Raw genomic sequence first — 57,671 nt, 5'->3', positions numbered from 1 at the left:
TCGACAATGAAGTCAACCCGATGCGGCTGCGTCCTCACCCCTACGAGTTTGCTCTCTACTACGACTGTTAGAAGAAAATTAATAATTAAAAATTAAAAGTTAAAACTGGGATTATACCATTTTTAACCTGTAATTTTTAATTGATAAGAACGCCGCCTTTAAAAGCGGCGTTTTTTTCGAGTTTAGAACTTCTGGATCAGAGCCCATACTCTCCCGTTACCCGACACTATCTGAGCAACGCTGTTAGTAGTAGGGCCCATTGTAGCGTCAGAGACATCCTCTACAGCCCATTTATTTGCTTTCTCATCAACAATAAATAAATCGTCAGGAGTAGTGCCTTCCTGAACCCGATATATCTTATTCAAAATGAAACGCTGTCGCGCCTCAGCTTTTGGTATGCCGGTAACTTCATCAGGATCGATAGAGAGGGCACTGCCTTCTTTTAATGTACCTTTCGAGTTACTTAAATTGCGATCGTCCCTTTGAGCAACCCGCACGCCGTGAAGCTGTAAACAAGGCTCTGTCTCAGAGATATTCGAGACAGCAGCTAGGGCTCCACTTTTTGCCAAACCGAGAACCCCTGCAAAAGGCATCAAAATTAGCAAAAGCTTGAAATGATTCACTGTATTTATGCTCCTTTGTTTGTGAGGTGCTGCACTCATTCTAAATTAGCAATTAGCAATTAACAATGACAAAACAATGTCCGATATTTTTGTAATGATCCGCAATCAGAGTAATAATGCTATGACTTCTGTTGACGGCATTGCCTTTGTCACTTTACTAACTCGGGAGGGACGAGTGCTGGCTGAGGAGACAGTTGATCTGTTTGAGGCAGATGTGAATTTTGATAACCTGAAGCAGGGAAAATATACTGTAGTTGTCAGACACGAAGGCGTTGAACCTCGATCGGCAACTTGTAGTGTTACAATCACCCATGAAGATAAAGTAATCATGCTGACATTTGTTTACTTGGAGCTAGAACGGGTGCTGCTCCGCATTCAAACTTCAACAGAAGAAAGACTATGACCGTGAAAGTTACTCCGCCAAATTCAATTAAAATGTTTCGCTATCGAGTACATTTCTTGGCAAAAGACCTTTGGAGGGAAAAAAACCCGGTTTGTCGGATGAATCTGGCTTTACAGTTAGCTGATGTGGCGACAACTCTGGCTAGGTTAGAAGTAGAAGAGGCGCGAAAATTTCAACAAGAGTCTGCTAGTGTTGAGACCCAAGACTCGACGGAACCTGAAAAGTTTTGAGTGTATGAGGTTGCTTTCTGCGATCCGCGCCACCCTTGCGCGATCGCAGTTTAAAAAAATAACGTAACTGTAGAAAAGCTCCAAACCCTGATAGTCATCAGTCATTTTTAATCTAAAATCTAAAATCTAAAATGGTATGGCTCGCAACTCAAAACTATTGTCATTTGTTGAGCTAGTAAAAAAACTGTCTGTATAAAATTGACTCTCCGTGCTAAACAACAACTTTCAGCCTTGCGAGGTAATTGGTTGTCGAAAAAACTGCGTTACACTTATATAAGTATCTTTATAAAACAACATAAAAGCATGACTGTTGCCTATCCCCGCAAGCTTCGCAACGCTATGGGAGCGCGCGAAATTTTAGCTAATGTAGTGCGCGATCGCGAAATTCACCTTATCACCCTCAACCGCTACCGCTACAGCGAACAGCGCAGTTGCAAAGACCTCACGGACCTGCTCGAACGGCTAGACGGGGAACCGGCCGAACTCGTGCGCGACCTCTCCCGGCACATTTCCGACGAAGCGCGACACGCGATGTGGCTCACCGACTTGCTGGTAGACTTGGGCCAAAAGGTGGGAACGCCACCGGGAGTCTCCTACATTGACGAATTTGAGCGGCTGCTGGACAAAGAGCAATACCGCAACCTCGATGACGGTATAATTGCAGCCTTAGCCGCAATAAATGTCACCGAAAAGCGGGGCTGCGAGTATTTCTCAGCCCACATTCACGCCCTCAAACAGGCTCCCCAAACCGCAGAAAACGTCAAAATCCGCGAAACAATCGAAAAGATTTTTCCAGAAGAAGCTGGTCACGTCCGCTGGGGCAATCGCTGGCTGGCCCAAATCGCCGACAAAAGCCCGGAACACCGCCAAAAGGTGGAACAGGCAAAGCGCAAGTATGTGGCGATCGAACAAGCAGCATTTGAATCGGGAATGGATATCATGCTGGGGGCCGAACTGCGCCGCGTCACCCGCCTCGTGGATATTGCCAACACGATGCCGATGTGGGAACGCCCGCAATATCTGATGGAACGCTTGCCCGCAACCCTGCTGGCCCCCGACCTACAAATGACCAGAGTTGATGTAGCTCAGCGGGCCTGGAACCGCGACCCGCAGGCATTTATGGAGAAATTGGTGCCCATGTTCCTCAACGGCTTGAATACCATTGAGAAGAAGCCGGCGGCGACTAAGCCCAAGGCTTAAAAACGATCGCGAACCCGTTTGAAACCGTTCTGCAAGTCAAACTTGCGTCTGCCTCCGCAAACAAGCGAGATATAATGGTTCCAAGGCTATGCCTTGGAACCAGTTATTTAAAGTCATAATTTTAAGCTTTAGCAAGTAAACTGATTATTGGAATAGTTTTCCATCTAAATATAATCATGACTACCAGCGAGCCGAACATACAAACAGCTTCCGCAGAGAGCCTCTCAAGTGAAAGTGCGATCGCCTCCGAGCAGGTCGAAAAAGCCACAGCCGTCACCTATGCAGAAGAAATTGAAACTGTCATCGCCAGCATGGCTGTAGACCAAAAAGTGATGGTCGGTCAAAGTGAAGCTGGCGGACATCTTTGGAAGTTCAAGTACGGCAGTGTCGAAGTGTTCGTGCAACTTACGGGCGAAACCGAAGATGATACTTTGACTGTTTGGGCTTTTGTACTGCAGTTGCCAGCGAAGAATGAAGCTCAATTAATGCGGAAAATTCTAGAAATGAATTGGCTGTCTACTTTAGAAGCTCATTTTGCCATTGTTGATAATCAAGTTGCCGTAGTATCGACTCGGACGATGGCGGAAATCTCGGCCGGGGAAATTTCTCGGGTTATTACTATTGTCGCCACGATCGCCGATGATAATGACGATATTTTGCAAGCAGAATTCGGTCTGTAGTCATTAGTTAACAGTTAACAGTCAACAACTAACAGTTAACAGTTAACAGTTAACTAATATGCAGGCCCTGCGATCCAAGCAATAGTGATTCCTAACCCCAAACCGACAAGCACTTGAAAAGGAGTGTGTCCCAACAACTCTTTCAGGCGAGCCTCATTAAGGTTGTGATCTTCCTCAAAAAACTCGTCAATAATTTGGTTGAGGATGCGAGCTTGCTTGCCTGCGGCTTGGCGGACGCCTGCTGCGTCATACATCACAATAATTGCAAAGATCGCAGCGATCGCAAAATCCGGACTTTCCCATCCCATCGTTTGTCCCACTCCAGCAGCCAAAGCGCCCACAAAAGACGAGTGAGCGCTGGGCATTCCCCCCGTGGTTACCAAATACCGAAGATTAAACTTGCGATTTTTGACCAACTCGATCGGCAGCTTCATGATCTGAGCAGCCAGACAAGCGAGCAAAGCAACCACGAGTACATGATTGTTTAAGATGGCGCTGCAAATTTCCTGCATAGTGTTTGGTATTTCTAGTTACTCCGGCTGGTAATAAAATCGGCTATCGCCAGCAGCGGTAGAGCTTTGCTCCCAAACACTGCCAATTGAGCCTTAGCATCAGCAACAAGCTGCGAAGCTTGGCGCCGAGACTCCTCAATTCCCCACAAACTCGGATAAGTGACTTTCCCTGCTTGAACATCTTTGCCAGCAGTTTTGCCCAGTTCTTCTTGGGTAGCAGTAATATCCAGAATGTCGTCAACGATCTGGAAAGCCAGCCCAATATTTTGAGCGAAACGAGACAGCCGCTGCAAATCCGCAGCCGAGGCCCCAGCCAGAATTGCCCCACAAACTACGCAAGCCTCTAACAGCGCGCCTGTTTTGTGAGCGTGAATATAATTCAAAGTTTCCAAAGAAACATCTGTCTTTCCTTCGGATTCCAAATCCACCACCTGACCGCCTACGAGTCCAGCAGCACCCGATGCCCGCGCTAAATGGGCGATCGTCTGCAACACCTGCTGGGGGGGTACGTTCTGAGTTTTAGTGGCGATAAATTCAAAAGCATAGGTCAACAAACCATCGCCAGCCAAAATGGCGATATCTTCGCCGTAGACTTTGTGGTTCGTCAGTTTGCCGCGCCGGTAGTCGTCATTGTCCATTGCCGGCAAATCGTCGTGAATCAGCGACATCGTGTGGATCATTTCCAAAGCGCAAGCTGTGGGAATTGCCATAGATGTAGTGCCACCGGCCAGTTCGCAGCTAGCCAGACACAGGATCGGACGCAGGCGCTTGCCCCCCGCTAGCAGCGAGTAGCGCATTGCTTCGTAAATTTTCTCTGGGTAGATGACCGGGAGTGCACTGTCGAGAGCTACCTCGATCGCCTCTTTTCGCTTGACTAGATAAGTAGATAAATCGAAAGAGGATTCCGGTTGGGACGAACCCATTTCTGTTGCCAATACCATCCCTTGCTCTCTTGTACTGAATAGTTACGTGGGATATTCTGATCCGTTGGGGTCGGGTCGTGCCGACTTTTACGGCGGTAGTTGCTCGAACTCCGAGCATCAATTAATCATTCTACGGGTGTTGTTGCACAGAAAATCTTTGAGTTTTGATAACTTTGTCAATTTACCAGTCAATCTCAAATTTACAATCTCAAATATCAAATCCGCTGCTGCAGTCTGGCGACTTCCAAAAAGCGCTGCACCGCCGCCGTTGGATCGCTGCGCCAAATCAGAGCGATCGCCACAATGCAAGTTGATTCTGGTAACGCTTTGTAAACAACCCCGCTGCGCTGAAAATTTTGCATCGACGCGGGGACGATCGCCACTCCCATCTCGGCGGCTACCAAGCTGACAATTGTTTGCATTTGAATTGCTTCTTGAGCTGCGATCGGGCTAAAACCTGCTTGTTGACAAAGACTGACGATCGCATCGTACAATCCCGGAGCCTGGGATCGCGGAAATAAAATGAACGGTTCGGTAGAGAGTTCGCGTAATTCTACCGTCGCCCGATCGGCCGCCGGATGCGTTTCTGGAAGTGCCACGATCAGCGGTTCTCGAAAAACGATTTCAGAATTTATCCCCTCTTCCTCAACCGGAGGGCGCACGAAGCCGATATCAATTTGCCCGAACCGCAGCCGCTGCAACTGTTCGTTGGTCGTCAGTTCGTGCAGTTCCAGCTTGACGGCGGGACACCGAGTGCGAAAAGCCTGCAAAATCGCTGGAACCACGTTGTGTGCTGCCGAACTCACAAAGCCGATCGTCAGTTGGCCGAGTTCGCCCCGACTGGTTTGTCGGCCGAGTTGAATTGCTCGATCGACTTGCTGCAGAATTTTCCCGGCTTCCTCGAAAAAAACCTGTCCCGCTGCCGTTAAATGCACCGTCCGCTTGGTGCGGCGAAACAGTTGAAACCCCAACTCCGCCTCCAAATGCTGGATTTGTTGGCTCAGCGGAGGTTGGGCAATATGCAGTTTTTCGGCTGCACGAGTGAAATTCAGTTCCTCTGCAACTGCAATGAAATAACGCAAATGCCGAAGTTCCATAGCTCCCCAATCATTTATATTTTAAAAGTATAAGTTGTTAGTTAAACATATATTGGACATTTATGAAGACATTTCATACAGTGATTAATAGGCGACATTGAGAATTAAACAATGGCTAATTTGGATATCAAAATTAGAGAAGCAGAGCTGGCTGATTTGGAACTAATTCTTGCTTTTATTTCGCAAAAATCAGAATTCGATGGAGTTCCACATCTTTTAGAAGCCACAGCAGATAAATTGCAGCAAACGTTGTTTTGCCAGCCTCCGTTAGTGAGGGTTTTGTTGGCGAAAGTTGCGGAAAAAGCGGTAGGATTTGCTCTTTTTTATTCGTCCTATTCAAGTCTTTTGGCGCAGCCGTGCCTTTGGCTTGATGATTTATTTGTGCAAGCTCCTATGCGCGGTATGGGAGTCGGTACAGCGCTGTTAAAGTATTTGGCACAAATTGCTGAGTCTACAAATTGCGGGCGTATGGAATGGACTGTTAATACTGGCAATGCGCCGGGAATTGCTTTTTATGAAAAGCAGGGAGCGCGCATTTTGGAAAATATTAGGGTTTGCCGAATCGATGGAAGTGCGATAGCCGAACTGGCCAACAAATAAGTTGGTTGGTTTTGTGAAGAAGGCTTTTTTTAAATTAACCGCAGAGACGCAGAGAACACAGAGAAAGAGAAGAAAAGTTCAGGGTAGTTATCATGGCACAACATTCTTGGAATACAAGTCTTTACGAACAACAGCACGCTTTTGTATGGCAGTACGGCGAATCGCTTTTGGAGTTACTCGTTCCTCAATCTGGAGAACGTATTCTAGATTTGGGCTGCGGTACGGGACAGTTAACTGAAAAGATTGCTCAAAGTGGTGCTTTGGTGCAAGGTATTGATTCATCTTTGTCGATGATTTCCACGGCAAAAGTAAACTATCCTCACATTAACTTCGCTGCCGCCGATGGGAGGAGTTTTCAAGTAGAAGAGCCGTTAGATGCTGTGTTTTCTAATGCGGCTTTGCATTGGATTAAACAGCCGGATGCTGTGATTAATTGTGTGGAAAAAGCGCTGAAGGCGGGAGGGCGTTTTGTGGCTGAGTTTGGGGGTAAAGGGAACGTGGGGGCGATCGTCCGAGCCCTTTTGAGTGTTTTGTCGGAAATTGGCTGCCAGGAGCCTGAAGCGCTTAATCCTTGGTATTTTCCGAGTATTGGCGAGTATGCTGGGCTTTTGGAAAAGCAGGGATTTGAGGTTAGTTATGCCGTTTTGTTCGATCGCCCGACTTCCCTAGAAGGTGGCAGCGCGGGTATGGTAAATTGGATTGAAATGTTTGCTGGCGAGTTTTTGTCGGGGTTGTCTGATGATGTGCGATCGCAGGTAATGAACTCCGTTGAAGAGCGTTTGCGGCCGACGCTGTACCGCGATGGTAATTGGATTGCAGATTATCGCCGAATTCGCGTTGTTGCTCTCAAAAATTCCTATTGACAAATATAAGGCTACAAATCTCCCCGATTTGTAGCCTTCGTCCACTCAGTATCCCCATCGCGCCGCACGCTAGTCCCAGCAGTTATTTTCTTTTCCTATTGTAACTGCGCTTTTGTGTATATCCCCATCAATTCTCCCCTGCCAAAAACTTACTAATCAGGCTTTTTGGATGTTGAATTTTACAGTCATATTTGTACGGGTAAGCCGAGTCCATAAAAAATATTGTTGGAATGACACTTAGCCTCAACCAAAATCGACTTTTCCTTAATAAAGAATAATCTAATCTGGCGCTTCCATAGGGAGCAAGAAGCAAAAACGAACTAACACTTAAAAACATAGCAAATGCTACAAAAGTTACGCTCAAAGCGTTTAGCCCTTCTCGCCAGTGCGACCAATTTCCCGCAGCAAGGTGCCCCGCTAGCCATTTGTAAATTTGCTGATAGCGAAAAACTCGATCGGGAAAATGTGCGATCGTGAATTCGTATCCGCAAACACCGCAACAACTCGGTTTCATGGATCAAGCGGGTTGCTAAACACAGACCTTAGTTTAAATCTGTTCTTCCCCTTGATTAAAACGCTGAATTCCGTGATTTTCCTCGACTTGCAAAATAGCATCATTGGGAATATTGAGGATGCCTGTAAATGAATTTTGACTTATTTTCAAAGCTTGTTCCTTATTTTTGTGTTCGGCAAGTTCTCGCTGTAAATTGTCAATAGTCTGTTGAAACCGAGCGGCTTGTCTCAGCATTTCTTGTTCTGAAAAGTCCAGCAATTGCATCAGAGTAGCCACTTGATCTTCCAGTAATTGGGTTTCGCAATTATTGTGATTTGTTGTAACAAAGCTGGTAGGCTTTTCTGAATATTCAAAAACACTCTTTTCGTTGGGGAGGGACAATGCTGTTTTGACACTAAGTGCCAAATTTTTAAACATTTCAGCCCTGCTTTGGGGAATTTTAACTTTCAGGAACATCATTACCGCAAACAAACTTCCTGACGGCAGGAGTCCCCCAAATCCCAAGACAGACTTGACCTGGTAAGGGATAATTAAAAAATTTTGCTCAGGAATAAAGGGGCTGCCTTTTGCCTCTGATACATAAAAAATATTTAATACTGCCGGCTCTAATTGCAGGAACCTTTCTCGCTCAATTCCGAGGAATGTAGGAATGTCTAAACCCAACTGCCGGATTATTTCCGAAATCGCTGGCATTTGAGCCACTAATTTTGTGCTAACTAATGGAATAGCTGTATTTTCTGCTGCTGTGTGCCGAGAATTCCACTGCGGTTCTGTGCCTGCGGCTGCTAGCAGAGTCCAACATTTCATGTCGGCGGCGGGGGAATTGCCCTTCATCAAGCGGCGGGCGGATTGTTGCAATGAGTCTTCTAATTCCCCGTAGGGATGAGTTTTGAACAAACGCACTAAGGCACAGGTATTTTCTCCTGTTTGCGAATCGCAAAAATGTTGGTAAATATAGTTAACAATCTTCTGGCTGGTGGCTTCCATACTAGCAGTATTTCTACCTAACTGGCGCAGGACTAAGCTGCATTTAGCCATGTCTTGCGGGGTAAATAAGGTAATATCGTACATTAAAAAATGCTCTCCAAGAGCTCAAACACTCTTGTTCATTTATCGTTAAGGCCGCTACGCCATCCGGAATCCTACTGAGAGTTTTGAACAAAGTGTTAGTGAAAATATGTAGAAAATTAGCCCGCCAAATGCAGCGCTTGTATGGCAGGATACAGAAATTAAGATTGAATAAAAAAAATCTATTTCCTAGGGTAGGCGACAAGGACAGAAAAGCCGATTAACAATTATTAAAAGGATTTTTAATGACAACTCTCCCAAAGCAATTAAAGAAACGGAGTTTTTCACCGGATATGCCTCGCGTTTTACAGGGCATTTTCGTAGATAAAAGTCGGTTTCTGGGTAAGCCATATTCACCGAACTCCTAGAAACTCAAGCTGCAATTTTTGTGGCGGGCGATCGCACGCCGATTAATCAAAAATTGGTAAAATTTCGGCAGTCTTGGACGCAGAAACCGGGTTTGCTTACAGAGAAAAAACCCGGTTTCCTGGGTATTGGTAAGTAGATGGTGTGTTCAAAACTTTTAACCACCCCAAAAAAACTCTACTCAGCAGGTTGAGACTTTGCTTCCAGGGCATCTTTAGCAGACAATCCCTGATCTTGAACGCCAAAATACCACAAACTAGCAGCAGCTTCGGCGCGAGTCACGGCTTTCTTGGGCTGAAACAGAGTAGTAAAACCAAAAACGCGGCGAATATTCGCCAAATCTCCATTGTTAAAATCAGCTAAAACTGCTCGCGATGCCTGGGAATCAATCTTAGAAGCATCTTGAAAACCCCACTTTTCTTTCACTCCGTCAATGTTAGCTGTCGGTAAAACTTGACGACTATCTAAAGGGACTTTCCATAGAATCATTGTTTCGCGAGTTAAAGGTGCATCAGGGCGAAATTTCACATCTTTACTTTCACCCGAAAGCGAACTCGGAATTACACCGGCTTCTGCTAAACCTTGAATTGCTGAAAAATCCGGGTCTGTTTTGGGTACGTCAGAAAAGGCTGGTTCGCTAGAGTCTACTGCTAATCTAATTTGTTTGGCTTGACGGCTAGCATAAATCTGATTGTTAGCTGCTACTAACCAGCGGGCGTATTCGCGGCGAGTGACTATTTTGTTGGGTTTGGGCAAAGTGCTGGCTGTTTCTAAATTAGCATTTTCTGTCGATCGCACTTTCAGCACTTCCAACTGACTTAAATCAGCCACATACTGCCGCAACTGTTGAGGAATTTGACCGTCTTGTTGGCTAACCTGTGCTGATTTTGGCGAGGGGGATGGCGTTGGAGTAGTTCCCTCTGAATTAGATGGAGTTGGTGAAGCGGTTGGAGATGCGCTAGACTCGGAATTGTTAGGTTGGGGACTGGCGGCAATTTCGGGGCTTTCTTTGCTGTAGTCGATCGCAAATTCTGTAGAACCCCCTACTTTCTGAGTAGGAGAAAGCGACACAGTTACCCGTAAATTATCTCGCGTTGCTACCAAAGAACCTTGTCCCTCGGCGGTGGGGCGGCTGACTATTTCCCAGTTGCGACGCCCAAACTCTGTGGAGTAAAAGTTCTGAACCGAATTAACAGGATCAGTGCTTTCCCAGCGCAGCCGCACATTTTTTTGCGACGGATCGGTTCCCCCACCAACTTCGATTAACTCAGCATTAGGATAGAGTGGAATCTCTGTCGGGAAATCGGGAGGAAGTTGGGCGGTAGAGTTTGTCTCAATTGCTGTCGCTGGTGGCGGGGAAGAGAAAACTACTGGGTTTTGTTTTAATTTTGGATCGGCGGCTAAAGCTTCTTCGAGGGCCTTGCTGTTGGGGCTGTTTGCACAAGCTGTGACAGCAGCCAGCAGACACACAGCCAACCAAGTATTTACAGCAGCGAGTATATTGGTTTTATTGGTTTTAGTGATTTTAGATCGCCTTGGAGAGTTGCCTCGCCGTTGAGTAAATATAATATTCAGCATAAATCGCCCCTTTGCAGATATATTTCTAGGCTAGCGCAGATCGATCGGGCATATATAATTTTTACCCAGATGAAATTTCTGTATTTACTTCTAGTTACGGCTACATTACTTTCATACCCTGTCAAGTTTGCCCGTCCCGCTGCTTCTCAACCAGCCCCGCTGCGGACAGCCATTCAGACGCCAGAGTGGCAGCCATTTTGCTCGGCGATGGGTCAGTTTGCGATCGATATGCCGGGAAATCCCAAAATTAATTCAGAAACTTTTTCAAATCAAATTATTGCTCATACATACCGATCGAACTTAAAAAACAAAGAAACTTATTTGCTTCAATACTTTGACCTAGATTTTCGTCTGAGGAACAATAATATCAATAATATCAGAATTACTTTAAATAATGCCGTTGATTTTTTCGTCGTGGCAGCGAATGCTAAAGTCTTGCAGGTGCGGGATATTTCCCTCGGAGGCTATCCCGGAAAAGAATTTGAGTTTCAGCCGCTTTCCCCCACTGAACCTGTAGGTGTAGGTCAAGTTTTTTTGGTGGAAACGCGCGTTTACGGGCTGGTTACCACTACCGCAGAACCAGAAAATGCTCAAAAATTTCTCGACTCTTTTCGTTTGTTTTGAAGCAGGAAGTTTGGCAATGAGTAGTGTAGGAGATTTAACAGATTTAACGGAGAGAGGTTGAGGGAATAAGTCACAGGTTCCAGGGAAGACAGAAAAATGAGTTGGGAGTGGCGATCGAATTTATTAATGAAACTTACGCTTTTCAACTTGGTGTTTAGGAAAATATTGGCTTTGGCAACAAACAAGGTCGCCATCAACGGGGTTTTTGAGTAATAATGCGGTCAGAACTAAATTACGCTAAATTTGACTTAAGACCTTATTTTATTTTTTGTACTCTATCTAACGACATAGATAAATTTTACACCCGTGGAGCGATGTAGATACTTGCTCAAGTTTATATATTTGATATAAGGATTTTTAAATCGCAGAAAGCACAAACCAGAAAGCACAAACTAAAGATACTGTCTTGCTCCATCTGGCTCCCATCTGGCTCAACCAAGTCAGCCTCATTGAAAGCTTACCCGGAGGGTATTAACCTATTATGAACAAACTAACACCAATTCTCCTCAGCGGCCTCCTATTATTTGGAGCTGCTGCTTGCAGCGAAGGGGCTAAAACTAGCGCTGATGCTCCTAATTCTACCACAGAAAATACCACTAGCCCGCCCCCAGCCGATACAGTTCAAAAAACTCAGGGTGACGCCACTAGCGATATTCGCAAAAACCAAGCAAATAATGATATCAGGGCCAGAGAACAGCGCAACAATGTGACGGGCGGTGATGCCGTAAGAGCCGATGGCGACCTCCAAAGTGAAGTGCGCTCCAAGTTAGAAGTAAACATCACTAAAGGTCAGCTCACTGTTGACGCCAAAGATGGTCTTGTCACCGTAGGCGGTACAGTTCCCAGTCAAACAGATTTAGCTAAAATTGAGCCACTAGCTAAAGAGATTAAGGGTGTCAAACAGGTGAATGTTACTGCTGTTGTCGCCCCCGCTTCACCCGCATCATCGCCTAGCAGCAATCAATAAAATAGAAGGAAGAAGTCCGAGGGAAATAAGGGAAAAGGATGTAGTTATCTAGGAGAGAAGTCTGAGGGAAGAGGGTAAAGTTTGGCATTGTCAGAGGCCTGGCAGAGCGGAGTGCAACGCTGAGGTGACTCTCTAGGGAGAGCGGGTTTTAAGTTAAAAAGTGTAAATTTAATTTAAAAATCACGCACTCAAAACTCGCGCAATACCTCCAACTCCCTCTTCTCTATTTCCGATTTTTCAGTCCGGATAATTAGTGGGAAACCAACCTGAAGATAGAGCAGGAAGTTATTCCCAGCGACCGATGAAAATTGTTGGGAAAAAATGACTAAATGTGATTGATGGGTGATTGATGGCAGAGCATAAATTCTGTGGTTGTGTAAAAGTAGTATATTTTCCAGGAGAAAAAAAATGGCTTTAGGTCAACACAAGCGAGCTGTAGGAGCATTTTCTAATTACCGAGATACGGAACTAGCCCTGCTGGAACTGCAAAGTAGCGGGTTTCCGATGAATAAAGTTTCGGTAGTTGGCGAAAATCTCGATCGCAACGAAATTGCGGGCGCTACCGCTGGTAAGGGTACCGACGAGAAAGTGGGCGGTGGTGCCAAAGCAGGCGCGACAGCGGGAGCAGTGACGGGCGGTTTGATTGGGTTACTCGGAAGCATTGGAGCGCTAGCGATTCCCGGAGTTGGCCCGGTGATGGCAGGGGGTGCGATCGCAACTCTGCTGGCAGATACTGTTGTCGGAGGCGCGATTGGGGCAGCAGCAGGCGGTTTGGTCGGCGGTTTGGTCGGCTTGGGAGTTCCCGAAGAAAAAGCTAAAGTTTATAACGATCGCGTCTCGCGCGGAGAATATTTGGTATTCGTAGAAGGAACAGATGCCGAACTTGCCACAGCCGAAGGAATTATGAGCGTGCGGGGCATTCACGATTGGGGCATTTACGATGTGCCGGCAGACACCGGCCGCAGAGCTTCGGGTCGCCAGAAGCGCGCCGTGGGAGTATTTTCAACCCGCCGCGAGACGGAACACGCACTGGGAGAACTGAGAACTGCCGGTTTCGACATGAATCGGGTTTCGGTCATCGCTAAGGATGCTGACTCGAAAGGAGACATCGCAGGCATTGACGTGCACGACAGCACAGACAACAAATCCGATGAAGGGGCCACAAAAGGCGCTCTCACAGGTGGCACTTTGGGCGGTTTGACAGGCTTGTTGGTAGGTCTGGGCCTAGTGGCAATTCCGGGAATCGGGCCGATTATGCTGGCAGGAGCCTCAGCTACGGCGATCGCCACTACACTTGCCGGTACGGCTTTGGGTGCCGCAGCAGGCGGCTTGATCGGAGCTTTAGTCGGTATGGGCATTCCCGAAGAGGAAGCTAGAGCATACAACGATCGCGTCGCGAGAGGAGATTACTTGGTGCTGGTTGACGGCAGCGAAACAGAAGTCGCTCAAGCCGAAAGCATTCTGAGTCGCGGAGGTATTCAACATTGGAACACCTACGACTATCCCAGCGTAGATAGTGCTCGCGCTGATTACGGCGCTCCCGGTACTCCTGGGGTTGATACTACGGCTGATATTTACGATCCCAATCAGGGCCTCACCGGCCACCGTCGGATTTAATAATAATTCAGACTTTGTTTGGGTATTGTTTCTACTTTCTGCAGGGTAGTCGCACTCGCGGACTCGGATTGTGGAAAGCGATCCAACCAACATCGGCGAGCTAGCGGTTTTACGCTTGGTCGGTAAAATTATCTCAAAAGTCGGTTTTTTATCTGAAAGCCGGCTTTTGTTTTGTTCTGGAAACTTAAAAAAGCCACCTGTCAAAAGTTTAATTTGGATTAGGGGCCCAGTCCGTGAGCTCGGCTTTGCGCCGGAGGATCGATCGGCTCCCTGAATTTTTACAGCAGAAATCCGCAGCGGTTTTTTAGTCTGTAACACTCACTACTGCTCGATTTTAAACCCCGCAGTATTATCAAATTTAATGACCTAAATTACCACAGATATTGCCCAGTTAGTCAAAGAGCGACTATCTTTAATTATGGGTAGCTAATTTCAGCAACTTATACAGGTGAAGTCGCCAGTCCCGCGCGCCGAGTAGGGCATGCAGTGGTCGGCAGCTCTTAGAATAATATTGTCGTCGCCTTCCCGCAAGACTTAGGCTGGTCATTGCTTGGCTGTAGCAGCCCAATTGCTGTTGGCAAGACCTGCGGCATGAATACAGTTTTTCTGGGAATGCCTCAGAGAAACATTTGAGAAGCCCAGGAACAGCTTTTATGTCCGGGAGCGCGTCTGGTGTCGAGTGTTCTGTAAATTAGAACCGCAAGCGCTCATGGATCGAGAAAACATTAACAGCAAGCACAGCAGCGCGGGAATAGGGGAACGACTCGCGAGCCATTTTTTCGCGCAATCTCAGGCTCAGCACAGCGTATTGCTTGCTTCGCCGGCGATTCGCTCAGCACTCCGAGGGAAACAGCCTTCCTGTTGGTTTTCACTGGCACGGAGCACAGTGGGGGGAGGTGACACTAGCTGATATGGCCTGGTGCTGCCGTCGGGGTTACTCGAAGGTAGAAAGCACTTATTTAGAAGGCATTAAGCGTTGAAGCTCGGATATCTTCTTTATTGCACTCATAAATTCGATCGCCTGTACTGGCAAATTTTTGGGTGAGAAGGCCGCGCGGATGCCGCTAGCAATACCCCAAATATTCGATCGACCTTGACAAGATAGATCGACAACTTCTCGGTATTTTTGTAAAGAGTTAGCAGGTAATATTTAGTGGTTAGCAGTTAGTATAAATACAACTAACCATTAACAACTAACATCCACCGCTAACTAATTACTAGCCAAATAATACTTACAGGACTTACAGGCGGCGAGAAACGCGATTTTTTCATAACTTCCGCGCTAGGCAAACTCAGATTATACCAGAACCAGGTTTATTTTCGTAAATTATAACTAGGTGAGCAGGGTGATGGTAGGAATCAAGCAGTTTTGACAATTGTTAATGTGGCAGTATTAGTTTAAAAAACTGACTGGCAAACACGATAGTACAAACTTTCACACAACATAGAACATCGAGAAATTAAGGAAACTCACTCAATTTTTTTATGAATTTCACTGAAATTTTAAGTGCCGATGAACTTTTAATTAGACATAGAAACGGGGAACGAGATTTTCGAGGGGCTAACCTCATTGCAGCTCATTTGAGTGAAGCTAATCTCAGTAGAACAAATTTGAGCAGCGCTAATTTGAAAGGTGCTAACTTAATTAGAAGCAAACTGATTGGATCTAATTTAAACGCCGCCGACTTGAGCGGGGCTAATTTGTCTAAGGCGAAATTAATTGAAGCTAACCTCGGGAGTTCTAGTTTAACTGGAACTGTGGCGATCGCCGCAGATTTTAGCGGGGCAAATCTCAGCGGAGCAATATTGTCTCAGGCTGACTTGAGCAAAGCTGTGATGACGGGAGCGAGTTTAGTAGGAGCTTGTTTGCTAAGCGGCTCGAAACTAACTGAGGCTAATTTGAGCGGGGCGACGCTGAGCCGAGCAATTATGAGCGGGGTTGATTTAAGCAGAGCAAATCTGACTAGAGCGATTCTCAGCGAGGTAGATTTGAACGGGGCGAACCTCAGCGGAGCAACTTTAACTCGGGCTTATCTCAATCGCGGAAATCTCAGCGGCGTCAATTTGGTTGGGGCTAGTTTGAGCGAAGTAAGTCTGCGGGAGGCTTCTATTTGCGCTGCTAATTTGAGCGGTGCTGACTTGAGCGGTGCTGACTTACAATCCGCCAATCTAAATGGCTCTAATTTGAGCGGTGCCGACTTGCAGGGAGCTAATTTGAGTAAAGCAAATTTGAATGGTTTGATTCTGCACAATGCTGATTTGAGGGCTGCGAATTTGAACAAAGCTTCTTTGCGGGGAGCTAATTTGAGCGGTGCGAATTTGGCAGGTGCTAGCTTGCTGGAAGCGGATTTGCGGGGGGCGAATTTGAGTCACGCCAATTTGTCGGGAGCGGGTTTGCTGCTGAGTTCTCTGACGGGGGCGAATTTGACAGGAACTAATTTGTCGGAGGCTAATTTGATTGGGGCGAGCTTGAATGTTGCTAATTTGAATGAAGCAGCTTTGGGCGGGGCGATTTTGCCAAATGGAGCTACTCACAGCCGGGATTGATGAGTTGATTGAGGGAAAATAGTTTTGAGTTTTAAGTTAAATAATCTTTAATTTAAAACTCAAAAATTTTGACAATAAAGAATTCAGGAGTCAGAATTCAGTTATCGGTTGTGGGGGGCGGGTTTAATAGATTGTCTGCGATCGACAATCTATTAAAATTCGGACTCAGCGATGCAGTCTCAGAGGCAATTTCAGCATGGCTTTGACTAACTCATTCGCTTCGACAGGTTTTGCAACATGATGTTGAAACCCAGCAGCAAGAGCTTGTTTCTGATTAAAGTCTCCAGCATAAGCAGTCAGGGCGATCGCCGGAATTTGCCCGCCCTGCTCTGGTGGTAGAGTTCTAACTTGCCGCACTAGCATATAGCCATCCATCTCTGGCATTCCGATGTCGCACAGGAGGATATCGAAGGGTGTGGTTGAGAGCAGTTGCAGCGCCTCGATCGCAGACCCAACGGCAGTCACTTTAGCTCCGGCTTGTTCCGCTACAAACGCCACAAACTCCCGTGAATCGCGTTCATCATCCACAACCAACACGCGCAGATTTGCCAGATGAAGCTCGTCAGATCGAGCTTCAGCCCCAGCGGCAACTTCTTCAACCGGATTCGCGGTATGCAAGAGGGGAAGTTCAACGGTGAAGGTAGTTCCCTGTCCTTCACCCCTACTCTCAACCCAAATTCTGCCGCCATGCAGTTCCACAATTTGACGCGCGATCGCCAGCCCCAATCCTAAACCCCCAAATTTACGAGTTATGGCTCCATCCTCTTGCCGAAAATGCTCAAACACATAAGGCAGAAACTCAGGATTGATGCCTTTTCCTGTATCGGTGACAAGAATCTGGGCATAACTTCCAGTTTGGGTTAACCTAACGGTAATTTGCCCGTCTTGAGGGGTGAATTTCACGGCATTCGATAAAAGATTCCAGATTACTTGCTGCAAACGCCCGGAATCGCCCCTTACCATTCCCAGGGAAGGTGAAAAGGTTGTTTGAATTTGCAGTGACTTGGCTTCGGCGGCTAGTCGAACGGTTTCCAAGGCGGCTGAGATCACCATATTCAAGTCAACGGACATCGCATTCAAACTCAGTTTGCCACTCATAATGCGGGAGATGTCGAGCAGGTCATCAATCAGTTGTAACTGGAGTTGGGCGTTGCGTTCGATCGAGGCAAGAGCGCTAGCCGTTTTTGCAGCAGCGAGTTTGTTTTGCTGCAACAGCTTCGACCAGCCGAGAATCGGGTTGAGGGGCGATCGCAACTCATGGGACAACACTGCCAAAAACTCATCTTTGATGCGGTTGGCGGTTTCGGCGGCTTCTCGTGCGGTTTGCTCCTGCGCCAGCAGTTGTTCCCGTTGAGTTTCAGCTTGTTTTTGCTTCGTGATATCTCGTGAAATTGCAACGAGTTGGGTCACCTGCCCATAAGTATTTCGCAGTGGCGTGATTACGCAATCCCACCATTTCAGCGAGCCCTTTCGGGTGGGAACAAAGCCTTGAAACTGACCTGTATTACCAGCTTTGGCATTTGTGAGCGCCGTCAAGGCATTTTCATAATGTTCGCCTTGCCAGAGATCGAGCCAACTGGTGTTCAGAATGAGTGTCGGATCGTCGAGTTCCAAAAGGCACAACCCGCCTGTATTGATATAAACGATTTCGCTATCTAGCGTTAAAACTTTAATGCAGTCATTGCTGCTATCTAGAATGCGTTGCTTTAGCTCTTCACTTTCTCGCAGGGCTTCTACGGTTTGTTTGCGATCGGTGATGTCTGCCAGTGCCCCAGGGAAAGCAATCGGGCTGCCATCAGCAGCATATTCAACCTGACCGCGTGCAGCCAGCCATCGCTCCTCGCCCGCCGCCGTATAAACGCGGTACTCAGTGGCATATTCTTCGCCAGTTTCGATCGCCTGGTTAATGGCTGCAACCACCCGTGGGCGGTCTTCTTCGTGCATCGCCTGCACAAATTGTTCGATCGGTAAGCCGATCGCTGCCACCGCTGGGTCAACGCCAAACAGGTGAGCAAAGGCTGCATTCACGATTATGAGATTCTCAGGAATCTTCCACTGCCAGGTGTAGATGGCTCCTGCTGCTAAAGCGGACTCCAATTGCACATGGGTTTCCCGTAGGTGAGCTTCAGCTTGTTTGCGTTCGGTGATGTCTCGCGTGACGCCTGCCACCGCTTCTACCGCGCCATTCACATCAAAAAGCGGGACGAAAATGTATTCATAGGCGCGCCTGCCAAATGCGATCGTGTACGGCGTTTCGTCCTTGAGCGGTTGGCGCGTCTCGATGACTTGCTGGATCTGATTTTGAAGTCGGGTAGCTAAATCTGTTGGATAATCTAGGTCAAAAAAGTTTTTTCCCAGAGCTTGGGCCGAAGTTTTCTCCAAGAGGTTGAGGAATGCCGGACTGATGTAAGTGAACCGCCCCGACAAATCGAAGGTGTATATAAAATCCGGTACCGAAGCTACGAGCGCGTCGAACTTTCGCAGTTGCCGTTCGAGTTCGGCAGACGTTTGGCGCAGTGCTGTTTCCGCTTGAATTCGATCGGTGACATTCTTAAAATAAACGGTGATTCCATGTGCGGCAGGGTAGGTGCGGACTTCGTACCAACGATCGTGGTCGGGATAAAACGCCGTCAGTGACCCAGGCAGGCGATCGCGCATTGCGATCCTATAGATCGGCTCCAACTCGTTGCCAATCAGTCCTGGGTATTCTTCCCATACATTCTTGCCTATCAAATCACCCGGAATGCGATCGAGCAGTTTTTCGGCGAATTGATTGACGTAGGTGAACCGCCAAGTCTCATCCAGGGCAAAGAATGCTTCAGCAATGCTCTCTAGAATATTCCGGCTTTGCTCCTCGGTTTCACGCAAGGCTGCTTCCGCCCGTTTGCGCTCGTTTTCGACGCGCACGCGATCGGTGATGTCAACTGCAGCGCCGTAAATCACTTGTTCTTCTGGGTACGGCTGGGCATTCCAGAGGAACCAGCGGTAGGACCCATCTTTGTGCCGGTAACGGTTTTCAAACGTAAAGGTTTCGTTACCTGAGAACAGACTGTCGGCTTCTGCAAGGGAGGTTCCCAGGTCGTCCGGGTGGACAAACTCGGTCCAGGGGCGGGATGTCATTTCGTCTGGTGTCCAGCCGAGGATTCGTTCAAAGGTTGGGCTGACCCAGTGGAAATACCCGTTTATGCCCGCGATCACTTGCAAATCTGAACCGACGGCAAGAAACCGTTCTCGTTCCTGCTCAATTTTTTTGCGCTCGTTGATATCCCGAAAGAAAATAGACAGTCCTGTCGGGGAAGGATAAACGTGAACCTCAACCCACAAATCCAACGGGGCATAATATTCCTCAAAGTCCACTGCCACCTGCTCGCTGGACGCTCTGCGATACTGGAATTCAAACTGATTGCCGATCGTGCCTGGGAAGGCTTCCCACATCGTTTTGCCCAGAATAGCTTCTAAAGGAATTCGCGACACTTCTTGTGCGGCTTCGTTGGCATAGGTAATGCGAAAGTCGAGATCCATTGCCATAAACCCATCGGTCACGCGCCCCAGAAGGGTTCGTTCTCGCACAGTTGCTTCCTGCCGCAGCCGTGCCAGCTTCAAACTTGCTTCTACCCTTGCCAGCAGTTCACGCGCCGAGAACGGTTTAATCAGATAGTCGTCGGCTCCGGCTGCGAGTCCTTCAATGCGGGATTCTTCGCCCGCGCGGGCTGATAAGAGAATGATGGGAATGTCTTGGGTTGCCGGATTAGAACGCAGCGATCGCAACAACTCAAACCCATCCATCCCCGGCATCATCACATCCGTTAATACCAAATCAGGGGGATTTTTCTTTAGAGCGGTCAAAGCCGCAACGCCATCGGCGACAGTTTGAACAACATAAGAACCGCTCAGGAGTCGTCGAATATAATCGCGCATATCAGCGTTATCATCTGCCAATAAGATTTTTGATTGAGCGGCCTGATTGCCTGGTGCAAGATTTAACTTAGTAGGATTATTGTCTAATTCAAAATCTAAAATCGGCAATCTAAAATCGCTTTCTGGCAACCAGCGTTGAGCTTCTTCAACATAGGGCATCGCGCCTAACGCCGTTGATGCTAACGTGCGACTGGCGCCAATGCGCTCCTGTGGCAGATGAGCTGTTCCGGTGGGAATCGTCACCCTAAAGCAACTGCCCTGCCCAAAAGTGCTGCTGACATCGATCGCTCCCCCATGTAGTTTGACGAGTTCTTGCACCAGCGACAGCCCAATGCCGGAGCCTTCAAAACTCCGCCCTTGAGAATTTTTGATTCGATGAAATCGCTCAAATAAATGCGGTAGTTCTTCGGACGGAATACCGACTCCTGTATCTGCAACTAATAACTCAACACAATTTTCGGCCCACTGCAATCGAACACTAATTGTTCCCGCTAAGGTAAACTTAAAAGCATTTGATAATAGATTGAGAACAATTTTTTCCCACATTTCGCGATCGACATAAATCGCTTCGGGCAAGGTTGGACAGTCAACACTCAGCGACATTCCCACCCGTTCAATCAGCGATCGAAATGTGCTGGCCAGTTCCGCCGTATAGGTTGCCAAATCTACAGGTTCATAAGCTGCTTGGACTCGACCTGCTTCGATGCGTGAGAAATCAAGCAAGCTATTGACGAGTTTGAGCAGTCGCATTCCATTGCGCTGCACCAACTGTAATTGTTCGCGTTCTTGAGGTGGAATTGTTCCATTCAAATTCGCGATAGTGTCTTCTAAGGGAGCCAGCATCAAGGTGAGTGGCGTGCGGAATTCGTGCGAAACATTGCTAAAAAACGTGGTTTTAGCACGGTCTAACTCAGCTAATGCTTCGGCACGTTTACGCTCTTCTTCGTAAGCTTGGGCGTTGGCGATCGCTGTTGTCACCTGCCCTGCCATCAAGTCAAAAAAACCTTTGTAATCATCATCAAAGGTTCTCAGCGGACTCACTCCAGCAATCAGGAACCCGAAGGTTTCTCCCGATCGAGCTAGTGGTAGAACTACCGCTTGATGAGGAGATTGGGACCACGCGCCGCCCGGTAAAAGTCCAAATTGCGCCTCCAAATCTTCAATGATTCTGCTTTCGCCCGTCTCGATGACTTGCTTCAATTCCCACTGGCACTTTTGGGCGGATGTAAGCTCGATCGTCTCACAAGAGCCAAGCGTTCCGGCTGCTAACCTTGTTGTACCCGCGAGTCGTGCGATCTCGCTTTCGCCATCGAGTAGATAAAACAGCGCAAACGGGATGTCATAGGCGTTATTGGTCAATACGGTGGCGGAGATCTCGCAAGCTGCTTCTTGCGTCTTGGCAGTAACTGTTTCTGCTGCTAATTCGCGCAACGTTGCCAAGCGGCGATCGCTCAAGACGCGCTGAGTATCTTCGCTACAGGCGCAGAAAACGCCCCCCACTGGGCCATCATCATTCGCCACCGGACTGTAGGAAAAGGTAAAGTAGGTTTCCTCTGTATACCCGTTGCGCTCCATGACCAGAAGCAATTCTTGATTCCACGTCGATTGTCCCTGGTTCAAAACCGCTTCTGCTTGCGGCCCTAGCGTGTCCCAGATTTCAGCCCATACCCGTGAGGCAGGCTGACCTAGTGCTTGCGGATGTCGCTTGCCGAGGACAGGAATGTAAGCATCGTTATAAAACTTTGTCATCTGCTGTCCCCACCAGACGAACATGGGGTAGCGAGAGCCTAAGATGATCCGAATCGCGGTTTTCAAGCTTTGCGACCAGGTTTCAACGGCACCAAGGGCCGAAAGGGACCAATCGTGCGATCGCATCAGCATCGCCATCTCGCTATTGCCTGCAAAAATCTGTTCAACGAGTTGAGACTGCCGGATCATGCGCTTGTCCTTCCATTGGGCCCACACAAACGGGCAACGATCTTCATTATCTAGGCTGACCGGGCGGGTTTAGGTAGGTGAGGCCAAAAACCCAGCGGCGATCGCCGGTTGCGGGTCAACTTCTCCAGCATAGGCTGCCAAAGCGAGCGCGGGAATCTGCCCGCCGGGCGATCGTCTAGGATCTGTCGAATTGTATGCATGAGAGCATAGCCGTCCATCTTTGGCCTTTTGATATCGTATCAATTCCGCCGCAGCCGGAACGATCGAGCTTTGGCTTTTTTAGCCAATGGAAACCAGAGATCGCTTTAATCAAAAAAGGTGGTTTGAGAAGAACAAGGCAGCACTGAAATAATACGAATTCCATCAGTGGCATCTGCCTGCGAGACAGTTTGACCCCACCATACAGCCAGCGCTTGGTGGTGGGTATTTCTCCTTATCTGCATTTTTCTTTGTGAAACATACTTGCAAAATTTTTGACATCGTGCTAACGTTAAAAGGTTTGAGACTTAACATCAATAGAGGTAAAACCCCGCAGAATGAAACAATTGGGAACCCATCTGGTCGCTGATGCTTGGCAGTCTCCTGGAGACTTGCTCAACGATCCTGAACGTATCCGCCGCGCCATACTCGATGCGATCGAAGCCGGAGGAGCTACTCTCATCGATTTGTGCGTCCACCAGTTTAGTCCTCACGGAGTGACAGCTACTGCTACTTTGGCAGAGTCTCATATAGCAATCCATACTTGGCCTGAACACGGTTATTTTGCTGCAGACTTATTTTTCTGCGGAGCCGGCGACCCTCACCGAGCCATGAAGGTGCTACAGACAGCTTTGGAAGCTAAACAGGTAAAACTCACTGAGTTTACGCGCGGTTTCGAGCCAGGGGTGGGCATCGTAGGTTCTGCTTGTGAAGAGCAGTATGCGCCTCGTTCAGTAGAAACGAGTGCCGCCCGACCATGATGGCCAATTAGCGTAACTTTGAATATTTTATGCTAGGTTTTGTTTAAAATCCCACGGCTTGAGCCGTGGGATTCTTGTTGGAATTTACTTTTTCATTAATAAAGGGCGTACCACTAAATAACCTGCGCCGAAGGCTGCAATGACAATCAGAAAAATCGCGATGGCCAACCACAATCCGCTTAAGTCTGAGGTTTTTTTGGGTTGAGATATCACACGGTAAGGAGTTTCCGCCACCTCTGTAAATAATTTTTCTGGAAGTGGCTGCGGCATCGGGGAGCCTTTTGGCTCCGGTTCCGGTAGTGGGAAGGGGAAAGCCACTGTCTGAGGTGGTTGAGGTACCGTAGAGTTAGTCCGCGAGGTTGCAGGTGCTGGGGGCGGAGGTTCAATGCTGAAATTGAATTTGACTGAGGGCATCTGAGGCATCCCTGTCTGGGTGATACTCTGAGCAGAGTTGACTACTTGCTGTAACTGTTGGGATACTTGAACTACTGTTTCTACTTCTCGCCGCAGTTGTTGATTTTGTTGGACTAATTGCTGATTGTGGGTTTTGAGGGAGTCCACCATCGCTTGGGCTGCTTGCAGCTCTGCCGTGACTTCTCGATAGAGGGAAATTGGTACCGATGGAGAGTAACTATTTGAGTTTTCAGGGGAAGTATTGTCAGATAAGGTAGTATTTTGCATAATTGTAGATGGCGAGGGTGAACTTGTTTTAGTTTAGCCTGAGAGTATTTGCAATTAGATCGATCGCAACACAATTCGTCAAGATATTTGTTACAGATATTGAAGGTAAATTTAATTTAATGTTACAAGTTATTAGTCAATCGCTATGAACAACTACGCAGCCGAACAAAGTATGTCGCAAAAGTCAAGCACCGAGGAAATGAAATACGGCGAACGCCAGATATTGGAAGGGGAGTTAATTACTTTCCCGAATCCGCGAGTCGGGCGGCGCTACTCAATTAACATTACTTTGCCGGAGTTTACTTGCAAGTGTCCATTTTCTGGCTATCCAGATTTTGCGACAATTCACGTTACTTACGTGCCAGACGAGCGGGTGGTAGAGTTAAAGGCACTTAAACTGTACGTTAACAGTTATCGCGATCGCTACATTTCTCACGAAGAATCGATAAATCAAATTTTAGACGATTTTGTGGCGGCTTGCGCACCGCTGGAAGCGACGATTAAGGGAGATTTTTCGCCGCGGGGGAACGTCCACACAGTGATTGAGGTGTCGCACCAGAAGTAGGGTAGATATTAAGCTGTTGTGGCATTGAGATTTAATTTTGGGGCGGCGTCCAAGCGCGCCCCACAAGGGTTTTAAGAAATAAAATTGTTAAAATTAGTAAGTAATTGTAGAGTGCGTCAGGGCAGCCCTCTCAATGTAGTCAAAAATTCCCTCAAACGCTTAAACTCTCGTATTTTGTAGGGCGTGTACTGCGCGTCGGTTGAGTTTGTTGCCCACCGGAGAGTACCGATAGACAGGCGTTTCAGCATTTGGATTTTTAAACCAAAGCTCCGTATAGAAATTTTCATTACTGAAATTTGAAAACTCGGAAAGTGAAATAGCGGTTTTCTGCTTTTTCTCCGGTTCACATTAACCACCTCAACAAATTTGGCAAGGCGCACCCTACAAACTCAACTAATCTTTTTGATATTTATCGTTGGTGTAAGGTGCGCAGTGCGCACCCTAGGGTTAGCTTTGACTTGCAACAGAAGTCGGGGCGATTCCCTACGGGATAGCTTCGCTTAACGCACTTTTTTCCTCTGCTGTTTTCGATTCTGCCAACTTGTCCAAAATCTCCACAACTTCTCTTTCAAAACTTACCTGGGCACGATTTGTGCGCCCGCCGATATATAGTTTGCCGTTTTTTTCCAAAGCCCAAATCTGCGAGTGAGACAGATAGCTCATCAGCACGCTGAGCATTAACAACCCGAAGCCAGTATAAACTATTGGAATTCCTGGATCGGCTTTAATTTGCAATCCCGTACTGCCTACAACTTCGTCAATTGTCAGCATCACTCCGTTAACTTCTACCGCCGTCCCTGCGCGAACTGTAGTTAACAATTTGCCATCCGTACCGTACACTAACATCGTTCCTTGCAAGTCTTTTGCTAGCAGAGAAACTCCCGCACTCAAATCAGGTTTTGTGGGAATCCAAGCACCCCAAATTCTGCCTTGACCTTGGGTGTCTAACTGAGCCATTGGCAATTGTAAAACCGGGCTTTTGTTGAGGCGAACTCGCACGGCGGATATTGCCCAATCTGCTTGATAAAAAGTGACTCCCCGGTATCTGAGGGGCTGGTTAACATGAATGGTTTTGCGATCGACCTCTTGGCCTGTTTTGTCCAAAACTGACAGGTCAGAGTAAAATTGGTCGATGCCGCCTTCGGGAGTATAATCTATCCAAAACCGATTAACTCGCAGCGACCAATCCTTCGGTATTTGCGGCCCCGCCCAAGGCCCCGCATCCAAGATATTCTGCACCTGAAATGTTTCGCCGCTGGGAACCATTTCTTGACCTAGAAATCCCGTCATCGCGCCCCACATCGACCCAGCTAAAATAATTAGCATACTGGCGTGAACAATAATCGGGCCGATTTTACCAATTATTCCCTTGCGAGCATAAACTTTTTCGCCTTCTCGAAATATGCGGTAGTTTTTTTGCTGCAAAAGTGGTTCTAACGAACTTAAAGTAACTGTTTCTAATTCAGCACTGAGAGCTAATTTTTCAAACTGCTTTGGTTCTTCATAAAATTTCCAGCGGCGGGCGGCTTTTAATGCGGGAAATTGTCGGGTAAATGTACAAGCTGTTAAGCTGCTGCCGAACAAAATTAGGATTGACAAAAACCACCAAGTCCGGTATACGTGATCTAGTCCTGCAATTAGCACAACTTTCCAAGTTAGAAAGCCGAACAAAGCGGGGTGTTCTGGATAGTTAGATTGGTAAAATGGTACTGATTGACCTTGTTCGATGACAGTGCCAGAAATGCTGAAAAATGCGATCGCCAGCAGCAAGATAATTGCCAGCCGCAAATCTGCTAGCACCGGTAAGAGTTCTCGCTTGAAAAACCTTTGAGGGGCAGTCGCCCAATTTGATAGTTTAGATAGAAATACTTCTTTTGATGTCATTGGTAATTATGAAGAAAGTTCGGCAACGGATTTTGTAACAGATGGAAGGAAGTTCGGCAACGAATCAGTGTACAAGATGTAACGCATGGAAGAAGGGAGAAGGAAGAAAAAGGAGGGAAAAGCAAAATATGAACAAAATATTATTATTTTTTAATCAAGAAAATCAATCAATTTTGAATTCTTTCTCTTTTCTTTCTTTTCTTTGTGTCTTCGCGGTTCGTTAAAAAAAACTTAATTCACGCCTTCAGTAGAGATTGCTATATCTTTAAATAAAGACTGAAGTCCTTACTACTAAACTTAAGCGGGAAGGATGCGGGAAAGCAGAGAGAAAACGCCAAATCCTACCAGCAAAACGCCGCTAACAGGCGTAATCCAACTCGACCACCGACGTAATTCTAACAACTTTTTAATGCTAGCAGTGAAAGTACCTGCTATAATCAGCGGAGCGACGTAGCCAGCAGCATAAAACAACAGCAACACACCACCTAAAACTGTATCTCCCGTTTTGGAAACCCAAGCTAAGAGTGTAGCTAAAACCGGAGTGCTGCAGGGAGATGCTACCAAACCAAAAGTTAAGCCCAATAAGTACGATCGCACGCCCGTCGGTAAATCTTTCGGCACCCACCCCACAGCGTCGAAAGACGGCATTTGTAAGGGTAAAGCTTCGAGTAAATTCAGCCCCATTAGAATAGCAATAATGCTGACAAGAATCGGCAAACCCAGGCCAATTTTGCCGTAAACTTGTCCGGCAAATGATGCTACAATACCTAAACCCGCAAGGGTGGTGGCTAATCCCAGGGAAAACCACGCAGACTGGGCTGCAGCTTGCAGGCGACTTTTTGCTTCGTATCCACCGATGTAGCCGATCGTGATCGGCAACATTGAAAGCATACAGGGCGTTAAGCTGGTTAGCAACCCTGCCAGAAAGATGACTCCGACGCTGACTAAACTGAGGTTTGTCAGTTGAGTATTTACTAAATAATTAGCAAATTGTGCGAGTTCGTAAAGTTGAGTTTGCAAGGTTTCCATCAGTCGATTTTAGATTTTAGATTGACTCCACAACAGTCGATTTTAGATTTTAGATTTTAGATTTTAGATTGACTCCACAACAGTCGATTTTAGATTTTAGAGAGCCTCTAGAGATGAATCTGGAAGCTTAAACGAAATATCTAATATTTTTGCTCTTCACGACTCCTGTGGGGGGCTTGTATCCCTAGGCAGGTGACTTCAAGCTTGGGGCTGTTCTGGCTTTGTTGAAAATTGTAACAGATGCGCGCAGGTTAGGTTTGAAATTTAAGATTTTAGCGATATTTACTGGTTGGGAGTTAAAAGGTCGATCGCACCCTGGTTTAAATTGATATCTTGACAGCACCCTCAACAAGCTCTTGGCCACGGGCGCAGCTTGGGAGTTAAAAAGTCGATCGCACCCTGGTTTAAATTGATATCTTGACAGCATCCTCAACAAGCTGTTGGCAACGGGCGCAGCCTATTGAACCACATAATTCATTGACTGCGAAATCTGCCCGAAAGCCTGTTCTTGAAATTATTCAAACAGACTTTAATTTAACTCTACTTTAAATTAAAACCACTTTCTTCATTAATAGACCCGTCCGGCATTATTGCCCCTGCTAGCACCGCACCCCTGAGATTTGCTCCCGTTAAAAGAGCGCCTTCCAAATTAGCATTGCTCAAATTTGTGACTTGTTTGGAACCTCGGAAAAAGAAGCTGTGCAAGTCAGCACCTGTTAAATTAGTGTCTGCCAAATTAGCATATTGCAAGTCAGCACCGTGCAGCGTCGCATCCCTTAAATTAGCTTGGGTAAGATTGCTTCCCCAAAGCCGAGAATCTAAGACATTAGCATCTTGTAAATTGGCGCGACTCAGATTTGCCAAAGTCAGATTAGCATCCCACAACTTCGTGCCGTTGAAATTAGCTTCGGTCAAATTGGCTCGACTGAGATCCGTGCCTAAAATATCAGCATTTGCTAAATTAGCGCCGGTGAGGTCTGCGTCAGAAAGATCCGCATTCTTTAAGTTAGCACCGGACAAATTAGCGCCGGACAAATTAGCGCCGGACAAATTGGCTTCTTGGAGATTAGCGCCCCGCAAATCTACGGCACTCAAATCGCATTGCTGCCACAGAAAGCTGACGCACCAATTATCTTTTAATAGGTGACTCACATCCTCCGTATTCGCTGCCATAACAGGAGGAGTTAAGTAGAGAGTGAACTGGACGATCGCCAACAATGCAGCAAAGAAAGTTTTCAACCTCATAACTTTTTTCATTGGCACTAATTTGCGCCATAAATTATTGATGTCTACTCAAAGCATAGCAAATAATCTGCAACTTTCCTCAGCAAGATCGCTCAAAAATATTAGTGTAGTGAAATGTTAATCAGGGTAGCAGCAGGTACAAACTTAACTCAGCTTGTCTTAGACGCGCTTTGAGCGACAAACACCCTTGCTTCAGAGATGCCTCGCTGCCAAACTAATATTTTTCCTAAAAACCTGGTATAAAATAACCGGAAGTTCGATCGGGATTTGCCAGTGCAATATCGCTACAAAGTAATACTTGCCGCAGCCAGTTGCGATCGCTCCGCCAGGGGCATATCTGCAAACAATCCTGGTATAAACTCCTCAATATGGGAACCAAGAAACCGCTCCTCTAGCCTACAAGCCTTATATTTAAAGGATTATAGACGCAATTTTTGTTAATTGCGATCGGCATCACTAACTAAGCCCAACTTTCATCACACAACTCAAGCCCCAGCATCACCTAATCTCATCAAACTTATCACGTTCCTGAGACTGCGGATATCACTGTCAATAGCTCAGCTATGGAGGAAAATAAGAGCATACAGTTGAACAGCACTTCTGCCATGCCTACTATCCCCCTTTTCCCAACCCAATTAGTTGTCACAACTATTTTCAATTCGATCGAATCTTTGGGATTCACTAATATTGCTGGCGTATTTTCGGGGGATCAAGCTGAATCCCGACAAGAGGCAAATTTAAAAATTAGTACCAAAAAGTTTTACACTCAAGGTTTAAAAAATCTCGAACAACAAGACTTGCACGGCGCTATTAAAAAGTTTACTGCCACAATTAACATTAATCCGCAATTCGCGTCAGCTTACCACGATCGCGGTGTGGCCCGCTACAAATTAGGCTACAAGCAATCGGCGATCGAAGATTTAACTACAGCTATCGAACTCAATCCTTACCAAGCCAAGTATTACAGCAATAGGGGGTTTATGCTGACTCGTTTAAAAGATTATACTGCGGCGATCGCAGATTACACCTCGGCACTCCTGCTCAACCCTAATGTAGCTCAATCTTATTTTAACCGAGGTGCTATCCACCTGCAAATGGAGAATTCCCTGGCAGCACTAGCTGATTTTGAGTCAGCAATTCGCCTCGATAGCGATTTTGCTAAAGCTTACTTCAACCGAGGAGTAACTAGATATAAACTGAGAGAGGTTCAGGGAGCATTTGAGGATTTCCAAAAGGCTGCCGAGCTTTTTAAGCAGCAGGGGAGAATGGATTCTTATCAAGAGGCAGTTTCTCAAATTACAAAGCTATGGTGTTAGTTGAACTTGGTAATTATCAATTGGCAATTGCCAATTGATAATCAGGTAATGTGTACCGAAGAGCACCCTACACCTCTAATTGCCTCAGTCTTGTGAGAGTTAGCCAATACTCAAGGCGGCGTCTCTGGAAGGCAAGCTATCGGCAACGACAGCAGTAGAAAAGTTAATTGTAAAAGCAGCATTTTGAACTGCTGCGGGGGTGGCATTTTGAACGACAGCCAAAGTAGCTCCTCCAAATTGAATGAGTGTGTTGCTACCTGATTGGGTGAATGAGGTGTTGGATAAACCGCTGGTTAAGCCAATGCGATCGCCCTCGGACGGCCTAAAATCAAGAATTATATCGCTCGACCCATCCAACTCCAGATTTTCACCCGTAACCAGAACAAACGTATCAGTACCGCCACCGCCGGTCAGAGTATCACTGCCAATATCGCCAAGTAAAATATCGTTACCATCGCCCCCGATTAAAACATCGTTTCCTCTGCCGCCTCGCAAAAAGTCATTACCAGCATCGCCATTGAGATTATCGTCGCCGAGATTTCCGTTGATAATATCGTTGCCAACACCGCCGCTAATCGAGTCGTTACCTTTGCCGCCTCGCAAAAAGTCGTCGCCTGCTTCGCCCGTGAGGGTATCGTTGCCTTGGCTGCCATTAATTGCATCATCCGTCGCTGAACCGAGGATGCGATCGTTTGCGCTACCTCCCACTACACCGTTAGGATTTTGCTGAGAGTCTTGGGAAGTGACTTGATAGTTGTTTGGGGTGTTGGCCAATCTGAGGGCCCCTAAAGGCAGATTTACAAAATTGGTACTATTAATTAAATCGTTGAGTACATTAACATCGCTAATGATGCTAGAAACCCGACTGGGGACGATTCCTCCAACGACTTTTGCGGTAGAAATGCGATCGCCCTGCTGCACCGCATTCACCGTTTCAAAACCTCCAATAACGTTGCCAAAAACAGCATAATTTCCATCCAAAAATGGCAAATCATCCAAAGCAAAATAGAACTGCGAAGAAGCCGAATTCAAAGCATTAGAACGAGCCATTGCCACAGCCCCGCGAGTGTGCTGCAACTGCGGCGTCTGGGTTACAACTTGGTTGTAAACAGGTTCCGCGGCTCCTTGCGGCTTAATTTCCAAAGGAATAAAACGCGCTTGATTGGTATCCGGGTCAATAAAACTACCCGTTCCCAATTGACTTGCTGGAATTGTCGTATCTCTGCTGCGCGGATCGCCTCCTTGCACCACAAAAGGCTCTGGCTGGCGCACAACTCGGTGAAACATCACTCCGTCGTAAATGCCTCGTTCAACTAAGTCAACAAAATTTCCTCCAGTAATCGGGGCATTAGTGCCGTCTACTTCGATCACAACGGGTTGACCGTTAATTACCTGGACTACTATAGCTTTGCCTGTTAACGGGAGTGCAGCGCTCATGGGTAAATTGCTATTTGAGTGAGTGATATTGGGGTTTTAGAAGCAATCCACGAATTGCCCCTACCCATTTAATCAGAAAACTGTAAACTTGTCTTAAGTACAGTTCTACTTCTAAATTTATGATTTCTCGCCGCAAGTTTTTTACCACTTTATTGGCAATTTGTCTAGTTTTTCTAAGTTTCAATTTTGCCACACCTGCATTTGCCCTCGGCGGCAAGCTTCCGACGGTAAATCAACCAGCGCCGGAGTTTTCTTTGCCAACAAACAGCGGCGACGGACAAGTCTCCCTCTCTGATTATCGCGGCAAGTGGCTGGTAGTCTATTTCTATCCGAAAGACTTTACATCTGGTTGTACGATCGAAGCACGTCGATTTCAGGAAGACTTGCCGAAATACTTGGCAAAGAATACTCAAATTATCGGCATTAGCGCTGATGATGTCAACTCTCACGCGGAATTTTGCGATTCCGAAGGTTTGAAGTTTCCGCTGTTAGCTGATACCGACGGTAAAGTGAGTAAAGCTTACGGTTCTTGGATGAGTTTTATCTCGGCGCGGCACAGTTTTATTATTGACCATAAAGGCATTTTGCGGGAAACTTTTGTGAAGATTAATCCGGCGATTCACTCAAAAGAAGTGTTGGCTCGTTTGGGAGAATTGCAGGCTAACGGGTAATACCATTGAGATTTGAGATTTGAGATTTAAGATTTTAATAATTGGGCATGGCTGATGAAGCTTGTATTTGTAGTGAGGACTAAAATTATCGGTATTTTCAGAGGTTTTTAGTCCTCACTACAAACGTTATCAGGTTGATTTTACGGGAAATGATGACTGGTAACGTGACAAGCAATATCAGAGTAAATCTAAAATCTAAAATCGCCTGTGCCGCCATACTCAGTGAGAATTAAACTTGCTATTGACTGCAAGAGGCTCGACAGAAGATTCAGGCTCTGAAAATTTTCTATTTCTGCTAGCAAGGCGGCGTTCCGGGTCAATTCCCTCGAAAGTTGGCGGCAACCAAACTCGGACTACCAACAGCACCCCCAAAACCAGCAAAAATGCGCCTGTTGATAATATTTGAACCCAGGGAGTTTCCAGCACTCCCCGCACGATAACCTCTCGCAAAACAGATACTATACAAACTTCCACAGCCACCCCTATCGAAACGCGCTGCTCTTGCAAGTAAATAATTAGCAGCCGAAATAATTCCACCAAAACCAATAAAAATAGAATGTCGGCAGTCACTTCCTGAAAATTCAAAGGAGGCAGCAGCGAGAAAAACATTTCTCGCAGTTCGAGTACCATGAAACAGAACAAACCAATACACAAAGAAATTACAATTAAATCTTGGACTGTTTCCAGAGCGGTGACTATTAGTTTTAGATTCAACCATTGCGGGGGGTGATTAATCTGGTTATTTGAACGGTTTTGCATAGACTACTCCTGCAATCTGTTTGACTTACTTACAGCTTAAGTTAATCTGAACTTATCTTTGACAAAAAATAGGTTTAATTTATTTATCACCATTATAAAAATTCCCTCTGTTGACAATTTCCCACCAACTTTTATTTACCGCGCTGGCGGGTTGACATTTTGCCAAACTTTGTGCTATTTAAGACCTGCTATTAGTAGATTTGACTGGTGAAAAGCAGAACTCAAAATCCTAAACTGCTGCAACTGCTATAAAATAGGAAAATTGTAAAGAATTATTTACCACAGCTTGATAAACTCAAGCTAGTGACTCTCGGCTTTAGTCATACAAAAGCCACCAAGTCAACCGAAAAACCCAAAGTAATCCAGAGAGGATTGAACACAATGGCATTTGAACTCGCACCATTACCCTTCGCCGCTGACGCCTTAGAACCAGCTCATATGTCGGCCAACACGTTTTCGTTCCACCACGACAAGCACCACGCTGCTTACGTGACCAATCTGAATAAACTGATTGAAGGGACTGAAATGGCGAGCAAATCCCTTGAAGAAATTGTCAAGGAATCTGCTAAAGACCCATCCAAAGCAGGCATTTTTAACAATGCAGGTCAAGTTTGGAACCACAATTTCTTTTGGAATTCCCTCAAACCGGGCGGCGGCGGCACTCCAACAGGAGCTTTAGCTGACAAAATTAACGCTGACTTCGGCAGCTTCGACAAATTCAAAGAAGAATTCAAGACTGCTGCGACAACTCAGTTCGGTAGCGGCTGGGCTTGGCTGGTTGTGGACAACGGCACTTTGAAAGTCACCAAAACTGCTAACGCCGACACCCCGGTAGCACACGGCCAAACTCCGTTGCTGACTTTGGATGTGTGGGAACACGCTTATTATTTGGATTTCCAAAACCGCCGTCCCGACTACATTACTAATTTCTTGGATAATTTGGCTAACTGGGATTTCGCAGCAGCAAATTTGGCTGCAGCTTAGTAGCATCTGAGTTTCAGGATTAAAGTCCTCACTACCAACCTATAAAGTTTGTAGTGAGGACTTTAGTTGTGATGAATGAGAATTATTTAACCCAACTTGCTATTAGCAGACAAAAACAGCTTTCAACATTCCTTCGCTTCGGTCTGGTTGGAGTTCAAATCCTAGTTTTTTACAGAGGCTCTGCATTTTGTAGTTGCTATTGAGAATGTAGCCGACGATCGCATCTAATTTCTCTTCCTGACCAATTTGCAGCAGCCGCCTCAATAATTCTGTTCCCAAACCGCGCTGCTGATAGCTATCGCTAACGATCAGGGCAAATTCGGCTTCGTTTTTGCCGTGGAGTTTGCTCAGACGCGCTACTCCCAAAATCCGGTGTTCTGAGGTTTTCGGGTCTTGACGATCGGCTACTAACAGCATTTCCCGATCGTAGTCAATAAAACAAATCCGGGTCAAACGTTCGTGAGCGATGCGGTGCTTTAACTTTACCATGTGAGCGTAGCGCAAATACACGCTCTCTTCCGAAAGTTCTTCATGGAACAGCACCATCAGCGGCTCATCTTCTGGACGAATCGGACGGATGGTGATGGGACGATCGCCGTTTGTTGACCATGTTTGAACGTATTGCGTAGGATAGGGGCGAATCGCGGGTGAAATGGGGTTTTCCGTTGTTTGCAGAACAACGCGGGCATCAAGAGCGATCGCACCTTCAGGAGAAACCAACAGGGGATTAATATCAATCTCGGCAATTTGAGGTTGCTCTACAATCAGTTGACTAAAACGAACTAATAACTGTTCGAGTTGTACCAAGTCAATTGCCGATCGACCGCGCACTCCTTGCAAAGCTTTATAGATGCGCGTTTGCTCCATCATCCGCCGCGCTAGGGTGGTATTTAAAGGCGGAAGTGCCAGCGATCGATCTTGAAAGACTTCGACTAATTGTCCGCCGGAACCAAACAGCATCACCGGCCCAAATTGTGGGTCGATACTGCTACCTAAAATTAGTTCGTAGCCTTCCAAATGCACCATCGGCTGCACGGTTACGCCGAGAAACGCTGCAGGATCGATCGCCCGTACCCGCTGGGCGATCGCCTCAAAGGCACTAATTACAGCCTTAGCATCGCCTAAATTTAGTTTTACGCCCCCCACATCGGTTTTGTGAGTAATCGTCTCAGAATGGAGTTTTAGCACCACAGGATAACCGAGGCGATCGGCAATTTCTACAGCTTCGGCCGCACTCGCTGCAATTTCTGTCGCTACGGTGGGAATGCCGTAAGCTGCCAGCAACTGTTTTGATTCGTACTCGGTTAATAGAGTGCGATTGTTTTGGCGGGCTGCAGTCAAAATTTTCGCAGCAGTCGCACACCCGGAAGTCTCGATTTCGCAATCAGCGGGGAGAGATGGCGTTTCGTAGATAGCGCGCAGGTTGTATGTGTACCGCCACATATAGTTGAATAACCTGACGGCGGTATCGGGATAGGGGAAAGTCGGAATATTTGCCTGATTGAGAATTTGCGTTCCCGCTGACACTTCCACACCGCCCATCCAGCTTGCTAATAAGGGCTTTCCGAGTTGGCTGTAAGACTTGAGTTTTTCTGCGGTTTGGGTGGGATTTGTCATCGCTTGTGGCGTCAGGATGACCAGCAATCCGTCACTATTGGGATCGGGAGCGACCACTTCTAGAGTTTTGGCGTAACGATCGCTACTAGCATCGCCCAAAATATCGATCGGGTTGTGATGACTCCACTGAGGCGGCAAAAACTCATCAAGCTGCAGCACCGTCTCCGGTGCCAGATCTGCCAGGGCACCGCCGTCGCTAATTAAGGCATCAGTGGCGATCGCCCCTGGGCCTCCTGCATTGGTGACGATCGACAGGCGGTTGCCCTGCGGTCGCGGTTGCTTGGCCAGAATTTCTGCCATGTCGAACAAATCGGAAATCGTATGTACCCGCAACGCGCCACAGCGGCGGAAAGCAGCGTTAAGCACGTCATCGCTGCCTGTCAAAGCTCCCGTATGGGAAGCGGCGGCTTGGGCGGCGGCGGCGGTACGTCCTACCTTGAGAATGATGATCGGTTTGTCGATCGCCACTGGGCGGGCGGCGGACAGGAACGAACGAGCATCACCCATAGATTCCATGTACAAAACGATACTGTGAGTATGGGGATCGTCCCCGAAATACTCGATCAGATCGCCCCAACCGACATCGAGCATAGAGCCGATCGACACAAAAGCACTAAAACCGACATTTTCCCCCAAACTCCAGTCTAGGATCGAAGTACAGAGGGCGCCGCTTTGACTGATGAAGGCGACATTGCCCGGACGGGCGATCGTACCTGCAAAAGTAGCATTGAGCCCAAGCACGGGATTCATCACGCCGAGGCAATTTGGGCCGATAATCCGCATTCCGCCCAGACGCGCTTGGGCGATAACTTGCTGTTCTAAAGCCTCCCCAGCCGCGCCAATCTCTTTAAACCCAGCAGAAACAATAATTGCCCCTTTCACCCCAGCAGCGATACATTCGCGGATCACTTGCGGCACCCCAGCAGCAGGCGTAGCAATCACCGCCAGATCCACTACTTCCGGGACGCTAGCAATGTCAGGATAAGACTTGAGCCCCAAGACGCTGCGGCGCTGCGGATTCACTGGAAAAACTGTTCCGCCAAACGGATTCCGAATCAAGTTCCACAGGATAGTACGTCCGACGCTTCCTTCTCTCTCTGTTGCGCCGATTACAGCCACGGACTGAGGCCGAAAAATCCGATCGAGCGGATGACGCTGTTCTTTCCAAATATCGTGAGCCGGATCGCTCGCAGTGCTTTGATTTCTTGAATTTATCTGCATAATACCCTACTTCAATTAATCAGCAATTAATATTGCTCTGCTTTCGATAACTACCGCATCCAATCCGAACTCTTTTTCTACTTGTTTTCTGCTTTTTATTCAGCTTCTTCGGCTGTTCGCGGTTTCTGAAAAAAAAATCTCATTGCGCGTTTCCGACCCACCCACCCTTAAACAACATTTCGGTTGTCAAAGTGTTAGTTCGGGAACCAATTTGGTCAGAGCTTCCTTAACAATTCAAGAGGATGTTCTGCCTACTATCTATCTTAATTCTTTCCACGGAATTAACAAGTCAACTTTTGTAACAAATAGCGAACCGGGTAGTTAAAATATTGAAATTAAATATATAGTAGATGTAGTGGTCGAAGAAGAAAAGATCGATCGCTAACAAAAAATTGAGGTGAAAGCAAGCTATGTTTGCAGAATGGCACAGCTTTACTGAAGGCAACTGGACAAACGAAGTCAACGTTAGAGACTTCATCCAAAAGAATTACACCCCCTATGAAGGGAATGCAGAATTTCTCACAGCACCAACAGAAAAAACCCAGCAGCTTTGGCAAAAAGTTCTGGAATTAATGAAGCAAGAGCGCGAAAAAGGTGTATTGGATGTTGATACAAAAGTTCCCACATCTATCACGGCTCATGCAGCAGGATACATCGCTCGCGACTTAGAACAAATAGTAGGTTTGCAAACAGATAGACCGTTGAAACGCGCGATTATGCCCTTGGGGGGAATTCGCGTTGTCAAGGCCGGTTTAGAAGCTTACGGCTATCAGCTCGATCCGCAAACAGAAGAAATATTTACGAAATATCGCAAAACTCATAACGATGGTGTATTCGATGCTTACACGCGCTCGATGCGTCTGGCGAGACGTTCTGGTATCATCACAGGTTTGCCAGATGCCTACGGACGCGGGCGGATTATCGGTGACTACCGGCGCGTTGCTTTGTACGGTGTCGATCGCCTAATTGATGATAAAAAAACCCAGCAAGAATCACTCGAACTAGAGGCGATGGACGAGGCAACAATTCGCTTGCGCGAAGAGTTATCCGAGCAAATTCGGGCCTTGTTTGAATTAAAAGAAATGGCTGCCAGCTACGGCTTTGATATTGGCCGTCCGGCGGCAAACGCACGAGAAGCTGTCCAGTGGGTGTATTTTGGCTACTTGGGAGCAGTGAAAGAACAAAACGGGGCAGCGATGTCTCTCGGCCGCGTATCGACGTTTTTAGACATTTATTTCGAGCGCGATTTGCAAAGCGACGCGAGTTCTGAAGTGGAATTGCAAGAACTGATCGACCATTTTGTCATGAAACTCCGCATGGTGCGGTTTTTGCGAACTCCCGACTATAACGCTCTGTTTTCGGGCGATCCAACTTGGGTAACAGAGGCGATCGGCGGTATCGGCGATGACGGTAGAACATTGGTAACTCGCAACAGTTTCCGATTCTTACACACTCTCTCAAACCTCGGTACTGCACCAGAACCAAATCTCACCGTGTTGTGGTCGGAAAACTTGCCGGACAACTTCAAAGAATTCTGTGCCAAGGTATCCAGCGAGACGAGTTCAATTCAGTACGAAAACGACGATTTGATGCGTCCTCAATACGGCGATGATTACGCGATCGCCTGTTGTGTCTCCGCGATGCGAATTGGCAAGCAAATGCAGTTTTTCGGCGCGCGAGTTAACTTGGCTAAGACTTTGCTCTATGCGATTAACGGCGGTAAAGATGAGAAGTCCGGCGACCAAATCGCGCCGCAGTTCCCACCGATTACTACCGAATATCTCGATTATGAAGAGGTAAGAGCGCGGTTCAAGGAAATGATGGCGTGGTTGGCAAAAACGTATATCAATACGTTGAATGTCATTCACTATATGCACGACAAATACTGCTACGAACGCCTGGAAATAGCATTGCACGATCGCGATGTTTACCGGACAATGGCCTGCGGAATTGCCGGATTGTCGGTGGTGGCAGATTCCCTGTCGGCGATTAAACACGCGAAAGTTAAGGTGCTTCGCAACGAGCAAGGTTTGGCCGTAGATTACTCGATCGAAGGAGAATATCCAAAATACGGCAATAATGACGATCGCGTTGACAGTCTAGCCATCGAACTCGTGCAAAGCTTCATGAACGAAATTCGCCAGCACAAAACCTACCGCGGCGCTGTAGCGACTCAATCGGTACTCACAATTACTTCTAACGTAGTGTACGGCAAAAAAACTGGTAGCACTCCCGACGGACGCAAAGCAGGCGAACCCTTTGCTCCCGGTGCTAACCCGATGCACGGCCGAGATTCCTGTGGGGCGATCGCATCCTTATCTTCTGTAGCGAAACTGCCTTACAGCGATTGTCAAGATGGCATATCGAATACTTTTTCGATTCTACCGCAGGCCTTGGGCAGAATGGAGAGCGATCGGACTAACAACCTAGTTAGTCTTATAGACGGTTACTTCCACGATGGCGGCCATCACATCAATGTTAACGCGCTCGATCGGCAAACATTACTCGATGCGATGGAACATCCAGAAAACTATCCCCAGCTAACAATTCGTGTCTCCGGTTATGCGGTTAATTTCATCAAACTTACCCGCGAACAGCAATTAGATGTGATTAAACGGACATTCCACGAACGGGTATAGCTTCGACTTCGCTCAGCTACCAACCTAAACGGTATCTGAGCAAAGCCCAAACTCAAACTTCGACTTCGCTCAATTAACGATTTAACCGCTGGCTGAGCGGAATCGAAGCCCAAATTAAAACTTTAACTTGACGGCTGCCCGAGCACAGTTGAAGCCAAGCAAAATTCAAAACCAAATCAATGTCTGGAATTGGTCGCATTCATTCAATCGAAACATTTGGTACCGTAGACGGCCCCGGAATCCGGTTTATCGTCTTCACCCAAGGCTGTCCGTTACGCTGTCTTTACTGTCACAATCCCGACTGCCACAATTCCCACGATGGTAAAGAAGTAACCGTTGATTATTTAATCGATCAAATTACCAAATGTAAATCCTACCTGCGGAAAGGAGGCGTTACCGTCAGCGGCGGCGAACCGTTGATGCAGCCGGATTTTGTCAGAGAAATCTTTAGTCGCTGCCATCAAATGGGATTGCATACAGCCCTAGACACATCAGGATTCTGTCTTTTAGAAGTTGCTAAACCGGTTCTGGAAATGACCGATCTGGTTTTATTGGACATCAAATCCTACATTCCCGAACTGTATTACAAAGTCACCAACGTTTCCATCGAGCCAACTTTAGCAATGGCAAAATATCTCAGCGAAATTGGCAAACCGACCTGGATTCGATTCGTTCTAGTTCCTCACCTCACAGATGACATCGAAAACGTAGAAAAACTAGCGGAGTTTATTGCCAGTTTGAACAATGTGGAAAAAGTCGAAGTATTACCATTTCATAAAATGGGAGAATACAAATGGGAACAATTAAAACTGGATTACGAACTCAAAGATACACCTCCTGCTTCACCGGAACTCGTGCAACAAACTGTTGATATTTTTCGCAGCCGCGGGGTAAATGCGATCGGAGCTAGCGGTATATAATAATTAAAAGACCGCGTTCGCAACTCACCAACAATCTTGAAATTATTTGCGTCGATCGGCGGGTTCCCTACCAATTAAAGATTGAGGCAATAATTTTCCCGAAATAAACATCAGGAAAAACAACATGAAAGTTACCAATTTAGAAGAATTAGAAGTCTTAATTCAAAAAGTAAAAGCAGCCCAAGCTGAATTTGCCACCTACACTCAAGAACAAGTCGATCGCATATTCAAGAAAGCAGCTTTAGCCGCTAATGCCGCCCGCATCCCCTTAGCCAAAGCAGCAGTCAAAGAATCGGGAATGGGAGTCATCGAAGATAAGGCAATCAAAAATCATTTTGCCTCGGAAATGATTTACAACAAATACAAAAACGACAAGACTTGCGGTATCATCGAGTCCGATCGGCATTTTGGCTACGAACGCATTGCCGAACCCGTGGGAGTGCTGGCGGGAATCGTTCCTGTAACTAACCCGACTTCCACCACCATCTTCAAGTCTTTAATCGTGCTCAAGACGAGAAATGGCATTATATTTTCGCCCCATCCCCGCGCAAAATCCTGCACGGCTGCGGCGGCAAAAATCATCCTCGATGCTGCTGTAGCAGCAGGAGCACCACCGGATATTATTGGGTGGATTGATGAGCCAACTGTGCCGCTTTCCCAAGCTTTGATGCAGCACCCCGATATCAAACTAATTTTGGCAACTGGCGGCCCGGGAATGGTAAAAGCTGCCTACTCTTCAGGACATCCCTCCCTCGGCGTCGGCGCAGGAAATACTCCCGCCATCATCGATGAAACCGCCCACATCCAAATGGCTGTCAGCTCAATTTTGCTCAGCAAAACTTTCGACAACGGCACGATTTGTGCTTCGGAACAATCTGTGGTTGTTGTGGATGAGGTGTACGATGCAGTGCAACTGGAATTTATCAAGCGCGGTGCTTATTTCCTCAATGCTGAAGAACGGGAAAAAGTGCGGCAGGTAATCTTAATTGATGGTCGATTGAATGCCGAAATTGTCGGACAATCGGTGCAAAAGGTGGCGCAGATTGCGGGTTTTACAGTGCCGTCAAACATCAGGGTTTTGATTGGAGAAGTGGATGGGGTCGGTAAAGAAGAACCCTTTGCTTGTGAAAAACTTTCACCGATTCTCGCCATGTATCGCGCCAAGGACTTTACTGAAGCAGTAGACAAAGCTGAAGCGCTGATAATTTTTGGCGGCCACGGCCATACTTCTGTACTCTACACCGCCCCCCACAATCAGAACCACATTCGTTATTTTGAAAGCAAACTAGAGACTTCGCGGGTGCTGATTAATACGCCTTCTTCTCAAGGTGCGATCGGCGATTTGTACAATTTCCGCCTCGATCCCTCCCTTACCCTCGGTTGCGGTAGCTGGGGCGATAATTCCATTTCTGTCAACGTGACACCCCATCACCTGCTCAATATCAAAACCGTAGCAGAACGGCGCGAGAATATGCTGTGGTTCCGCATTCCTCCCAAGATTTATTTTAAGTCGGGTTGTCTTCCTGTAGCTTTGAGGGATCTTGCAGGTAAGAAACGTGCTTTGATCGTGACGGATCAACCTTTGTTTGAATTGGGATTGACTAAGGAAGTCACAGATAGTTTGGAAGAAATCGGCATCGATCACTACACATTTTACGATGTGGAACCCGATCCTTCGCTCGCTACTGTTCGCAAAGGTTTAGAAATCTGCAATAGTTTCCATCCAGATGTGATTATTGCCTTTGGTGGTGGGTCGCCGATGGATGCTGCTAAAGTAATGTGGCTGATGTACGAGCATCCAGAAATTGAGTTTGAAGGATTGGCGATGCGGTTTATGGATATTCGCAAGCGGGTATACGAACTGCCGCCTTTGGGTTCAAAGGCAATTATGGTGGCAATTCCAACTACTTCGGGAACGGGTTCGGAAGTCACGCCTTTTGCAGTTGTTACGGATGAACGATCGGGGATTAAGTATCCGCTTGCAGATTATGCTCTGACTCCGAGTATGGCGATCGTCGATCCAGAACTTACGCTGAATATGCCCCGGAAACTGACTGCTTACGGCGGCATTGATGCGCTAACCCACGCTTTAGAAGCTTATGTTTCTGTGTTGGCTTCTGAGTATACAAATGGTTTGGCTTTAGAAGCGATTCGTTTGCTGTTTAAATACCTGCCCAGCGCTTACAAAAATGGTGCTAACGATCCGAAAGCGCGGGAGAAAGTACATTATGCTGCTACGATTGCCGGGATGGCATTTGCCAACTCTTTTCTGGGGGTTTGTCACTCAGTAGCTCACCAATTAGGTGCAACTTGCCACGTCCCTCACGGTTTAGCGAATGCGCTGATGATTTCCCACGTAATTCGCTACAATGCAACGGATGTTCCGTTCAAACAAGCGATTTTTTCTCAAAACAAGTATCCTAACAGCAAGTGGCGTTATGCTCGAATTGCTGACTATCTGAATTTGGGCGGCGATACAGAAGATGAAAAAGTTGAGAAGTTGATCGCAGCGGTAGAAGATCTGAAGCGTCAGGTAGATCTTCCTAGCACGATTCAGGAGGCTCTTGCCAGTCAGGGAATGAGTGATGATTTCTTTTTTGCTCGCGTTGAGGAAATGGCCGATCGTGCTTTTGACGATCAGTGTACCGGAGCGAACCCCCGCTATCCGCTGATTGAAGATTTAAAGCAACTTCTGGTGCAAGCGTACTCTCACGGCGGCGACACTTCTGAGGTCGATCGAGTGTTAACTGTAGTTTAATCGGCGCGGTGCAATAGATTTCTCCAGAAAAGCCTGTCAATGGGGAGCAGGGTATCTAACCCCTAATCCCCACAGTTTCTGGAGAAGTTTAACGCAGGGCCCGGTGGTGAAAATAAACCCCGAAGCGGATCAAAATACCAAGTACGGGTTGAAAAATTGTGAAATTGTGTTATGATGTTAGAGGTAACTATTTTACGAATTCTGTAGTTTCAGTGGCTGTTCGCGCGATGACCTCTTCACCAACCATATCACCCGTTCGATCGAGTCAAGTTACCCGCAAACCTTATCCCAACTATCGGGTAATAGTTCTTAACGACGATTTCAACACGTTCCAGCACGTTGTGGAATGTTTGACGAAATACATTCCGGGGATGACGAGCGATCAAGCTTGGAAACTCGCCAACCAAATCCACCACGAAGGGCAGGCCACCGTCTGGGTTGGCCCGCAAGAGCAAGCAGAACTTTATCATATGCAATTGAGCCGTGCGGGGCTGACAATGGCTCCGCTAGAGTCAGCTTAACTTTTTTTAACTGACAGTTACAATACTTACTTTGAAACTTGCCAAAATGGCAACATCACTTCATCCTCTTGATTTAGATTATGGGTAAACAAGCCTAATCTTTTACTCAAGTAGGATAATTTTATGAATCATCCTTTTGATCTAGATATTGCTGATCTCGAAGCAATTGATTTGGATTTTGAAGAGACGCTAACTGATGAAGAGTCCACGCGCATCGGAGGTGGATTAAGGGCTACCACTCTAGCTATAGGTGAAGAAGGTGGTGGTGGGATACAGTGTATCTCAGCTCCCTGTCCGGGAAGTGAAGGAGGAGGAGGATTTCCTCCCAAGCCTATTCCCATTGACCCTCCGATGACCACTATGGCTCTAGGTGAAGAGGGTGGAGGATATTACACGAAAGCTTGGTTTGAAGGCGGTGGAGTCCCTATTTATTGGTAACCTCATTCGTGCCGACAATGGTAGAGATTTTGCCTAATTCCTGAACTATTCCGCTTCTTTCTGTAATAAGAATTTCAAAGATTCAGCCTCATTCGAGTGTTTTTTTCAGTGTTTTTATTCAATATATAAAAAGTTGCAACACTCTCAAAACAAGTGATGCGACTTTTCATATTTGTACTTGATTGTAGCCTATTTTTTATTTTCAAATTTCCCATGAACATTTTAATTCTGGGTAATGATTCAGATGCTCATGCTGCTCATATAAAAGATGCTCTCACCCAAGCCGGTGCAGAAGTAGATTATTTAGATACCTATCTGTTTCCAAGACAGTTACGTCTGTCTTGGCAACCTGATACCCTGGTAGGGTGCTTGACGCTACCCGGAGGTCGCCAGTTGAATTTTCAAGATATTCACAGTGTATTTTGGCGCAATTTTTCCGGTGTTGGCGTTGCACCTTTAAATGATGCAAATCAACAGCAAGTTGCATTGAACGATTCCATGAGTACAGTGCGCTCGCTAATGCAAGCTTGTCCGGCTCGCTGGATTAATTCCTGGCAGGCATACCAATTTCATAAAGAAAAACCCCTACAACTGAGTCTGGCAAAGCAAATAGGAGTTACAATTCCTGCAACTTTAATCAGTAACAATCCAGAGCAAGTTAGGGAATTTTTCCCCTCTCAGAAAAAAGTAATTTTTAAGCCAGTTTATGGTGGTGCTCATACCAAGTTGGTGACAGAGGCACATTTAGAACCTAATCGGCTGGACTTGGCTTTGAGTATTTCTCCAATCACAATACAAGAGTATATTCCTGGGACAAACATTCGCAGTTATGTGATTGGTGAATCAGTCTATTCGGCGGAAATTCGCAGTCAAGCTTTGGACTTTCGGGAAGATTTAGAGTCCGAACTAATTCCGATAGTTTTGCCCGAATCAGTTTACCAACAATGTTTAGCAATATTAAAGGCATTTATGCTCGATTGGACTGCTATTGATTGGCGTCTCAAGCCAACGGGTGAGTATGTATTTTTAGAGGCAAATCCTAGTCCGATGTTCAGACATTTTGAGCGTCAGACTGGTTTTCCGATTACACAAAAATTGGTCAGTCTTTTAATGTATTAACTCGGACTTAAGAGGCGATCGTAATTTTACCAATCATTCCCGCCTCTGTATGTCCGGCTACCGTACAGCGCAGGTTGTAGGTTCCCGATTTCATCGGTACAAACACCCATTCTGCCATAGCGCCCGGTTTAAGTTCCAATTCGTGAATCGCTCCTTTAATTTCCACCTTACCCGCTTCAACTTTTTGACTCCAACTCGCATCAGCAAAGTCTTTAGCAGTAAAATAATGTTTCTGCGAACTGGGATTTTTTAGCACTAATTTATAGCGCTTGCCAGATTCAAATTCTAACAGATTGGGAAAAAACTTTAGTTCCCCAGCTTCGTTACCTAAACTAACAGTAATTTCGGTGAGAGGTTGCCGAGACAAATCCCCGGCAGCACTAGCAATTGCCGTCGGCATCAAGATTGTACTCAAACATAAAATTACTCCCAAAATCACCTTAAAAGTTTTTTGTAACCGCTGGCAGCGGTAGAATTTGCCTAATTGCCAACCGAGTATATTGATCATGGCTGTTCTAACTCCTGTTAACTATTAACTGCCTAATGACTAATGACTACTAACTACTGACTGCTGACTTAATTCGATCGCCAAACTTCATCCCAAGGCCCGCCCCCAACTTCCAAACCGCATAAAGAACTTTGAGCCTCTAAAATAATTCTAGAACGCTGCTTGCCATTTTTTTCCACATTTCCCCCCAACAACTCTCGCAGTTGCAAGCGCAATTCGCCATGCGTCGTATCCCGGCAGCAAAAAGCCAGACCTTTTTCTGTAGGAGCTCGCAGATAAGTACCAGAACAGTTTGTAGTGCCAATTAACTCAACTTCAAACTGACTATTTCTAGCCTGCATTTTCCAGCTTCCCCAAGGTTCAATATTCCAACTAACTTCCGAATTCCAAGGCACAAATTCGTAAAACTTACCTCGGTAATGCAGACAAATCATTGCTACCGATTCCATCCACCACAGCACGCCCCGCTTGCCCCCGCCAGCAGTTAAAGCTAAATCGCTTTCGCCTTGAAAACAATTGCAATTAACCCAAAACCACTTTTGCGGAAAAGCACCGCCCCAGTTTTTTTCACTATAAGCGGGAGCATCTTTAAATTCATAGCGTTGGCCGTTCCAATCAATCCAGCCCGTGGCTAAACCGTGAGCCATTAAAATTTGCCATCCTGGTTCAAATACGGGCAGAAAAGATAGCATTCCCGCCGTTGATTTCTGGATTTCTTCAGAGTTTCCCCAGCCGTAAATAGGTTGAATTTCGTACTGCCAAAAACAGTGCCTGCTGCTTCCAGGATCGTGCAGATAACCTTGATTCACAGTAGCAGTAGCTTGATAGCCTTCTTCGACGCGGCTGTCGAATAATTGAGGCTCTAAATATTGGGATTTAATTTGTAAATCTGTTTTGCCCCAATGTCCGAAACCTAAGCTGTCTCGGTGCGCCCAAAACTTATTTACATCGGGGAAAGTGCGGCACAAATAGCTATCTTTCGGGCCGAGAATTTGAGCGGCACCGCCGCTGTAAGGTTGACCGCCTCTGGGGTCTTCGATGGAATACATGAATGCAAAGGATTGTCCGTGAATCGGTAAGGTTATTCGGTAGTACCAGCCTTCAAAAAAGCGCCGGGAACTGCCGTCCCAGTGGTAGCCGCTGTGGGGAGTTTCAATAGTTTTGAGTTTTGAGAGTGAATTTGACATAAAATTACCAATAGCAAGATTTTAATAGCTGTAAGTTGTGAGTTTAGGCAAGAGAAGCAGCAGGAAATTCGGCAACAGATTGGCTCGACGGATTTAATGGATGTAACTGATAGAATTCCCAATTACCGATTACCAATTACCGATTACCGATTACCAATATGATAGGTTATTAACTATGTCTTTAGCACTTTGGCGATCGCCCTTAGCTCGCGCGCTCCACCGCAACCGCAGTCTCGCTTTTGCCCGCTACTTGCAACTAGCAACTGTTCGCGCCACTGGGCGTCCGGCCAACCGCACTGTGGTGTTTCGAGGTTTTTTAGCTGATACTAATCAGTTGAAATTTATTACAGATATTCGCAGCCAAAAAGCTGAAGAAATTAACCTCTATCCTTGGGGGGAAATTTGCTGGTATTTCCCAAAAACTCGCGAACAATTTCGGATTGCTGGAAAGCTAGTTTTGGTAGGGGCAGATTATCCAGAGGGAGAGTTGTGCTCGTCGCGCCGCACAACTTGGCAGGAGCTTTCTGAGGCCGCTAGATCGCAGTTTGCTTGGCCGCAGCCGGGGGATGACAAAGCCGAGGCTAGTGCTTTTGATTCTGCTTCCCCAAATGCGATCGATCCGCTTCCTAATTTTTGCTTGCTGTTGTTGGAACCGGAAACGGTGGATTTTTTGGAGTTGCGGGGGGAACCGCAAAACCGATCGCTTTATCGGCGCGACGGGGAGGGAAATTGGTCTGTGCGATCGGTTAATCCTTGAAAAAGAAGTCAGTAGTCAGTAGTTATTGCTTATTAGTTATTGGTTATTTGTTGTCAGTTCCAATGCCCAATGCCCGGCGCGGGCCAATGCCCAATTCAAATTTTAGATGCCGGTGCCGTCAAAAAACTCTTGAATTGCTTTATCTTTTAACTGACAAGTGGTGGCAACAGCTAATTCGGTTTTTTCAGCTACAGCTACATTGCTGGTTTGATTTAAAGTTGGGAATGATGAAGGCGAATTGGGAACAGAATTTAAGGAGACAGATGCTTGAGGAAGCAAATTTTTTACTTGCTGTTCGAGGGACTCGATACGATCGAGCAAAGAGCGAATTACCACTGCTTCCGAATCCGGCAAACTGCCGTGTTCTAGCGGATTGACGCGCACTCCCGATCGATACACGATGCGGCCGGGAATCCCTACCACTGTACAGTCAGATGGTACGTCGCGGAGCACGACGGAACCGGCGCCGATGCGAACGTTATTGCCAATTTGCAGATTGCCGAGTACCTTTGCGCCGGCACCGACAACTACGTTTTCGCCGACGGTAGGGTGACGCTTGCCACTTTGTTTGCCAGTACCGCCAAGGGTGACACCTTGGTAAATTAGGGCAAAATCGCCGATAATCGCTGTTTCGCCGATCACAACTCCCATACCGTGGTCGATGAATACGCTTTTGCCGATGGTTGCCCCTGGATGGATTTCAATTCCGGTCAAAAAGCGAGCAATGTGGGAAATCAAGCGGGGGATGAAAGGAAGTCCCAACACATAAAGCCAGTGTGCGAGGCGGTGCAGCACTAGGGCCTGAAGACCGGGGTAGCAAAACAAAACTTCCAGCCAGTTGCGAGCGGCAGGGTCGCGATCGAAAATTATACTGAAGTCAGCTCTAAGAGTCTTTAGCACTTTCGGAGTTACCTATTTTGGTTAAACACGCCACTTTCGATTTTACATTTTACTGGATGGGAGAAGTGAGCGGTCGATCGGGAGATTGGGTAGTGGGAGATTAAGAGTGTGGGAGATTGGGGCAGTGGATCGCTCGGAGATGGGGAGATGGGGGTAGAATTTGACGACATTTTATTGTGGCATAGCCACAGCGTCACTGCGTTCTATTCCTGTACTGAGATTGTATAGTTAGACTTGACTCCGGGTTCGACAGTACCGACCCAAATCTTGTAAGAGCCTGCTTGCCAGTCTGAATCAACTATGCCAGCATCTTTATTCTGACCTATATCGTCTCCGCAGCGCACCGCATTACCGGGGCCTTGTACGAGTAAGGTTGTGTCCTTGCCTCCGCTGTTGACTTGGAGCGTGAGTTTTGAAAATTTTTGCTGCAAGACTATGATGTGGTCGGGAGTTGGGGTGGCAAAACCCAAACATTTGTTTTTGTGGCTATCGGCGTTGGCTATCACAGATAGAGAGTACGATCCGCCTGTGGAACCTCTCAAAACTGCTGTTGGGGGTGCAAAACCTCGCGATAAAGTTAAAGTGCCGAAATTGGCTGTTTCTGCTAAAACTGGTAGGGCGGCGATCGCGGCAATCGCAGCCAAGAGCGCACCGTTTTTGAAATTGGGTCGCTGATTAAACAACATGGCAATACTCCTCGGTCACAACTTAAAACCACAACTCAGAATCTACCCATCGCAGCCCCTAGAATCCAAACTTGGGAGGAAGAATAATTTTTTTTAAATTAGTTCAAAACCTCCTGGCTTCTCTTTCTTATGTCTATCAGGACAATCCCTGTACGATCGCGCTCGCTTGTGCCACTCGGATTTCTGCCACAGGCGAGCGACTCATATCCGCAATTGTACGGTGTCAAGATGATAAATTTGATACTCCTCGCCTTGCTGTTGGCGCTCGGTTCCCTATTGACACAGGCCTTGGTATTGTTACCTATAAGCCTATCCGGCTGGCTCCACCTCCCTAATTGGCTGAGCCTGGCCTTGATTTTTCTGGCTACTTCTTGGTGCTTGGGGGATTAGTCAGCAGTCATGAGTTATTGGTGATTAGTCAAAAGTTAACGATCGATCATTCCGTTTCTCCCAAGAGTCAAGGCCCGATTGTCCCCGGTTTGATGATGTATACTTCACAATTGACAATTCAAGAATCTAAAATCTAGGATTTGACATCTACCTATAGAATGATGCAACGACAAGTTTATTCAATCTCAGCATTTCCCTCTTCTGACAAAACCCTCGCGGAAACTCCTAAGAAACAGGAGCGTCCGATACACCGGGCGATCGTGTTAATGCTAGTGGCAACAGGTTTGCTAGGTCTGCACGCTAGTCGGCTGGTGGAATTGCAACTGATACAAGGGAAGCAAAACCGGGAAAGAGCCGAAAACAATCGCGTTCGCCTAGTGCCAATGCCGGCGAATCGCGGACATATTATCGATCGCAAGGGCAACTTGCTAGCAGCAAACAATTTAGCTCGATCGGTATATTTGTGGCCGAAAGAACAAACGCCGGAAGAGTGGAAAGCGACAGCAGAAAAGTTGAGTCCGCTGGTTAAAATCCCGGCGAAAGAAATTTTAAAAAAATTAAAAGAGGTCGATCCTCAATCCTACAGACCGGTGCGGCTCAAGCAAGCAATGCCGCCAGAGGTGTTTGTGCCACTAGCAGAACAGGTGGGACAGATGCGGGGAGTGGAAGTGCGGCCAGAAGCGAACCGCTACTATCCCGAAGGCAGTTTGGCGGCTCACGTTATCGGATATATTGGCGAGGCTACCGCAGCAGACTTGGAAGCTCATCCGGAATACCCGATGGGGATGATTGTCGGTCAGATGGGCATAGAAGCGAGTTCTAACAAGAAGATTGCAGGAGTTTGGGGCGATCGACTGATCGAGGTAAATGCCCAAAATCAAGAATTGCGGCTGATGGGAGAGACACCGCCCAAACCCGGTGAGGCGGTGCAGCTAACCATAGACTTGTCCATGCAAAAAGCAGCCGAAAAAGCCTTGGGGAACCGCCGGGGAGCAGTAGTGGCGCTGGATGTCAAAACCGGGGGGGTATTAGTTATGGCCAGCCACCCGACTTTTGACCCCAATCTGTTTACACGAAAAATCACTAAGGATGAGTGGCAAACTCTTCAAGACCAGGAAAATCCATTTTTGAATCGGGCCATGCAAGGCTATCCCCCCGGCAGCACGTTTAAAATTGTGACTTCCGTCGCGGGCCTGGAGTCGGGCAAATTTTCGCCGGACTCAATTCTCGGTACTTCGTCTTACATTACTGTGGGGGGAATTGATTTTAACGAACACAGCGGCGGTTACGGCGACATCGGCTTTCGGGAGGCTTTGGCTTTCAGCAGCAATACGTTTTTTTATCAAGTGGGGATTAGTACGGGGCCGGAGCAAATTTCTAAGTGGGGACACCGCTTGGGAATTGGCAAGGATACGAATTTGAATCTTTTGGGGCTAGGCGGCGGCGATCACGGTCAAATCCCGACGCCGGAGGAGAAGGAGAAAATTTATAAAGAACCTTGGTATGCGGGTGATACGGTAACGATGTCGATCGGTCAGGGGTTGGTGTTGGTAACTCCTTTGGAGGCGGCGGTGATGGTGAGTTCGATCGCTAACGGCGGCTATCGGGTGAAGCCCCATCTTTTGACTTCTATGACCGGCACACCGGAGACTCAACGAGTAAAGATTGGGATGAAACCTTCGACAATTCAGGTGATTAAGGAAGGACTGATCGCGGTGGTTGCCGAGGGTACGGGACAGGGGATGAATGACGGTTCGATTCCGATGACGGCGGGCAAAACAGGGACTTCGGAGGTTATTGGACAGGAGGATCACTCTTTATATGTGGCCTTCGGGCCTGCTGACAAGCCGGAAATTGCGATCGCCGTGGTTGTCGAAAATGGCGGTTATGGTTCTGTTGCCGCGGCCCCGATCGCGAAAGAGGTGTTTCAAGCTTATTTTGGGCAACCGAAAAAGGTGAAGCAGTCAGTAGTGATTACTCCTTAGTTATTGGGAATGGGCCATTGGGCATTGGGAATGGGGAATTGGGAATTGGGCGTAGTTTCTTCCTTCTTCCTTCTTCCTTCTTCCTGACATCCGTTACATCCGTGGAGCGAATCCGTTGCCGAACTTCCTTATAACTAATTCAGCCGCATAAATATTGTAGCTTTGCGAATTCCTGCGATCTCTCCCGTACTGGTGACAGTGAGCGATCGCAAGTGCTCGAACAATGGTCTTGCCGAAAGTTCAATTAACCTCAACAGCGGGATTTGTTTTTCCCAAATTGGCCTGCTGGAGGGCCAGTCTAAATAAAAATAGCCGTCGTTAGATGGTGGCAAGGTTTCAATGCTGGTTTGAAAATCTTGATTGGCAAATAAAGAGCCTGTTTCTGCTGCTTCTAGTGCTGCGTCCATTGCTTCTACTGATGTGGTAAAAATTTCGTATTTGCCGACGGTGGCTCGAACTCCTTTTGCCTCGGTTTCGATCGCACTTTTTCTCTTATTTTCTTTCCCATAATTTGGGTTCGTTGTCAACTGCGTCCAAGCGGTAATTTTCTGATTTCTCAGACTGAAGCTGCCGATGCTGTATTCTTTGCTGCGGGCAATTTCATCGAGTTTGTCGATCGCCTTTTGGGAATCGGGAGATGTTTCGGCGGCAAAAATCCAATCGGCACTATTTGATGAATTCGGAAGCACTGCTAAAGCGTATTCTCCTTGTACCCAGTCAAATATATCCTGCTGCAGGTTGACGCCCCAAACTTGCTGAATATCTGCGAGAGTGCGATCGACTAATTTTGACACTTCAGCGTTAGCTGACACCGCCGATGACAAATCAGTCCAAAAATTCCTTAAATCGGTGCTGGCGACCGCGAAAGGACTGGCTGAGGGAATGTACTGCAAGGCTTGCACGGGTTCCGAGAGTGTTGGAGAAGCTGTGTTTTCTCGCGATGTCACTAAAGCAGTTTGAGCAAGCAATCCCCGTCGGTTGACTCCGACAGCAACTGCGAGAGAATTAAGAGAAACTGGGGGATTTGGGTCGGTTGCTGACTGCGGGAGATTGACAAATGCTACAGCAATTCTACCTTGAGTTAGCTGCTGCAAAGCTTTTTGGTATTCCGGAGTATTGTTGAGGTTTAAGTTTGCTGATTCAACGTTATTAATGGCTTCTCGAATCACACTGGGGCTATTGGCAAATAAAACAAAATTTTGGTTATTTCCAGAATTTAAATTACTGCCGATTGCTGCTGTTGCGAAGCTGGGTGGAGAATTTGTATTCAGCAAATAAAATGGGTTAAAAGGCGAAATAAAAGCCGATTTTTTTTTCGCTATAGTTGCTTGTTTATAATTAATTTTAACGCCTTTATATAGTTCCGAATGAACTGTTTTATCGGCACGAGGTTGTTGGCGCCAGTATGAGTCGAGAAATTTTTGGCTGCGATCGGCATTTTGGGATGAAACGGCTAGCAAAAACCCGGTTTGTTTGCCGTTGCTGCTGTCGCCATCGAAATCTGGCGTTGTAACGGCGAGGGTAATTTCGTCACCTATCCAAGGTTGGATATCTCGACTGTAATCCAGGCCTGTATTGGCGAGGAAACTTTTTTTGATTTGCTCAAATTCTGCGTGCGATCGACTTCTTTCTTCAGGAGTGGCAAAAACTTGTCGCAATGCTTCGAGGCGATCGGGATTTACCAGCATTGATGCTAACAAAGGTGCTTGTTTCGAGACAAACACAGCCGCAGCCGGAGTGGTTGTCGGCCCGCCAGCGAGCAAATTCAGGGGAGTTTGAGTTGTCAGCCAGTAAAAACCACTGGCACTCAAGCCTAAGAGTGCCAAGACGCCAGCAATGAGGAAAGAAAAGAACGATCGCAGCTTCATACAACAAGGACTAATGACCACAGTCTATTATTAACTAGAGTAGCGCATGACCGTAGCTGTCGGCAGATACTTTTTGTTGAGTTCGCAAAACAGAAATATCAACTAAAATATACTCAAGCTTTAAAACCCAAGTAAAATGCTAACAATATCAACGCCTGCCGAACAGCGAGTTTTACTGCCAAATATCAGTTGGCAATTATATCAAAGCCTGCTAGCGGAACTGGGAAACAAACGTTCCACCAGAATTGCTTATCATCAAGGTCAATTAGAAATTATGGTGCCGCTATCGGAACATGAAAATCGCAACAGGCCGATGGATCGCTTAATTGTAACTCTCATAGAATAACTCAATCTGGAGTACAACCCCTTTGGCTCGATTACTATTAAAAACCCCAAAAAAGCAGCGGGTAGAGAACCAGATTCATGTTATTATATCCAGAATGAAGCACTGGTCAGAGGGAGAACATAATTAGACTTTCCTCACGATCCGCCGCCCGATTTAGCACTGGAAATTGATATTACCAGCAGTTCCTTAAATCAATTCGATTTATATATTTATATGCAGATTTAGGCGTACCATAAATTTGGCAGTACGACGGACGAAGCATCAAGTTTTATCAATTGCAAAATGGCGAATATGCCGAGTGCAATTTTTCCCGAACTTTCCCAATGCTACCGACTGTAAAAGTTGACGAATTTATCGATCGCACTCAAACTACAGGCGCCACCGCAGCAGTGCGAGAATTCCGGGAATGGGTAAAAAATCAGTAATTGTGCAGTCTACCACGGCACTCCTCGCGCATCGGAAAAATCGGCATCTATAACCGCCCCCGGATCGAATACAGCATCAGTTAAATCAGCTTTTCTAAACGACGTTATCGACAATTTTTCTATTTCTTCAACAGCGATAAAAAAGCCGATCGCAGTTAAGCCAAGAATTACCCCAGAAACCAAAAATAAGATAATTCCCCTGAGAGTATCTCCACCCAAAAATGTCACAATACCGCTAGCCCCGATCGCAGCAGCAGCCCCAGCCACAGCCCCCGCCACAATCCCAGCCTCGCACCGAGTCGCCGCAATCGCCGTAGCAGCCGTTCCGGCCACAGCCACAGCCCCCGCATCTGCCCCGGCAATCAGTCCAGTCAAAGCCCCAGCCGTCGTCACTGTAACCGCCGTTACCCCAGCCCTAGCAATCAAATTTCTCACCCGCCTGCGGCTTTGTCCGGTTCTGACACCCTGAAAATTTGCCCCTCTCAAAATCGCCCCAGTGAAATTGCAGCCTCGAATGTCGCAACCGCTGAAATTCGCCCCTGACAAGTCAAGCCCTTTAAAAGAACGGTTCCGCAAGTTTTGGTTAGCAAAATTGAGATTTCGAGGTTGAGTCATTCGATTTTAGATTTTAGATTTTAGATTTTAGATTTTAGATTAACCAACCCAAAGACCTAGGGTTATAGATTTTAGATTATAGATTTTAGATTAACCAACCAAAGGGCATTTAGAATAAAGCCTGTGGTTTATAACGAGTTTCCATGTCTCCCATCTCCGAATCCCCATTTTCCCCCGAACAAATTGCCGGTGAAAGACTCACACCTGAAGAATACGAAGAAATCGTTCAGCGTCTAGGTCGCCATCCCAATAAAGCTGAATTGGGAATGTTCGGCGTCATGTGGAGCGAACACTGCTGTTACAAAAATTCGCGGCCACTATTAAAACAGTTTCCCACAGAGGGCGATCGAATTCTAGTCGGGCCCGGAGAAAATGCCGGCGTCGTAGACTTGGGAGAAGGCTTGCAACTCGCCTTCAAAATTGAATCCCACAACCACCCGTCAGCAGTTGAACCTTTCCAAGGTGCGGCAACCGGTGTCGGCGGCATTCTCCGCGATATCTTTACAATGGGTGCACGCCCGATCGCACTTTTAAATTCCCTGCGTTTTGGCAACTTAGACGACGCTAAAACTCAGAGATTGTTCAAAGGAGTAGTATCAGGAATTTCTCATTATGGAAATTGCATCGGCGTACCCACAGTTGGCGGCGAAGTTTACTTCGATCCTGCTTATTCCGGCAACCCATTAGTTAACGTCATGGCCTTGGGTTTAATGGAAACTCAAGAAATCGTCAAATCCGGGGCATCCGGCATCGGAAATCCCGTGCTGTACGTCGGTTCAACTACTGGCAGAGATGGCATGGGAGGAGCAAGTTTTGCCAGTGCAGAATTGACAGACAAATCAATGGACGATCGCCCCGCAGTCCAAGTAGGAGATCCATTTTTAGAAAAATCCTTAATTGAAGCTTGTTTAGAAGCATTCAAAACCGGTGCAGTCGTCGCCGCCCAAGACATGGGTGCCGCCGGAATAACCTGTTCGACATCAGAAATGGCAGCCAAAGGCGGCGTCGGCATTGAATTCGATTTAGACAAAGTTCCCGTTCGAGAAAGCGGCATGATTCCCTACGAATACCTGCTTTCAGAATCCCAAGAACGGATGTTGTTTGTTGCCCAAAAAGGACGGGAACAGGAATTAATAGATATTTTCCACCGCTGGGGATTGCACGCGGTAGTAGCGGGAACAGTTATCGAAAAGCCGATCGTCCGAATTCTATTTAAAGGCGAAATCGCTGCCGAAATTACCGCCACTGCTTTGGCAGATAACACGCCAATTTATCACCGAGAACTGTTGACAGAGCCGCCCGAATATGCTATAAAAGCATGGGAATGGACGGCTGATTCCCTGCCACAATCCACAGTTACAGGTATCGAAATTAACGGCAATTTCCAAAATTGGAATCAGGTTTTGCTGACGCTTTTAGATACTCCCACCATCGCTTCTAAACGCTGGGTTTATCGCCAATACGACCATCAAGTGCAAAACAATACTGTTGTTTTACCGGGAGGCGCTGATGCTGCGGTTGTCAGATTGCGTCCGTTAGAACCTTGCCAATCTTCCCTTGGTAACGGGCTAGAAGTACACCCCCTCGCTAAGGGAGATTTACAGAGAGAAAATGCTATTTCTCTAGCTTCCGAAAGCAAACAGGAAGAAGAGGTAATTCCTCTATTTAAAAAGGCACAAGGTAGGGAAACTCCGAAAGTTTCTCCCCCCCTTAGCAAGAAGGAAGCGCCTCTGGGGGTGATTCCTGGAGTTGCTGCAACGGTTGATTGCAATTCTCGTTATGTTTATCTCGATCCTTATGAAGGTGCAAAAGCAGTCGTAGCGGAAGCAGCGAGAAACTTAAGCTGTGTGGGTGCTGAACCTCTGGCAGTTACTGATAATTTGAATTTTGGCAGTCCCGAAAAGCCTATCGGATATTGGCAGTTAGCCTCAGCTTGTCGCGGGATTGCTGATGCTTGTAGAGAGTTGGGAACGCCTGTGACTGGCGGCAATGTTTCTCTTTACAATGAAACTGTTGATGCTGAGGGGAATCCTCAACCAATTTATCCGACTCCGGTAATCGGAATGGTGGGGTTAATTCCCGATTTGAAGAAGATTTGCGGTCAAGCTTGGCTAAAGAAAGGTGATTTAATTTATGTGTTGGGAATGGGGGAATCATACCAAAACTCAGAAGTTTCATCTGAAAGCTCAAAAATAGAAACTTCTCCTACTCTGGGAGGTTCGGAATATTTAGCGGCAATGCACGGGATTGTAGCTGGGAAACCGCCAAGGATAGATTTTGAGTTGGAAAGAAAAGTGCAATCGGTTTGTCGTGATGGAATTCGGCAAGGTTGGGTAGGTTCTGCCCATGATTGTGCGGAAGGTGGAATTGCGATCGCCCTCGCGGAATCCTGTATCTCTGCTAAAATGGGTGCGGAAATTCATCTCAGTTTTAATTCAGCAAATGTCAGCCGCTGGGATGAAATTTTGTTTGGTGAAATGGGCAACTGCATTGTAGTTTCAGTCGCGCCGAAAAATCAAGAAATTTGGGAGTCTTACCTGCAAGAACATTTGACCAAAATGTGGCATAAAATTGGTTTAGTTGGCGGGGCTGAATCAGCTTTTCGGGTTTTTAGTGCTGACAATCAAGCGTTAATTGAGGTTGGGATGAGTGAGATGGGCGATCGATTCTATAATGCGATCGAGCGTCGGATTGCATCTATTTGATTGCGCCTCATACAGAGGGCGGTTGAAACCGCGTCTACACAGACGAAACCCCGCCTTCGCGAGTTACATTTCTTGAGTCCGCGAAGGCGGACTTTGTTTGTGTAGTAGCGATTGAAAGAGACTGTTGGCAAATATCTGAGGGGTCAAACCTCTCAGATATCGCCGTCCTGAATAGGCAGAATGATTGTGTAAGGTAGGGTCGAGAGAAGATGTTACCACCTTCTCCCTCCCATTCGGAACCGTGCTTGCCAGTTTCCCGGCACACGGC

General features: G+C 46.8%; 48 protein-coding genes (1 of these 48 running past the window's edge). 27 read left to right on the top strand and 21 right to left on the bottom strand.

Annotated features, from left to right (window positions below):
* On the top strand, nt 1–71 hold the final stretch of the coding sequence (glnA, locus tag QUA27_RS17075) for a type I glutamate--ammonia ligase (protein ID WP_333069245.1). It extends 1,351 nt beyond the left edge of the window; 71 of the gene's 1,422 nt are visible here — the last part of the coding sequence; its start codon lies beyond the left edge, outside the window; it ends in the stop codon at nt 69–71.
* A gap of 111 nt (nt 72–182) precedes the next feature.
* Here the strand turns inward: glnA and QUA27_RS17070 are convergent, their stop codons facing one another.
* Entirely contained in the window at nt 183–623 is a 441-nt protein-coding gene (locus QUA27_RS17070) for a hypothetical protein (RefSeq protein WP_333069244.1), read from the bottom strand.
* 76 nt (nt 624–699) lie between these two features.
* On the opposite strand from QUA27_RS17070, the gene QUA27_RS17065 reads away from it, so the two are divergent.
* The 4 genes from QUA27_RS17065 (at nt 700) to QUA27_RS17050 (ending at nt 3,136) form a co-directional block, all read left to right on the top strand.
* Nucleotides 700–1,026: a hypothetical protein gene (locus QUA27_RS17065; protein WP_333069242.1), complete on the top strand. Its 327-nt coding sequence runs from the start codon at nt 700–702 to the stop codon at nt 1,024–1,026.
* Nucleotides 1,023–1,256: a hypothetical protein gene (locus QUA27_RS17060; protein WP_333069241.1), complete on the top strand. Its 234-nt coding sequence runs from the start codon at nt 1,023–1,025 to the stop codon at nt 1,254–1,256. The genes QUA27_RS17065 and QUA27_RS17060 overlap by 4 nt, the downstream gene beginning before the upstream one ends.
* A gap of 303 nt (nt 1,257–1,559) precedes the next feature.
* The gene (locus QUA27_RS17055; protein WP_333069240.1) at nt 1,560–2,456 is read left to right on the top strand and encodes a ferritin-like domain-containing protein; all 897 of its coding nucleotides are present in this window, start codon (nt 1,560–1,562) and stop codon (nt 2,454–2,456) included.
* Nucleotides 2,457–2,632: 176 nt separating this feature from the next.
* On the top strand, nt 2,633–3,136 hold the full coding sequence (locus QUA27_RS17050; RefSeq protein WP_333069239.1) for a YbjN domain-containing protein: 504 nt from the start codon (nt 2,633–2,635) through the stop codon (nt 3,134–3,136).
* Between the two features lie 53 nt (nt 3,137–3,189).
* Here the strand turns inward: QUA27_RS17050 and QUA27_RS17045 are convergent, their stop codons facing one another.
* The 3 genes from QUA27_RS17045 to QUA27_RS17035 form a co-directional block, all read right to left on the bottom strand.
* Nucleotides 3,190–3,648 (bottom strand): divergent PAP2 family protein, encoded by a 459-nt coding sequence (locus QUA27_RS17045; RefSeq protein WP_333069238.1) that lies wholly within the window; start codon nt 3,646–3,648, stop codon nt 3,190–3,192.
* Nucleotides 3,649–3,662: 14 nt separating this feature from the next.
* On the bottom strand, nt 3,663–4,589 hold the full coding sequence (gene crtE / locus QUA27_RS17040) for a geranylgeranyl diphosphate synthase CrtE (protein WP_333069237.1): 927 nt from the start codon (nt 4,587–4,589) through the stop codon (nt 3,663–3,665).
* 197 nt (nt 4,590–4,786) lie between these two features.
* The gene (locus QUA27_RS17035; protein ID WP_333069236.1) at nt 4,787–5,668 is read right to left on the bottom strand and encodes a LysR family transcriptional regulator; all 882 of its coding nucleotides are present in this window, start codon (nt 5,666–5,668) and stop codon (nt 4,787–4,789) included.
* Between the two features lie 111 nt (nt 5,669–5,779).
* Between QUA27_RS17035 and QUA27_RS17030 the strand changes: the two genes are divergently transcribed.
* The 3 genes from QUA27_RS17030 to QUA27_RS17020 all read left to right on the top strand — a co-directional run bounded on the left by QUA27_RS17030 (nt 5,780) and on the right by QUA27_RS17020 (nt 7,608).
* The gene (locus QUA27_RS17030) at nt 5,780–6,268 is read left to right on the top strand and encodes a GNAT family N-acetyltransferase (protein WP_333069234.1); all 489 of its coding nucleotides are present in this window, start codon (nt 5,780–5,782) and stop codon (nt 6,266–6,268) included.
* Between the two features lie 92 nt (nt 6,269–6,360).
* Nucleotides 6,361–7,131: a class I SAM-dependent methyltransferase gene (locus QUA27_RS17025; protein ID WP_333069233.1), complete on the top strand. Its 771-nt coding sequence runs from the start codon at nt 6,361–6,363 to the stop codon at nt 7,129–7,131.
* 342 nt (nt 7,132–7,473) lie between these two features.
* A complete protein-coding gene (locus QUA27_RS17020) occupies nt 7,474–7,608 on the top strand; it encodes a hypothetical protein (protein ID WP_333069232.1) in 135 nt (44 codons plus the stop codon).
* Nucleotides 7,609–7,678: 70 nt separating this feature from the next.
* Here the strand turns inward: QUA27_RS17020 and QUA27_RS17015 are convergent, their stop codons facing one another.
* Together QUA27_RS17015 and QUA27_RS17010 are read right to left on the bottom strand one after the other, a co-directional pair.
* Nucleotides 7,679–8,716 carry a histidine kinase gene (locus tag QUA27_RS17015; protein ID WP_333069230.1) on the bottom strand — a complete coding sequence of 346 codons (1,038 nt, stop codon included), beginning with the start codon at nt 8,714–8,716 and terminating at the stop codon, nt 7,679–7,681.
* A gap of 540 nt (nt 8,717–9,256) precedes the next feature.
* On the bottom strand, nt 9,257–10,657 hold the full coding sequence (locus tag QUA27_RS17010) for an S-layer homology domain-containing protein (protein WP_333069229.1): 1,401 nt from the start codon (nt 10,655–10,657) through the stop codon (nt 9,257–9,259).
* 69 nt (nt 10,658–10,726) lie between these two features.
* Here QUA27_RS17010 and QUA27_RS17005 point away from each other — a divergent pair, with 69 nt between their 5' ends.
* The 4 genes from QUA27_RS17005 (at nt 10,727) to QUA27_RS16990 (ending at nt 16,412) form a co-directional block, all read left to right on the top strand.
* Nucleotides 10,727–11,281: a hypothetical protein gene (locus tag QUA27_RS17005; RefSeq protein ID WP_333069228.1), complete on the top strand. Its 555-nt coding sequence runs from the start codon at nt 10,727–10,729 to the stop codon at nt 11,279–11,281.
* A gap of 481 nt (nt 11,282–11,762) precedes the next feature.
* Entirely contained in the window at nt 11,763–12,248 is a 486-nt protein-coding gene (locus QUA27_RS17000) for a BON domain-containing protein (RefSeq protein ID WP_333069227.1), read from the top strand.
* 408 nt (nt 12,249–12,656) lie between these two features.
* A complete protein-coding gene (locus QUA27_RS16995) occupies nt 12,657–13,865 on the top strand; it encodes a histidine kinase (protein ID WP_333069226.1) in 1,209 nt (402 codons plus the stop codon).
* 1,485 nt (nt 13,866–15,350) lie between these two features.
* Nucleotides 15,351–16,412 carry a pentapeptide repeat-containing protein gene (locus QUA27_RS16990; protein WP_333069225.1) on the top strand — a complete coding sequence of 354 codons (1,062 nt, stop codon included), beginning with the start codon at nt 15,351–15,353 and terminating at the stop codon, nt 16,410–16,412.
* A 165-nt stretch (nt 16,413–16,577) separates the two neighbouring features.
* Here QUA27_RS16990 and QUA27_RS16985 read toward each other — a convergent pair whose 3' ends face one another.
* A complete protein-coding gene (locus QUA27_RS16985; protein ID WP_333069223.1) occupies nt 16,578–22,268 on the bottom strand; it encodes a PAS domain-containing protein in 5,691 nt (1,896 codons plus the stop codon).
* 536 nt (nt 22,269–22,804) lie between these two features.
* Between QUA27_RS16985 and speD the strand changes: the two genes are divergently transcribed.
* On the top strand, nt 22,805–23,227 hold the full coding sequence (speD, locus tag QUA27_RS16980) for an adenosylmethionine decarboxylase (RefSeq protein WP_333069222.1): 423 nt from the start codon (nt 22,805–22,807) through the stop codon (nt 23,225–23,227).
* 84 nt (nt 23,228–23,311) lie between these two features.
* Here the strand turns inward: speD and QUA27_RS16975 are convergent, their stop codons facing one another.
* Nucleotides 23,312–23,908, bottom strand: coding sequence for a hypothetical protein (locus QUA27_RS16975; RefSeq protein ID WP_333069221.1), 597 nt, complete (start codon nt 23,906–23,908; stop codon nt 23,312–23,314).
* Nucleotides 23,909–24,053: 145 nt separating this feature from the next.
* Between QUA27_RS16975 and queF the strand changes: the two genes are divergently transcribed.
* A complete protein-coding gene (gene queF, locus QUA27_RS16970) occupies nt 24,054–24,473 on the top strand; it encodes a preQ(1) synthase (protein WP_190743417.1) in 420 nt (139 codons plus the stop codon).
* 483 nt (nt 24,474–24,956) lie between these two features.
* Here the strand turns inward: queF and QUA27_RS16965 are convergent, their stop codons facing one another.
* The 3 genes from QUA27_RS16965 to QUA27_RS16955 all read right to left on the bottom strand — a co-directional run bounded on the left by QUA27_RS16965 (nt 24,957) and on the right by QUA27_RS16955 (nt 28,643).
* The gene (locus QUA27_RS16965; RefSeq protein WP_333069220.1) at nt 24,957–26,357 is read right to left on the bottom strand and encodes a cytochrome c biogenesis protein; all 1,401 of its coding nucleotides are present in this window, start codon (nt 26,355–26,357) and stop codon (nt 24,957–24,959) included.
* 297 nt (nt 26,358–26,654) lie between these two features.
* Complete coding sequence (locus tag QUA27_RS16960; protein ID WP_445251520.1) at nt 26,655–27,386, bottom strand: cytochrome c biogenesis protein CcdA; 732 nt, start codon at nt 27,384–27,386, stop codon at nt 26,655–26,657.
* A gap of 540 nt (nt 27,387–27,926) precedes the next feature.
* A complete protein-coding gene (locus tag QUA27_RS16955) occupies nt 27,927–28,643 on the bottom strand; it encodes a pentapeptide repeat-containing protein (protein ID WP_333069219.1) in 717 nt (238 codons plus the stop codon).
* A 593-nt stretch (nt 28,644–29,236) separates the two neighbouring features.
* Here QUA27_RS16955 and QUA27_RS16950 point away from each other — a divergent pair.
* Nucleotides 29,237–29,947 carry a tetratricopeptide repeat protein gene (locus QUA27_RS16950; protein ID WP_333069218.1) on the top strand — a complete coding sequence of 237 codons (711 nt, stop codon included), beginning with the start codon at nt 29,237–29,239 and terminating at the stop codon, nt 29,945–29,947.
* Between the two features lie 99 nt (nt 29,948–30,046).
* Here QUA27_RS16950 and QUA27_RS16945 read toward each other — a convergent pair whose 3' ends face one another.
* Nucleotides 30,047–31,384, bottom strand: a complete 1,338-nt coding sequence (locus QUA27_RS16945; protein WP_333069217.1) for a peptidylprolyl isomerase — start codon at nt 31,382–31,384, stop codon at nt 30,047–30,049.
* Nucleotides 31,385–31,503: 119 nt separating this feature from the next.
* On the opposite strand from QUA27_RS16945, the gene QUA27_RS16940 reads away from it, so the two are divergent.
* Entirely contained in the window at nt 31,504–32,055 is a 552-nt protein-coding gene (locus QUA27_RS16940; protein ID WP_333069216.1) for a peroxiredoxin, read from the top strand.
* A 219-nt stretch (nt 32,056–32,274) separates the two neighbouring features.
* Here the strand turns inward: QUA27_RS16940 and QUA27_RS16935 are convergent, their stop codons facing one another.
* Complete coding sequence (locus QUA27_RS16935) at nt 32,275–32,814, bottom strand: phosphate-starvation-inducible PsiE family protein (protein ID WP_333069215.1); 540 nt, start codon at nt 32,812–32,814, stop codon at nt 32,275–32,277.
* A 381-nt stretch (nt 32,815–33,195) separates the two neighbouring features.
* Here QUA27_RS16935 and QUA27_RS16930 point away from each other — a divergent pair, with 381 nt between their 5' ends.
* Entirely contained in the window at nt 33,196–33,798 is a 603-nt protein-coding gene (locus QUA27_RS16930; RefSeq protein WP_333063623.1) for a superoxide dismutase, read from the top strand.
* A 102-nt stretch (nt 33,799–33,900) separates the two neighbouring features.
* Here QUA27_RS16930 and QUA27_RS16925 read toward each other — a convergent pair whose 3' ends face one another.
* Nucleotides 33,901–36,636: a bifunctional acetate--CoA ligase family protein/GNAT family N-acetyltransferase gene (locus tag QUA27_RS16925; protein WP_333069213.1), complete on the bottom strand. Its 2,736-nt coding sequence runs from the start codon at nt 36,634–36,636 to the stop codon at nt 33,901–33,903.
* A gap of 410 nt (nt 36,637–37,046) precedes the next feature.
* Here QUA27_RS16925 and pflB point away from each other — a divergent pair, with 410 nt between their 5' ends.
* The 6 genes from pflB to QUA27_RS16895 all read left to right on the top strand — a co-directional run bounded on the left by pflB (nt 37,047) and on the right by QUA27_RS16895 (nt 45,031).
* On the top strand, nt 37,047–39,275 hold the full coding sequence (pflB, locus tag QUA27_RS16920; RefSeq protein WP_333069212.1) for a formate C-acetyltransferase: 2,229 nt from the start codon (nt 37,047–37,049) through the stop codon (nt 39,273–39,275).
* 179 nt (nt 39,276–39,454) lie between these two features.
* A complete protein-coding gene (gene pflA, locus QUA27_RS16915) occupies nt 39,455–40,195 on the top strand; it encodes a pyruvate formate-lyase-activating protein (protein ID WP_333069210.1) in 741 nt (246 codons plus the stop codon).
* A 124-nt stretch (nt 40,196–40,319) separates the two neighbouring features.
* Nucleotides 40,320–42,953 (top strand): bifunctional acetaldehyde-CoA/alcohol dehydrogenase, encoded by a 2,634-nt coding sequence (gene adhE, locus QUA27_RS16910; protein ID WP_333069209.1) that lies wholly within the window; start codon nt 40,320–40,322, stop codon nt 42,951–42,953.
* A gap of 227 nt (nt 42,954–43,180) precedes the next feature.
* Nucleotides 43,181–43,474 (top strand): ATP-dependent Clp protease adapter ClpS, encoded by a 294-nt coding sequence (gene clpS, locus QUA27_RS16905; protein WP_333069277.1) that lies wholly within the window; start codon nt 43,181–43,183, stop codon nt 43,472–43,474.
* A gap of 123 nt (nt 43,475–43,597) precedes the next feature.
* Nucleotides 43,598–43,912 (top strand): hypothetical protein, encoded by a 315-nt coding sequence (locus QUA27_RS16900; RefSeq protein ID WP_333069208.1) that lies wholly within the window; start codon nt 43,598–43,600, stop codon nt 43,910–43,912.
* A gap of 213 nt (nt 43,913–44,125) precedes the next feature.
* Nucleotides 44,126–45,031: an ATP-grasp domain-containing protein gene (locus QUA27_RS16895; RefSeq protein WP_333069207.1), complete on the top strand. Its 906-nt coding sequence runs from the start codon at nt 44,126–44,128 to the stop codon at nt 45,029–45,031.
* 7 nt (nt 45,032–45,038) lie between these two features.
* Here the strand turns inward: QUA27_RS16895 and QUA27_RS16890 are convergent, their stop codons facing one another.
* Together QUA27_RS16890 and QUA27_RS16885 are read right to left on the bottom strand one after the other, a co-directional pair.
* Entirely contained in the window at nt 45,039–45,539 is a 501-nt protein-coding gene (locus QUA27_RS16890; protein ID WP_333069206.1) for a plastocyanin/azurin family copper-binding protein, read from the bottom strand.
* Nucleotides 45,540–45,607: 68 nt separating this feature from the next.
* Nucleotides 45,608–46,726, bottom strand: coding sequence for a tocopherol cyclase family protein (locus tag QUA27_RS16885; protein WP_333069205.1), 1,119 nt, complete (start codon nt 46,724–46,726; stop codon nt 45,608–45,610).
* A 175-nt stretch (nt 46,727–46,901) separates the two neighbouring features.
* Here QUA27_RS16885 and QUA27_RS16880 point away from each other — a divergent pair, with 175 nt between their 5' ends.
* On the top strand, nt 46,902–47,483 hold the full coding sequence (locus tag QUA27_RS16880; protein ID WP_333069204.1) for an Npun_F5749 family FMN-dependent PPOX-type flavoprotein: 582 nt from the start codon (nt 46,902–46,904) through the stop codon (nt 47,481–47,483).
* Between the two features lie 102 nt (nt 47,484–47,585).
* Here the strand turns inward: QUA27_RS16880 and cysE are convergent, their stop codons facing one another.
* Both cysE and QUA27_RS16870 read right to left on the bottom strand, forming a co-directional pair.
* Complete coding sequence (cysE, locus tag QUA27_RS16875) at nt 47,586–48,383, bottom strand: serine O-acetyltransferase (RefSeq protein WP_333069203.1); 798 nt, start codon at nt 48,381–48,383, stop codon at nt 47,586–47,588.
* 203 nt (nt 48,384–48,586) lie between these two features.
* The gene (locus tag QUA27_RS16870; protein WP_333069202.1) at nt 48,587–49,069 is read right to left on the bottom strand and encodes a hypothetical protein; all 483 of its coding nucleotides are present in this window, start codon (nt 49,067–49,069) and stop codon (nt 48,587–48,589) included.
* Between the two features lie 548 nt (nt 49,070–49,617).
* Between QUA27_RS16870 and mrdA the strand changes: the two genes are divergently transcribed.
* Entirely contained in the window at nt 49,618–51,444 is a 1,827-nt protein-coding gene (gene mrdA / locus QUA27_RS16865; protein WP_333069201.1) for a penicillin-binding protein 2, read from the top strand.
* A 134-nt stretch (nt 51,445–51,578) separates the two neighbouring features.
* Here the strand turns inward: mrdA and QUA27_RS16860 are convergent, their stop codons facing one another.
* Entirely contained in the window at nt 51,579–53,333 is a 1,755-nt protein-coding gene (locus QUA27_RS16860) for a DUF3352 domain-containing protein (protein ID WP_333069200.1), read from the bottom strand.
* A gap of 115 nt (nt 53,334–53,448) precedes the next feature.
* On the opposite strand from QUA27_RS16860, the gene QUA27_RS16855 reads away from it, so the two are divergent.
* Nucleotides 53,449–53,658, top strand: a complete 210-nt coding sequence (locus QUA27_RS16855) for a hypothetical protein (protein WP_333069198.1) — start codon at nt 53,449–53,451, stop codon at nt 53,656–53,658.
* A gap of 434 nt (nt 53,659–54,092) precedes the next feature.
* Here the strand turns inward: QUA27_RS16855 and QUA27_RS16850 are convergent, their stop codons facing one another.
* Nucleotides 54,093–54,698, bottom strand: a complete 606-nt coding sequence (locus QUA27_RS16850) for a pentapeptide repeat-containing protein (protein WP_333069197.1) — start codon at nt 54,696–54,698, stop codon at nt 54,093–54,095.
* Nucleotides 54,699–54,841: 143 nt separating this feature from the next.
* Between QUA27_RS16850 and purL the strand changes: the two genes are divergently transcribed.
* The gene (gene purL, locus QUA27_RS16845; protein ID WP_333069196.1) at nt 54,842–57,403 is read left to right on the top strand and encodes a phosphoribosylformylglycinamidine synthase subunit PurL; all 2,562 of its coding nucleotides are present in this window, start codon (nt 54,842–54,844) and stop codon (nt 57,401–57,403) included.
* Between the two features lie 63 nt (nt 57,404–57,466).
* Here purL and QUA27_RS16840 read toward each other — a convergent pair.
* Nucleotides 57,467–57,671, bottom strand: a 205-nt coding sequence (locus QUA27_RS16840) for a hypothetical protein (protein WP_333069195.1), incomplete at its 5' end; no start/stop codon positions are given.

Origin of the sequence: Microcoleus harperi Pol14_C6 (assembly GCF_036701295.1) — a bacterium.
GTDB lineage: Bacteria > Cyanobacteriota > Cyanobacteriia > Cyanobacteriales > Microcoleaceae > Microcoleus.
This window is presented reverse-complemented; position numbering and strand designations above follow the sequence as displayed.

Bases quoted from the DNA above. Each gene is read 5' to 3' on its own strand.
- QUA27_RS17065 (WP_333069242.1), top strand. From the start codon at position 700: ATGTCCGATATTTTTGTAATGATCCGCAATCAGAGTAATAATGCTATG.
- QUA27_RS17060 (WP_333069241.1), top strand. From the start codon at position 1,023: ATGACCGTGAAAGTTACTCCGCCAAATTCAATTAAAATGTTTCGCTAT.
- QUA27_RS17055 (WP_333069240.1), top strand. From the start codon at position 1,560: ATGACTGTTGCCTATCCCCGCAAGCTTCGCAACGCTATGGGAGCGCGC.
- QUA27_RS17050 (WP_333069239.1), top strand. From the start codon at position 2,633: ATGACTACCAGCGAGCCGAACATACAAACAGCTTCCGCAGAGAGCCTC.
- QUA27_RS17045 (WP_333069238.1), bottom strand. From the start codon at position 3,648: ATGCAGGAAATTTGCAGCGCCATCTTAAACAATCATGTACTCGTGGTT.
- crtE (WP_333069237.1), bottom strand. From the start codon at position 4,589: ATGGTATTGGCAACAGAAATGGGTTCGTCCCAACCGGAATCCTCTTTC.
- QUA27_RS17035 (WP_333069236.1), bottom strand. From the start codon at position 5,668: ATGGAACTTCGGCATTTGCGTTATTTCATTGCAGTTGCAGAGGAACTG.
- QUA27_RS17030 (WP_333069234.1), top strand. From the start codon at position 5,780: ATGGCTAATTTGGATATCAAAATTAGAGAAGCAGAGCTGGCTGATTTG.
- QUA27_RS17025 (WP_333069233.1), top strand. From the start codon at position 6,361: ATGGCACAACATTCTTGGAATACAAGTCTTTACGAACAACAGCACGCT.
- QUA27_RS17020 (WP_333069232.1), top strand. From the start codon at position 7,474: ATGCTACAAAAGTTACGCTCAAAGCGTTTAGCCCTTCTCGCCAGTGCG.
- QUA27_RS17015 (WP_333069230.1), bottom strand. From the start codon at position 8,716: ATGTACGATATTACCTTATTTACCCCGCAAGACATGGCTAAATGCAGC.
- QUA27_RS17010 (WP_333069229.1), bottom strand. From the start codon at position 10,657: ATGCTGAATATTATATTTACTCAACGGCGAGGCAACTCTCCAAGGCGA.
- QUA27_RS17005 (WP_333069228.1), top strand. From the start codon at position 10,727: ATGAAATTTCTGTATTTACTTCTAGTTACGGCTACATTACTTTCATAC.
- QUA27_RS17000 (WP_333069227.1), top strand. From the start codon at position 11,763: ATGAACAAACTAACACCAATTCTCCTCAGCGGCCTCCTATTATTTGGA.
- QUA27_RS16995 (WP_333069226.1), top strand. From the start codon at position 12,657: ATGGCTTTAGGTCAACACAAGCGAGCTGTAGGAGCATTTTCTAATTAC.
- QUA27_RS16990 (WP_333069225.1), top strand. From the start codon at position 15,351: ATGAATTTCACTGAAATTTTAAGTGCCGATGAACTTTTAATTAGACAT.
- QUA27_RS16985 (WP_333069223.1), bottom strand. From the start codon at position 22,268: ATGATCCGGCAGTCTCAACTCGTTGAACAGATTTTTGCAGGCAATAGC.
- speD (WP_333069222.1), top strand. From the start codon at position 22,805: ATGAAACAATTGGGAACCCATCTGGTCGCTGATGCTTGGCAGTCTCCT.
- QUA27_RS16975 (WP_333069221.1), bottom strand. From the start codon at position 23,908: ATGCAAAATACTACCTTATCTGACAATACTTCCCCTGAAAACTCAAAT.
- queF (WP_190743417.1), top strand. From the start codon at position 24,054: ATGAACAACTACGCAGCCGAACAAAGTATGTCGCAAAAGTCAAGCACC.
- QUA27_RS16965 (WP_333069220.1), bottom strand. From the start codon at position 26,357: ATGACATCAAAAGAAGTATTTCTATCTAAACTATCAAATTGGGCGACT.
- QUA27_RS16960 (WP_445251520.1), bottom strand. From the start codon at position 27,386: ATGGAAACCTTGCAAACTCAACTTTACGAACTCGCACAATTTGCTAAT.
- QUA27_RS16955 (WP_333069219.1), bottom strand. From the start codon at position 28,643: ATGAAAAAAGTTATGAGGTTGAAAACTTTCTTTGCTGCATTGTTGGCG.
- QUA27_RS16950 (WP_333069218.1), top strand. From the start codon at position 29,237: ATGCCTACTATCCCCCTTTTCCCAACCCAATTAGTTGTCACAACTATT.
- QUA27_RS16945 (WP_333069217.1), bottom strand. From the start codon at position 31,384: ATGAGCGCTGCACTCCCGTTAACAGGCAAAGCTATAGTAGTCCAGGTA.
- QUA27_RS16940 (WP_333069216.1), top strand. From the start codon at position 31,504: ATGATTTCTCGCCGCAAGTTTTTTACCACTTTATTGGCAATTTGTCTA.
- QUA27_RS16935 (WP_333069215.1), bottom strand. From the start codon at position 32,814: ATGCAAAACCGTTCAAATAACCAGATTAATCACCCCCCGCAATGGTTG.
- QUA27_RS16930 (WP_333063623.1), top strand. From the start codon at position 33,196: ATGGCATTTGAACTCGCACCATTACCCTTCGCCGCTGACGCCTTAGAA.
- QUA27_RS16925 (WP_333069213.1), bottom strand. From the start codon at position 36,636: ATGCAGATAAATTCAAGAAATCAAAGCACTGCGAGCGATCCGGCTCAC.
- pflB (WP_333069212.1), top strand. From the start codon at position 37,047: ATGTTTGCAGAATGGCACAGCTTTACTGAAGGCAACTGGACAAACGAA.
- pflA (WP_333069210.1), top strand. From the start codon at position 39,455: ATGTCTGGAATTGGTCGCATTCATTCAATCGAAACATTTGGTACCGTA.
- adhE (WP_333069209.1), top strand. From the start codon at position 40,320: ATGAAAGTTACCAATTTAGAAGAATTAGAAGTCTTAATTCAAAAAGTA.
- clpS (WP_333069277.1), top strand. From the start codon at position 43,181: ATGACCTCTTCACCAACCATATCACCCGTTCGATCGAGTCAAGTTACC.
- QUA27_RS16900 (WP_333069208.1), top strand. From the start codon at position 43,598: ATGAATCATCCTTTTGATCTAGATATTGCTGATCTCGAAGCAATTGAT.
- QUA27_RS16895 (WP_333069207.1), top strand. From the start codon at position 44,126: ATGAACATTTTAATTCTGGGTAATGATTCAGATGCTCATGCTGCTCAT.
- QUA27_RS16890 (WP_333069206.1), bottom strand. From the start codon at position 45,539: ATGATCAATATACTCGGTTGGCAATTAGGCAAATTCTACCGCTGCCAG.
- QUA27_RS16885 (WP_333069205.1), bottom strand. From the start codon at position 46,726: ATGTCAAATTCACTCTCAAAACTCAAAACTATTGAAACTCCCCACAGC.
- QUA27_RS16880 (WP_333069204.1), top strand. From the start codon at position 46,902: ATGTCTTTAGCACTTTGGCGATCGCCCTTAGCTCGCGCGCTCCACCGC.
- QUA27_RS16870 (WP_333069202.1), bottom strand. From the start codon at position 49,069: ATGTTGTTTAATCAGCGACCCAATTTCAAAAACGGTGCGCTCTTGGCT.
- mrdA (WP_333069201.1), top strand. From the start codon at position 49,618: ATGATGCAACGACAAGTTTATTCAATCTCAGCATTTCCCTCTTCTGAC.
- QUA27_RS16855 (WP_333069198.1), top strand. From the start codon at position 53,449: ATGCTAACAATATCAACGCCTGCCGAACAGCGAGTTTTACTGCCAAAT.
- QUA27_RS16850 (WP_333069197.1), bottom strand. From the start codon at position 54,698: ATGACTCAACCTCGAAATCTCAATTTTGCTAACCAAAACTTGCGGAAC.
- purL (WP_333069196.1), top strand. From the start codon at position 54,842: ATGTCTCCCATCTCCGAATCCCCATTTTCCCCCGAACAAATTGCCGGT.